The organism is Mesorhizobium sp. M0601 (genome assembly GCF_040320845.1).
Taxonomy (GTDB): domain Bacteria; phylum Pseudomonadota; class Alphaproteobacteria; order Rhizobiales; family Rhizobiaceae; genus Mesorhizobium.
Genome location: NZ_JAMYQK010000017.1, coordinates 57672 through 114854, shown reverse-complemented (window position 1 = coordinate 114854; position 57183 = coordinate 57672). Strand labels below are relative to the sequence as shown.

Annotated in this window: 47 protein-coding genes and 14 pseudogenes (2 of these 61 running past the window's edge); 26 read left to right on the top strand and 35 right to left on the bottom strand. The window is 61.1% G+C overall.

Annotated features, from left to right (window positions below; genetic code table 11):
- From NKI41_RS17580 to NKI41_RS17565, 4 genes and pseudogenes are all read right to left on the bottom strand, one after another.
- On the bottom strand, positions 1 to 1132 hold the 5' portion of the coding sequence (locus tag NKI41_RS17580) for a Fic family protein (protein WP_352684222.1). It extends 401 nt beyond the left edge of the window; the window shows 1132 of its 1533 coding nt (coding positions 1-1132); its start codon is at positions 1130 to 1132; its stop codon lies beyond the left edge, outside the window.
- 402 nt (positions 1133 to 1534) lie between these two features.
- Positions 1535 to 1744 (bottom strand): annotated as a pseudogene (locus tag NKI41_RS17575) (bifunctional hydroxymethylpyrimidine kinase/phosphomethylpyrimidine kinase); the annotation flags it as partial.
- 14 nt (positions 1745 to 1758) lie between these two features.
- Complete coding sequence (locus tag NKI41_RS17570) at positions 1759 to 2919, bottom strand: porin (protein ID WP_352684220.1); 1161 nt, start codon at positions 2917 to 2919, stop codon at positions 1759 to 1761.
- Between the two features lie 163 nt (positions 2920 to 3082).
- Entirely contained in the window at positions 3083 to 3448 is a 366-nt protein-coding gene (locus tag NKI41_RS17565; protein ID WP_352684217.1) for a hypothetical protein, read from the bottom strand.
- A gap of 517 nt (positions 3449 to 3965) precedes the next feature.
- Here NKI41_RS17565 and hemN (NKI41_RS17560) point away from each other — a divergent pair.
- Positions 3966 to 5306, top strand: coding sequence for an oxygen-independent coproporphyrinogen III oxidase (hemN, locus tag NKI41_RS17560; protein WP_352684215.1), 1341 nt, complete (start codon positions 3966 to 3968; stop codon positions 5304 to 5306).
- 227 nt (positions 5307 to 5533) lie between these two features.
- Here the strand turns inward: hemN (NKI41_RS17560) and NKI41_RS17555 are convergent.
- Positions 5534 to 5874, bottom strand: a pseudogene (locus tag NKI41_RS17555) (PIN domain-containing protein); the annotation flags it as partial.
- 735 nt (positions 5875 to 6609) lie between these two features.
- On the opposite strand from NKI41_RS17555, the gene NKI41_RS17550 reads away from it, so the two are divergent.
- A complete protein-coding gene (locus NKI41_RS17550) occupies positions 6610 to 7296 on the top strand; it encodes an isopentenyl transferase family protein (protein WP_352515927.1) in 687 nt (228 codons plus the stop codon).
- A gap of 166 nt (positions 7297 to 7462) precedes the next feature.
- Here NKI41_RS17550 and NKI41_RS17545 read toward each other — a convergent pair whose 3' ends face one another.
- Positions 7463 to 7747 (bottom strand): hypothetical protein, encoded by a 285-nt coding sequence (locus tag NKI41_RS17545; protein ID WP_352452632.1) that lies wholly within the window; start codon positions 7745 to 7747, stop codon positions 7463 to 7465.
- A gap of 227 nt (positions 7748 to 7974) precedes the next feature.
- On the opposite strand from NKI41_RS17545, the pseudogene NKI41_RS33280 reads away from it, so the two are divergent.
- Positions 7975 to 8175 (top strand): annotated as a pseudogene (locus NKI41_RS33280) (transposase); the annotation flags it as partial.
- Positions 8176 to 8182: 7 nt separating this feature from the next.
- On the opposite strand, the gene NKI41_RS17535 reads toward NKI41_RS33280, so the two are convergent.
- Positions 8183 to 9145, bottom strand: a complete 963-nt coding sequence (locus NKI41_RS17535) for an NUDIX hydrolase (protein WP_352452634.1) — start codon at positions 9143 to 9145, stop codon at positions 8183 to 8185.
- Positions 9146 to 9292: 147 nt separating this feature from the next.
- Here NKI41_RS17535 and NKI41_RS17530 point away from each other — a divergent pair.
- Both NKI41_RS17530 and NKI41_RS17525 read left to right on the top strand, forming a co-directional pair.
- Positions 9293 to 9509, top strand: a pseudogene (locus NKI41_RS17530) (3-methyl-2-oxobutanoate hydroxymethyltransferase); the annotation flags it as partial.
- A 279-nt stretch (positions 9510 to 9788) separates the two neighbouring features.
- On the top strand, positions 9789 to 10388 hold the full coding sequence (locus NKI41_RS17525; protein ID WP_352684213.1) for a cold-shock protein: 600 nt from the start codon (positions 9789 to 9791) through the stop codon (positions 10386 to 10388).
- On the opposite strand, the pseudogene NKI41_RS17520 reads toward NKI41_RS17525, so the two are convergent.
- From NKI41_RS17520 to groES, 10 genes and pseudogenes are all read right to left on the bottom strand, one after another.
- Positions 10363 to 10611: pseudogene (locus NKI41_RS17520) on the bottom strand (ABC transporter ATP-binding protein); the annotation flags it as partial. The gene NKI41_RS17525 and the pseudogene NKI41_RS17520 sit on opposite strands and share 26 nt — an antisense overlap.
- A gap of 157 nt (positions 10612 to 10768) precedes the next feature.
- Positions 10769 to 12151, bottom strand: a complete 1383-nt coding sequence (locus tag NKI41_RS17515; protein ID WP_352684211.1) for an IS1380 family transposase — start codon at positions 12149 to 12151, stop codon at positions 10769 to 10771.
- Between the two features lie 97 nt (positions 12152 to 12248).
- A pseudogene (locus tag NKI41_RS17510) lies at positions 12249 to 12546 on the bottom strand (ABC transporter transmembrane domain-containing protein); the annotation flags it as partial.
- A gap of 32 nt (positions 12547 to 12578) precedes the next feature.
- Positions 12579 to 14234: an MFS transporter gene (locus tag NKI41_RS17505; protein ID WP_352684209.1), complete on the bottom strand. Its 1656-nt coding sequence runs from the start codon at positions 14232 to 14234 to the stop codon at positions 12579 to 12581.
- Positions 14235 to 15824: 1590 nt separating this feature from the next.
- Positions 15825 to 16907: an HPP family protein gene (locus tag NKI41_RS17500; RefSeq protein WP_352452638.1), complete on the bottom strand. Its 1083-nt coding sequence runs from the start codon at positions 16905 to 16907 to the stop codon at positions 15825 to 15827.
- A gap of 723 nt (positions 16908 to 17630) precedes the next feature.
- Positions 17631 to 17786 (bottom strand): hypothetical protein, encoded by a 156-nt coding sequence (locus NKI41_RS17495; protein ID WP_352452640.1) that lies wholly within the window; start codon positions 17784 to 17786, stop codon positions 17631 to 17633.
- 98 nt (positions 17787 to 17884) lie between these two features.
- The gene (locus tag NKI41_RS17490) at positions 17885 to 18052 is read right to left on the bottom strand and encodes a hypothetical protein (protein ID WP_352452641.1); all 168 of its coding nucleotides are present in this window, start codon (positions 18050 to 18052) and stop codon (positions 17885 to 17887) included.
- Entirely contained in the window at positions 18003 to 18158 is a 156-nt protein-coding gene (locus NKI41_RS17485) for a hypothetical protein (RefSeq protein ID WP_352503077.1), read from the bottom strand. The genes NKI41_RS17490 and NKI41_RS17485 overlap by 50 nt, the downstream gene beginning before the upstream one ends.
- Before the next feature lie 185 nt (positions 18159 to 18343).
- Complete coding sequence (gene groL / locus NKI41_RS17480) at positions 18344 to 19999, bottom strand: chaperonin GroEL (RefSeq protein WP_352684205.1); 1656 nt, start codon at positions 19997 to 19999, stop codon at positions 18344 to 18346.
- Positions 20000 to 20064: 65 nt separating this feature from the next.
- Entirely contained in the window at positions 20065 to 20361 is a 297-nt protein-coding gene (gene groES, locus NKI41_RS17475) for a co-chaperone GroES (protein ID WP_352458515.1), read from the bottom strand.
- Positions 20362 to 20787: 426 nt separating this feature from the next.
- On the opposite strand from groES, the pseudogene NKI41_RS17470 reads away from it, so the two are divergent.
- Both NKI41_RS17470 and NKI41_RS17460 read left to right on the top strand, forming a co-directional pair.
- Positions 20788 to 21149 (top strand): annotated as a pseudogene (locus NKI41_RS17470) (S46 family peptidase).
- 46 nt (positions 21150 to 21195) lie between these two features.
- A pseudogene (locus NKI41_RS17460) lies at positions 21196 to 21823 on the top strand (S46 family peptidase).
- Positions 21824 to 22551: 728 nt separating this feature from the next.
- Here NKI41_RS17460 and NKI41_RS33275 read toward each other — a convergent pair.
- From NKI41_RS33275 to NKI41_RS17410, 11 genes and pseudogenes are all read right to left on the bottom strand, one after another.
- Positions 22552 to 22758 (bottom strand): annotated as a pseudogene (locus NKI41_RS33275) (NrtR DNA-binding winged helix domain-containing protein); the annotation flags it as partial.
- A 29-nt stretch (positions 22759 to 22787) separates the two neighbouring features.
- Positions 22788 to 23094 (bottom strand): annotated as a pseudogene (locus tag NKI41_RS17455) (aspartate 1-decarboxylase); the annotation flags it as partial.
- A gap of 60 nt (positions 23095 to 23154) precedes the next feature.
- The gene (bioZ, locus tag NKI41_RS17450; protein WP_352684199.1) at positions 23155 to 24138 is read right to left on the bottom strand and encodes a 3-oxopimeloyl-[acyl-carrier-protein] synthase BioZ; all 984 of its coding nucleotides are present in this window, start codon (positions 24136 to 24138) and stop codon (positions 23155 to 23157) included.
- Positions 24135 to 25400: an adenosylmethionine--8-amino-7-oxononanoate transaminase gene (locus NKI41_RS17445; protein WP_352684197.1), complete on the bottom strand. Its 1266-nt coding sequence runs from the start codon at positions 25398 to 25400 to the stop codon at positions 24135 to 24137. Before NKI41_RS17445 ends, bioZ begins: the two co-directional genes overlap by 4 nt.
- Positions 25400 to 26035 carry a dethiobiotin synthase gene (gene bioD, locus NKI41_RS17440; RefSeq protein ID WP_031194973.1) on the bottom strand — a complete coding sequence of 212 codons (636 nt, stop codon included), beginning with the start codon at positions 26033 to 26035 and terminating at the stop codon, positions 25400 to 25402. The genes NKI41_RS17445 and bioD overlap by 1 nt, the downstream gene beginning before the upstream one ends.
- 11 nt (positions 26036 to 26046) lie before the next feature.
- A complete protein-coding gene (locus NKI41_RS17435; RefSeq protein WP_352684193.1) occupies positions 26047 to 27186 on the bottom strand; it encodes an 8-amino-7-oxononanoate synthase in 1140 nt (379 codons plus the stop codon).
- Complete coding sequence (gene bioB, locus NKI41_RS17430; RefSeq protein WP_352684237.1) at positions 27183 to 28181, bottom strand: biotin synthase BioB; 999 nt, start codon at positions 28179 to 28181, stop codon at positions 27183 to 27185. The genes NKI41_RS17435 and bioB overlap by 4 nt, the downstream gene beginning before the upstream one ends.
- Positions 28182 to 28276: 95 nt before the next feature.
- Positions 28277 to 29131, bottom strand: a complete 855-nt coding sequence (nadC, locus tag NKI41_RS17425) for a carboxylating nicotinate-nucleotide diphosphorylase (RefSeq protein ID WP_352684191.1) — start codon at positions 29129 to 29131, stop codon at positions 28277 to 28279.
- Complete coding sequence (locus NKI41_RS17420; RefSeq protein ID WP_352684189.1) at positions 29131 to 30672, bottom strand: L-aspartate oxidase; 1542 nt, start codon at positions 30670 to 30672, stop codon at positions 29131 to 29133. Before NKI41_RS17420 ends, nadC begins: the two co-directional genes overlap by 1 nt.
- Positions 30669 to 31643 carry a quinolinate synthase NadA gene (nadA, locus tag NKI41_RS17415; RefSeq protein WP_352508058.1) on the bottom strand — a complete coding sequence of 325 codons (975 nt, stop codon included), beginning with the start codon at positions 31641 to 31643 and terminating at the stop codon, positions 30669 to 30671. The genes NKI41_RS17420 and nadA overlap by 4 nt, the downstream gene beginning before the upstream one ends.
- 66 nt (positions 31644 to 31709) lie before the next feature.
- Positions 31710 to 32678, bottom strand: coding sequence for an NUDIX hydrolase (locus tag NKI41_RS17410; protein WP_023722073.1), 969 nt, complete (start codon positions 32676 to 32678; stop codon positions 31710 to 31712).
- 172 nt (positions 32679 to 32850) lie between these two features.
- Between NKI41_RS17410 and panB the strand changes: the two genes are divergently transcribed.
- From panB to NKI41_RS17370, 8 genes are all read left to right on the top strand, one after another.
- On the top strand, positions 32851 to 33711 hold the full coding sequence (gene panB / locus NKI41_RS17405; protein WP_352453542.1) for a 3-methyl-2-oxobutanoate hydroxymethyltransferase: 861 nt from the start codon (positions 32851 to 32853) through the stop codon (positions 33709 to 33711).
- Complete coding sequence (gene panC / locus NKI41_RS17400; protein WP_352684187.1) at positions 33708 to 34568, top strand: pantoate--beta-alanine ligase; 861 nt, start codon at positions 33708 to 33710, stop codon at positions 34566 to 34568. The genes panB and panC overlap by 4 nt, the downstream gene beginning before the upstream one ends.
- Positions 34569 to 34662: 94 nt before the next feature.
- Positions 34663 to 35388 carry a LuxR family transcriptional regulator gene (locus NKI41_RS17395; RefSeq protein ID WP_352496586.1) on the top strand — a complete coding sequence of 242 codons (726 nt, stop codon included), beginning with the start codon at positions 34663 to 34665 and terminating at the stop codon, positions 35386 to 35388.
- A gap of 94 nt (positions 35389 to 35482) precedes the next feature.
- On the top strand, positions 35483 to 36133 hold the full coding sequence (locus NKI41_RS17390) for an acyl-homoserine-lactone synthase (protein ID WP_352458529.1): 651 nt from the start codon (positions 35483 to 35485) through the stop codon (positions 36131 to 36133).
- The gene (locus tag NKI41_RS17385) at positions 36130 to 36504 is read left to right on the top strand and encodes a transcriptional regulator domain-containing protein (protein WP_352684185.1); all 375 of its coding nucleotides are present in this window, start codon (positions 36130 to 36132) and stop codon (positions 36502 to 36504) included. Before NKI41_RS17390 ends, NKI41_RS17385 begins: the two co-directional genes overlap by 4 nt.
- Positions 36505 to 36562: 58 nt before the next feature.
- The gene (locus NKI41_RS17380) at positions 36563 to 36973 is read left to right on the top strand and encodes a DNA -binding domain-containing protein (protein ID WP_084643024.1); all 411 of its coding nucleotides are present in this window, start codon (positions 36563 to 36565) and stop codon (positions 36971 to 36973) included.
- Positions 36974 to 37784: 811 nt separating this feature from the next.
- Positions 37785 to 39608: a glutamine--fructose-6-phosphate transaminase (isomerizing) gene (gene glmS, locus NKI41_RS17375; protein ID WP_352680895.1), complete on the top strand. Its 1824-nt coding sequence runs from the start codon at positions 37785 to 37787 to the stop codon at positions 39606 to 39608.
- Positions 39609 to 40023: 415 nt separating this feature from the next.
- Complete coding sequence (locus NKI41_RS17370; RefSeq protein WP_352496595.1) at positions 40024 to 40284, top strand: helix-turn-helix domain-containing protein; 261 nt, start codon at positions 40024 to 40026, stop codon at positions 40282 to 40284.
- Between the two features lie 694 nt (positions 40285 to 40978).
- On the opposite strand, the pseudogene NKI41_RS17365 reads toward NKI41_RS17370, so the two are convergent.
- Positions 40979 to 42317: pseudogene (locus NKI41_RS17365) on the bottom strand (IS1380 family transposase).
- A gap of 97 nt (positions 42318 to 42414) precedes the next feature.
- A pseudogene (locus NKI41_RS17360) lies at positions 42415 to 42516 on the bottom strand (LysR family transcriptional regulator); the annotation flags it as partial.
- A 575-nt stretch (positions 42517 to 43091) separates the two neighbouring features.
- Between NKI41_RS17360 and NKI41_RS17355 the strand changes: the two are divergent.
- Complete coding sequence (locus NKI41_RS17355; protein WP_352458906.1) at positions 43092 to 43367, top strand: acyl carrier protein; 276 nt, start codon at positions 43092 to 43094, stop codon at positions 43365 to 43367.
- Positions 43368 to 44573: a beta-ketoacyl-[acyl-carrier-protein] synthase family protein gene (locus tag NKI41_RS17350; protein ID WP_352453892.1), complete on the top strand. Its 1206-nt coding sequence runs from the start codon at positions 43368 to 43370 to the stop codon at positions 44571 to 44573.
- Here NKI41_RS17350 and NKI41_RS17345 read toward each other — a convergent pair.
- The 4 genes and pseudogenes from NKI41_RS17345 to NKI41_RS17330 all read right to left on the bottom strand — a co-directional run.
- A pseudogene (locus tag NKI41_RS17345) lies at positions 44560 to 44724 on the bottom strand (LysR family transcriptional regulator); the annotation flags it as partial. The gene NKI41_RS17350 and the pseudogene NKI41_RS17345 sit on opposite strands and share 14 nt — an antisense overlap.
- A 168-nt stretch (positions 44725 to 44892) precedes the next feature.
- Positions 44893 to 45775 (bottom strand): annotated as a pseudogene (locus tag NKI41_RS17340) (IS1380 family transposase); the annotation flags it as partial.
- A gap of 513 nt (positions 45776 to 46288) precedes the next feature.
- Positions 46289 to 46417, bottom strand: a complete 129-nt coding sequence (locus NKI41_RS17335) for a hypothetical protein (RefSeq protein ID WP_352684183.1) — start codon at positions 46415 to 46417, stop codon at positions 46289 to 46291.
- Positions 46418 to 46449: 32 nt separating this feature from the next.
- Positions 46450 to 46839 carry a hypothetical protein gene (locus tag NKI41_RS17330; RefSeq protein ID WP_023722055.1) on the bottom strand — a complete coding sequence of 130 codons (390 nt, stop codon included), beginning with the start codon at positions 46837 to 46839 and terminating at the stop codon, positions 46450 to 46452.
- Between the two features lie 610 nt (positions 46840 to 47449).
- Between NKI41_RS17330 and queC the strand changes: the two genes are divergently transcribed.
- The 3 genes from queC to queE are packed head-to-tail and all read left to right on the top strand — an operon-like array spanning position 47450 to position 49235.
- Positions 47450 to 48148: a 7-cyano-7-deazaguanine synthase QueC gene (queC, locus tag NKI41_RS17325; RefSeq protein ID WP_023679622.1), complete on the top strand. Its 699-nt coding sequence runs from the start codon at positions 47450 to 47452 to the stop codon at positions 48146 to 48148.
- Positions 48148 to 48504 carry a 6-carboxytetrahydropterin synthase QueD gene (gene queD, locus NKI41_RS17320; RefSeq protein WP_352529523.1) on the top strand — a complete coding sequence of 119 codons (357 nt, stop codon included), beginning with the start codon at positions 48148 to 48150 and terminating at the stop codon, positions 48502 to 48504. The genes queC and queD overlap by 1 nt, the downstream gene beginning before the upstream one ends.
- On the top strand, positions 48501 to 49235 hold the full coding sequence (gene queE / locus NKI41_RS17315; RefSeq protein WP_352684181.1) for a 7-carboxy-7-deazaguanine synthase QueE: 735 nt from the start codon (positions 48501 to 48503) through the stop codon (positions 49233 to 49235). The genes queD and queE overlap by 4 nt, the downstream gene beginning before the upstream one ends.
- Positions 49236 to 49794: 559 nt before the next feature.
- Here queE and hemN (NKI41_RS17310) read toward each other — a convergent pair.
- Positions 49795 to 51144, bottom strand: a complete 1350-nt coding sequence (gene hemN / locus NKI41_RS17310) for an oxygen-independent coproporphyrinogen III oxidase (protein ID WP_352684179.1) — start codon at positions 51142 to 51144, stop codon at positions 49795 to 49797.
- Between the two features lie 154 nt (positions 51145 to 51298).
- Here hemN (NKI41_RS17310) and NKI41_RS17305 point away from each other — a divergent pair, with 154 nt between their 5' ends.
- The 6 genes from NKI41_RS17305 to ccoG all read left to right on the top strand — a co-directional run.
- Positions 51299 to 52045, top strand: coding sequence for a Crp/Fnr family transcriptional regulator (locus NKI41_RS17305; protein ID WP_352516160.1), 747 nt, complete (start codon positions 51299 to 51301; stop codon positions 52043 to 52045).
- 604 nt (positions 52046 to 52649) lie between these two features.
- A complete protein-coding gene (ccoN, locus tag NKI41_RS17300) occupies positions 52650 to 54281 on the top strand; it encodes a cytochrome-c oxidase, cbb3-type subunit I (protein ID WP_352502732.1) in 1632 nt (543 codons plus the stop codon).
- Positions 54272 to 55003, top strand: a complete 732-nt coding sequence (ccoO, locus tag NKI41_RS17295) for a cytochrome-c oxidase, cbb3-type subunit II (protein ID WP_352684177.1) — start codon at positions 54272 to 54274, stop codon at positions 55001 to 55003. Before ccoN ends, ccoO begins: the two co-directional genes overlap by 10 nt.
- Positions 55004 to 55014: 11 nt before the next feature.
- Positions 55015 to 55164, top strand: coding sequence for a cbb3-type cytochrome c oxidase subunit 3 (locus NKI41_RS17290; RefSeq protein WP_023679629.1), 150 nt, complete (start codon positions 55015 to 55017; stop codon positions 55162 to 55164).
- Positions 55165 to 55166: 2 nt separating this feature from the next.
- Entirely contained in the window at positions 55167 to 56030 is an 864-nt protein-coding gene (gene ccoP / locus NKI41_RS17285) for a cytochrome-c oxidase, cbb3-type subunit III (protein ID WP_352516163.1), read from the top strand.
- A 111-nt stretch (positions 56031 to 56141) separates the two neighbouring features.
- Positions 56142 to 57183, top strand: partial view of a cytochrome c oxidase accessory protein CcoG gene (ccoG, locus tag NKI41_RS17280; RefSeq protein ID WP_352684173.1) — the 5' portion only. The gene runs 518 nt beyond the window's last position; 1042 of the gene's 1560 nt are visible here — the first part of the coding sequence; it begins with the start codon at positions 56142 to 56144; the stop codon falls past the right edge of the window.

The following is a 57183-nucleotide window of genomic DNA, read 5'->3' as shown; positions in this document are numbered from 1 at the left end:
TCACTGACGGCGCGAACAGCTCCCGGTACCACTCCCGGTGAGTGTCCCGCGTCAACGCGCCGGCTGGCTTGCCGTTGATGATCGCGGCAACAGAGTCTTTGACCTTCTGGAATGCGAGGTAGTAGCCACGCGCGGCAAGCGCATCCCGGTTCTTGCGGTCCTCTTCATCAATCTCCGGATTCCAGCTCCCCTCGCGCACCCGGTCGATGAGTTCCGGGGTGACGCTGTACCCTTCTATCGACAGCGAATGGTAGGCGTCGCTTTCGTAGATATCCTCGACGAACTTCATATAGGCGTCTTTGTCGGACGGCAGTCCGGGTGCCTTCGGGAATATCTCGATGATGGCTTCGCGCTGCGATTGCCAGATCGCGCGCAGGCGGGCGACCAACGGCGGTACGCCCGCCGCAATGGTTGTCACTCCAATTTGTCCCGCGAACGGATCGGATTCGCGCACGTCATAGCCGGCGGCTTTGAAGGCGGCCACGATTTCATCGGCAAAGGAGTCGCGTCTTACGCGACGGAAGGCCCCCGCAAGCCGTCCCGCCACGGCGGAATGGCCGCCATCAAGCAGTAGGGCCAGAACGGTTGATACGTCGCGCACCGACGCCATGGCGATCTGCATCTCGATAGGGGCGCGCTGGAAGAACGCTTCCGGCACCCGGGTAAGGGCGGCCTCGACAGTGAACACGCGCTGGCCGTTTTTCTCTGTCAGTTCGGCCGGCATCTCCTTGACCTTGAGGTCATAGAGCGAAGTGCCGAACAGCAGGTCGATTTTGTTATTCGTGCCTTTGGGGGTGTTCACCACCACCTGAGGCGGAATAGTGGGCGCTTCCGCGTGCAGAAGCAGCGACTGCTCCGGTGACAGGAACCAGTCCTTGCCGAACCGGTCATTGCAGTAAAGGGAGCAGAACTCCCAGAAGCTCGCGTACCAGGGGGTGGTGTCTTGCTGCTGTGCCTGCGGGCCGGTCGACATGAGCCAGCCTTTGATAACATCGCGCAGGAACCCGTTCTGCAGCAGCCGCTCCCGGTGGACGCGGGTCAGCTCATTTGATTTGAATATGCGCCGCCCACCCTCCTGCAGCTCTTTGAGGACGGCCAGTGATACAGCTAGTTTTTCATGGGGCTTGGCCATGGCCGTGCCTTTGCAACTTTTTTAGAGCTGTGCCATTACAAGTATATAGTGCTGATAGGCGACAAGTCAATGATGCTGTGGAGTTGCAAGTCTTTTAAGTCGTGCGGTAACAAGTTTTTTATGCGATAATCGGGAAATGCGATCGTTTCCATAGCCGCGCGAAGGATCGTTACCCGGATGGGCCGAGACCCAGCTCCCTCGCAGGCTACGCAGGGGCTCGGGGCGAGCCTAGAGCCTGGCCTCCGAAGCGCTTCGAAGGAGGACGCGCCTCTTTGAAAAACTCGCCCCTTGTGCATCGTGGGTACCCGTAAACGCGAATTCTCAAAGGAAAGACGCTCCTTACCTCTCCCTCCCGCCACGATCATCACGGCCGCGCCCGCGCTCACTACGCCGCGACGCCCGCGAGATCGCTGCACGCATCTGATCGGCCACCAGACCGGGTTGCAGATGAAGGATGTCCGTGACGCTGTCGTGTGTTTGCACCGTCACCGCAGTGACGGCAAGGCAGCTGCGCACGCCCATGAAGGAGAGCGTCTCGATATCGCGCGCGATTCCGGCACCCCCACTGGAGTCCAATCCGCCGACGACAAGTACATGCGATGCCTGCCTCAGCGCCCCTTCATCCGTTAGAATGAGCGTTCGAAACGCAGGAGTCCGCCGACACTGCTCTTCTTGTTGGCGTTCGTCCAATTCATGTTGGAAGCGCCGTCCACCTTGCCGACGGCGAAGTTACCGTATCGGCCATAGTCGAGTTCCGCCGTAACTGTGAAATCTGGAAGAAACGCATAGGCGGCGTTTGCAGCGACACCAAGGTTCTTGAGCTGATCACCGGAGAGCTGAAGGTTGAACGAAGTTGTCTCGTTGAGCTTGTAAGTGGCGCCAGCCCAGAAAGCCCAGTTCCCGCCCCAACTCTTATAGAAGCCGCGACCATGAGCGTCGATCGCGTTCGTGGAGTCGTCGTTGAGCTTGCCCCTGGAACCGTAGCCGAACATTCCGAACAGCAACAGTTCGTTGGTGACATTGATGTCGACACGGACCTTGGCGGCCACCGATTCGTAGTTGCTATCGTAAGCGGCAACGCCGGTGATCGCGCCCCAGCCATGTGTGTATTTCAAGCCGCCGACTACGTGCGGAGCGTAGCTGTCAATTGTGCCGACCACGCCCGAGCCTTCTTCGAGCGAAACCACGGCCGAAAAGCCGTTCCCGACGTCGAAGTAGTACTGAACCACATTGGTATCGAAAGGGCCGTACGGAACCGGCGTCTGGTTGAGTACGTCACCGGCGCCGCCAATAAACATGTCGAAGGCCGACCAGTCCTTACCAACTCGGAGGCCACCAAGCTGAATCCAGGCGAAAGTCAAAGTGCAGTCTCCGTTGAAGGCATAGGGCCGAGAACTGTCCGAAACCGAAGCGCCGCGGTTGCCGAAGTTCATGCGGGTTTCGGTGTAGGTCTTCAACGTGCCGAGTTCGGTCTCCTGGCCGGTCCAAGTTTTCAATGTGAAGCGCGTGTTGTTTTGCCATGTGCCCTGATCCTCACCAGTCCTCACATCCGAGGTTCTTGCGTGATCAACCAATCCGACATGGCCCAAGCCGACGTCGTAACGGACATAGCCGCCGATGCGCACGCAGGTCTCAGTGCCTGAAATGTAGACGTAGCCCGAGCCGTAGACGTCGCAGATTTTAACGTACTCAGTCGGGTCAGGCTCGGCAACGGCGGTCACGGCGCGAGCGTCGGAAACGGCAATCAGTGCCGCAGTTGAGCCGAGGAGGAGGCTCCTAATGTTCATTGTTGATCTCCGTTCAAAGAGTAAAAGGAATGGACGTCAGTGATGAAGTCTTGCTAAGGAAACAGTCGATAACGATGCGCATTGAGTTGAATTTGAGCAGTTTTGATGCGCTCGTCACGCCAGATATTCATCAGAAATTGACAATATGATTTGGGTGTTATTGTTACAAATATGCGATTGTTATTACAAATATAATAATCGCCGAAACGACTCCATCCAACATTTCTGTACAAATCATCCCCGTCATCTCCGCTAGTTGTGGGCTGGCCGTCACAAAGGCTTCTACTGCAAATGACGTGCCATCCTGACGACGCAGCTGCGGCTTGAAGCCCAAGTGTGCCGGCGGATCTTGGTTCGCTCTTCCTTCCTTTTTGCCTTGCGGATCAACCCAAGCACGAACGGCAAACGTTTCGGCTACGGTTCGTCTGTTCGCTTCGCGACAGTTTCGTTCAATGGCGACAGCTTTGTTTGCTGTGAGCCCCGACGTTGAGACATCATGCGGCGGCACCGCTCGGTACGACGCCGTCATTTTGGCGAGCGCGATGATCGGTAATCACGCGCTGAACGCGCAGCCTTGCCTCCACCACGGAGTCAGTAGGCGCGCCGGCCTGGCATTGCGGCCGACCTGACGGTCGCGTCGAGCAGCCTCTCGTCCTGATAGACGGCGCGCCACAGCTAATGCTTCTTGCCAGCAATTCACACAACGAGCTCATCGAGATGCCAGAGATCACTATGGGGCTGCGCTAGCTGGCGAGCAAAGTCTGATCCCAACGCCGTGTTATCTCGTTGGATGCGGCAGCCGCGCTCAGCAGAATCTACTCGACCAGGCGCAGGCTGAAGGGAAGGGATGGTGGAACCAAACGGTGCGCGTGAGGGTCGCGGCGGGAACAGCCATGGCCAGTCGCTGACCGTCCAGCCAAGACTGAACGGCCGCTATTGCTGAGAAATACAACTTTCGAGCCCAAAGCGGAACGGACTGACATAGCGCAAAGACACAGGCGAGCGCAGCGGTAAGGTTGGTGGTTATCAGCATGGGACGGTAACTGTTGCAGACCACAAAATATCGCGAGGCCGGCCTGCCTTGGTACACTATCTATCCGACTGTGTCGGAGTTCTCTGGGGCGGTCGGCGCCGAGGCTTATGAGGAATGGCTCAGGAACCTGCCGGCGGACGATCCGGTGTCGCTCTATTTCCACGTTCCGTTCTGCCGATCAGCTTGCTGGTATTGTGGCTTCCCCACCACCATCACCCGCCATGATGCGCCGATCCTCAACTATCTGGCGGCCCTGCGTGACGAGATCCGTTTGGTCTCGGAGCGAGCGCCGCAGACGCTGCCCGTGAGCGACATGCATTTCGGCGGCGGAACGCCGTCTCTCATAGGACCAGCCGAGTTCCTGGCTCTGATGGAGTTCCTGCGACGCCGCTTCGCTCTCACGAAAACAGCTACGGTTGCCGTCGAGATTGATCCGCGCACGTTCACGGCCGAGATGGCCGAGGCCTTAGGAGCAGCCGGCGTGAACCGTGTGAGTCTCGGCGTGCAGAGCTTCGATCCCATTGTTCAAAAAGCAATCAACCGGGTTCAGAGTGAGGCGCAGACGTCGGCTGCCGTGGAAATGCTGCGCCGGCATGGAGTAAGCCGCATCAACTTCGACCTCATCTTCGGTCTCCCGCATCAAACGGTGCAGTCCTGCGTCGAGACCGCGAGGGCGGCGGTCGCAATGCGCCCCGACCGGCTTGCGGTGTTCGGCTATGCGCACATCCCGTCGCTTATAAAGAATCAGCGCCTCATCGAGGAGGCAGTTCTTCCGGGCAGCGCTGCCCGCGCCGAACAGTATGCGGCCGTGGCCGCGACGCTGATTGCCGCCGGCTACCGCGAGATCGGGCTCGACCATTTCGCCTTGCCGGACGACGAGCTCGCGCTGGCACAGAAAACGGGTCGCCTGCGGCGTAACTCGCTGGGCTACTCGGCCACCACCTGCAGAACCCTGATCGGTTTCGGAGCGTCGGCTATCGGCCGCATCGGCCAAGGGTACGTTCAAAACGAAGTTACAAGGGATTCCTACATCCAGCATATCGCAGCTGGCCGTCTGGCGACGTCAAAGGGCTATCGCCTCACCGACGACGACCGCGTGCGAGCCGCAATTATCGAGCAACTAATGTGCGATCTCGAGGCCGATGTGCAGGCAATCTGTGCCGCCCACGGATCTGATCCGATCCGTCTTCTCGATTCAGCTGAACGCTTGGCGATGCTGGCCGAGGACGGGATAGTGGACTTCGAAAACGGTTTTGTCCGCGTACGGCGGGAGCATCGCTTTGTGATTCGTGCTGTCGCTGCCGCGTTCGATGCTTTTCTCGATCGGGATGGCCGTAAGCATAGCCCCAGGTGAGGGCAAGCATCCAACCGGAAGCTAAACTCGACGCCCTTGGCCGAGGCCTGTCATGAAGCGCGTGTCAAGGATGCGAAAAGCAGAGCTGATCCGCCTATTTCATCTCATCTTCAATGACATCGACCTCGTGGCTGCCACCGAGGCGTTTCCATATTGATCGTGGTAGGTGCGGGATATCTGGGTGTTTCGCCGTCAGCGCATGAATATCCCCGCCATGTGATGGGTCAGGAAATCGCGGTGGCTGCAATCAGCCCGTCCATCGATGACAGACCGCGGCCACGCCGCTTCGCGAGGCCCGTCAGGTCGCCCCAGGCCAGGGCAACCAGTTCGTCCACGGGCAGGACTCTCGGCTCGAAGCGCTGCGGCAGGTCCCGGGCGAGCCATGCGGCCAGTGCGTCACGTTTCCGACCTTTGTCCATGAGGGCAGCGCCGCGCCGGATCTCGGCGATCGACACAACGCTGATAAATGAGCGGTCTTCATCGAGCCCGTCATCCATTCCAGCACGCGCGCGTCAGGGCTCGGCCTCGTCACCTCGGAGAGGCCATTAGTGTCGAGCAAGAGCCTCATAATGGCAGACCATGCGGTTCATCGCGTAGCCGCTCGATGTACAGTTCGGCGTTGCGCAGCGGCGATGCGCAGCGAGTGCCCAGAAAACAGCAGCCAGCTCCCCTTCCGGAAGATCGGAGCGGACGCCACGCAAAAAGCGCCAAATCCTTGGCGCCGGCAGTCTGTGTGTTTGCGCGCTGGCGGCTTTGGTGTACTCCTGTGCCGTTTCGACGAGGCTTCCAGCCGGACCGGCAGGGGAGGAGGCTTTCGGCGGCGCGGCCGGCACACGGCCCACCTCGAGGACGAGATCGACGATGTCGGGCAGATCCTCGGTCGCCTCACAAATCGGTGAGGTCGTCGGGACACCGTCTTCCACTTTTGTTGATCAGCCGCCTTCCTGGCCATGTTCCGAGACAATAAGGCGCCCGTGCGCCGCCGCCTCGATTAACCCAAGACGCGCAAGGATCTTTTGCCGGAGACAACGAGGTCACCATCCTGCGGTGCCGCGTTGCGTCACAGTCGGCATGAGATGTGCAAAGTGGACCGTCGTCAAACGTCAAACAGAGGCGTGGGTGACTGGACTGAACGACCAGAACGGGCTGCTTGCGCCCTTTCGGACTTCACAAAGTTCGAAAATGGCGTCGTTTCAGGGCATAATCGCCGCTTGTCAAAATGTTTGCGACAAGTCCGGTGAAAGCCTACCGAGTATCTTGTGCTTGGGGGGCGGTTAGTTCCGATAAACTAAGCGGCATACACATGCTAATCTATTTGATTTACGGGCCGACCTGCAGCGGCAAAACAGACGCGGCAATCCAAATTGCACGAGAGACCGGATGGCCGGTCATTGCGCTGGATCGTGTACAATGCTGTCCTCAAATCGCCACCGGCAGCGGGCGTCCCTCGGATTCCGAACTGCAATCTACCCAGCGGATCTACTTGGACTCGCGCCCGCTAACCGCGGGCATCATCGACGCCGAGACCGCCCATCGTAAGCTGATAATGCAAGTGGATGAGCGTAGTTCCCAGCCGGGGCTCATCCTCGAAGGCGGTTCGATCTCCCTTCTCAATTTAATGGCGCGAAGTCAGCATTGGGATGGCGCTTTTCGGTGGCATGTAAGGCGGTTGCGGCTCGGCAACTCGGACGCCTTTCTGGAGAGAGCCAAGCGTCGGGTCACAGACATGTTTGTCACAAGAGAAGGACAACCTTCATTGCTGCAGGAACTTGCGGATCAGTGGAAGGAAGATGCAGTCCGTCCCACTTTGGAAGACGTTGACGGATATCGTTGCGCCATTCGTTTTGCGAGAGAGCACAGCTTGGCAATCAGCGAAATGCCGTGCCTTCGCAAAGAGCTCCAACAAGATCTTGTAGAGGCGATTGCGAGAGAATATCTCGAATATGCGCGTTGGCAAGAACGCGACTTTCCAGAATGGCAAACTGAGTGAGCAAGCCTCCCCGGACCTCGCCTGCGGTGCGGGCACGGTAGCTCCTGAGAATTGCGCTAAGTGGTTTGCTGAAGCAAGCTAGTGCCAGGCGACATTAGGTCCGTGTGGCAGCGGAAGGATTGCTTTCGCCACGGTGACTGCGGAGGAGGCGACATGGCTGCACTGCTCATTTCAGGCATGGGACGGAATGTACCGATGACAAAGTGCTGCGCGCTTCGTAGCGACCGCTACCGTGGCTGACTCGCGAACTACTATCCGCCAGCCCAGTCTGTGGCGTCGTCTCGGCTTTCATCGCCACCGCCTTTGCCCAGGAAACGCCCGAGGCCGCAAGCGTCGCCGTGGCAGTGCGGCACCCGGCAAGATGGGTGGTCATCGGCCCTATCTGATCGACGGGGAGCACCGTGCTTTCGTCCTGGGCGAGGTTGAGCGAGATGCCAACATGACGCTTCATCAATTGACGGCGGCACTGGCTGAACGTGGTCTCCTGCGAGCGTCGGTCGCTTCCTGCACCGCGAGGGCAAGAGCTTCAAAAAAACCGTTCTGCCGGCCGAGCAGCTCAAGCCAAAGCTGATGCGCGGGTGTGCGCAATGGATGCGCTATCAGACCCGCATTGACCCTACGCGCCTGGTGCGCGGCAAGCGGCTGATGGCCCACGCACCATATGGCCATTGGAAGACGATGACCTTCATCACCGCGCTGCGGCATGATCGGGTGGAGGCGCCTTGGGTCATTGACGGACCCATCAATACGCAGGCCTTTCGCGTCTATGTCGAAACCGAACTCAACAAAACACTGAAGCCGGGCGACATCGTCATTCTCGACAATCCCGGTTCTCACAAGGGCCAAGCCGTCCGCGACATCGTCAGGGCTGCTGGCGCAAGGCGGGTCAAGCCCGCGAGAGCGGCAATTTTGTTCCGGCTATCACCCTCTCGTCGAGAACGGCGTGACGGAAGCGATAAAGTTGCGCCGGCCGGCCGCCGGTTTCCGCGGTTGTCTCACCGGTCTCCTCGACCAGCTCCTGCTGCTCGATCAGCCGGCGAAAGTTCGGCTTACGCACGAGCCTGCCGGCAAGCGCCTCCACGGTGCGCTGCAGCTGCAAAAGCGTGAAGACCGGCGGCATCAGTTCGAATACGACCGGCCGATATTTGATCTTGGAGCGCAGCCGCGCAATGCCGGTCGCCAGGATGCGACGATGATCGGCGATCATCGATCTGCCCGAGACCCAGGTGGGCGCAGCGGAATGTCCGGCGCGTATTGCTTCCTCCACCAGGGCGGCTTCGTAGAGCAGCTCATAACGTTGAAGCGCGAGTTCCTCGTTCCAATGGCGGTCGTCAAAGCCGAAGGCGATCGCCGCCCGCCGTCGTCGGTCGAGGCGTGTCGTACTGTCGTCAGTGCCATCCGCCCATTCCATCAGGCGCGGCCGCAATTCGTCCAACACGACCGCCGGTGTGCCGGAGCGGTGATCCTCCCACGGGAAATAGTCGTACCAGCTTCCCCAGTGTCGCCCGGCCGGGTCGCCAGCTTCGTCTTGGTGGGTGAGCGCCAGATAGCTGATAGAGACCACGCGGTCGTCAGCGCCAACCCTGTCGCGATCGGCGAAGGTGTAGAGCTGTTCGATATAGCCGAGCGGCTGGCCGGTCTGTTGTTCCACCCATCCCCTGAGGCCCGACTGCAGCGAACGGTGAGCAAGCTCGAACGGGCCCGAGGGCAGGGCGTTTGCCTGCGGGATGGTCAGAACGCAGGGGGCGCTGCTGTCCATGGCGACCACAACGGCGATTAAGTCCGCATTGACGTCGTTGGCCTTGCCTCCAGCTCCGCCTTTCCTAATCCCTTTTGCGCGTTCGTCCATGGTCCCCGAGGTTGTTGAGTAGAGCCCTGCCGCGTAGGCCGCTGAACCGATTGAATTCCGTTTTTGTCTGATAATTGTCGGCGCGTCAACACCACCCGTCGTGGCGATTTTAGCTCTTCGCAGCTGCATAAAAAGTGCCAACGCGACATCCGTGCTTGGGGAAGGAGGCCCATTGAGTGCGCCGATTCAAAGCTCGTCGATCGACATTGCGACGTTGTTCTCGTCGGCGACAGCGCGGCATAGTTCTCCACGGCTTGGCGTCGACGCTGGGCGTGACGCTGGAGATGATGATCATGCACGGTCAGACCTGCGCCGTAGCCTGGAGCCGGCGCAAATGGTCGTCGACCCGCCGTTCGGTTCCTTTTGAAGAAACCCGGAGCAGGCTTTCCGGAATGCCTGATAAAGCCCTTCCAGTGCGCCCGCGCCAGCATCATCGCACTCTCACTCCAACACAACCTATGCGAGTCAGTAAATCGACTCGGCGGCACTATTGTTTCAGGGGAAATGAATCTAGTTTCAAAGGGTTCGGCCGATAGGCCGGGCACAGCTGCGGCCTTCACGGCCTTTTTGACATAAACGCGTCGCCCGATTGAGATTATCTTGACGGTAGCGCAGTGCGCCATCCATGCCAGTCGAGATGATCATGGGCAAATATCGAGACCATCGCGAGCCACGCCGGCATCGCTATGACGATGACCCCGTTTCCTTTTCGGAACGGACTTCCGAGCCAAGCTATTTTCAGCGCCCGCCGACCGTGACGGCAGATCCTGTCGATGCGGAGGTATTGTGGTTCACAGTCAGCAAGGGTTTTGGCTTCGTCAAACTGTCGGACGGCACGGAGGCCTATCTGCACGTGCGAGTGTTAGAGGCGGCCGGAAGCCGGGATGTTGCCGCGGGGACGCCTCTCAAGATCACGGTCGAAAAAAGTCCAAAAGGTCATCAAGTCGCGCAGGTGCTGGAGATCGGCGATCACCGCTCGAAAACTCCGTCACATACGCGCGTCGCTGGGGGGACCTTCGTTGAAACCGGTGCGCAGCTGGAGAGCGGGGGCACGGTCAAGTGGTACAAACCCGAAAAGGGCTTCGGCTTCATTGCTCCTGACAACGGTGAGAAGGACGTCTTCGTTCATGCCAGCGCCCTGACGCGCTCAGGGCTCAGCGTGCTGGTGGCGGGACAGAAGGTGTTTGTCGAAGGCGGGCAAGGCAAGAAAGGCTGGGAAGTCCGGAGCATTCGCCTTGCCTAGACGGCGATGCATTGCTCGCCTCGAAGGAGATGCCGGAGAGCGTCGGGCGGCCGCCCGAGCCCGCGTAGCAGAAACCGACATTGTCGAAGCGCAGCACGCCGTCGGTGACGACGAGATCCCTGGCGCCCGCCGCGTCCTCGATGTCAAGTTCGGCGTCGAGCAACTCGAACAGCCGCGTGCCGCAGGTCGAGGCGCGCGCGAACGAGTTGACCATCAATCCGAGCTAGCCCGGATATCTCACACAGTCTTTCGGCGCGAGGCTGGCGGCAGCGATTTTGCCGGCGCTTGAGCTGCGGGCAAGGGATGTCCGCCGCTTGGAGCGGTTGGTGTGGTTCGGCGCTGTTTTCCTTGCTGTTGATGGGAGGGGTGGATAGGCGCGCTCAGGCGGCGGCTGCCGAGAGCCGGGCATAGGTCAGGGCCCATTCGCGCTGGAAGGGGCAGGCGGAGTTCATGGCCAGCTTGATGCGGCGCACCGAGACACTGACCAGGGCGCCGATCTTGAACAGCTTGAGACGGATGGTGGCGCAGCTTGCCCTGGCGAGCCGTGTGTCCACCAGGCCGATGCGGCGCAACGCGCAGATCAGCACATAGGCCATCGAGGCGAACCAGAGCCTGAGCTGGTTGGCGCGCAAGGTGGCGGCCGAGGTGCGGTCGGCGAACAGGTCGAGCTGGCATTCCTTGATGCGGTTCTCCATCTCGCCGCGGGCGCAGTAGAGGTCCTCGTAGAGGCATTGCGCCGGCCAGGCCTCGGCGTCGAGCGAGGTGACGACAAAGCGCGGATTGGCCTCGCCTTGCGTCCACTCGGCCTTGGCTACGACCCGGCGCCGGCCGCTCCAGCTCTTGCGCGTGGTCCACAGGAAGTCTTTGAAGCGGCGGGCGGGCCGGCTGGTGAGGGAACTCTCTGTTCTGGCCGCCTCCAGTTCAGCCGCGATGTGGCGGACCAGCCGAACATTGCGGGCCAGGCCGAACAGGTAGTCGACGGCGTTGGCCTCGCACCAGGCCATCAGCTCCTCGCGGGCGAAGCCGGAATCGGCGCGCAGCACGATGCGGACCTTGGGCCAGCGCTCACGCAGCTGGCGCACGATGCGCTCGATCTCCTGAACCGCGCCGGCGGCCGCGTCGATGTTGGCGGGTCGCAGCTTGGCGCACAAAAGGTGATCGCCGCAGAAGATGTAGAGCGGCAGGTAGCAGTAGTTGCCGTAGTAGCCGTGGAAGAACCGCCCCTCCTGGTTGCCGTGCAGGGGATCGTCCGTGGCATCCAGATCCAGCACGATCTCTTCGGGCGGGGTGGCGTGCGCACCCATGAACAAATCGACGAACAACGCCTCGATCGCCGCCGGATCGTGGCTGATCTTGTGATAGCGCGAAGGCTGCGGCCGGCTCAGCTCCAGCCGGTTGAGCGTCGACTTGCCGGCCACGGCCGCGCATTTCTTGTGACGGCGCGCCTTGAGCTTGCCGGCCAGCACCGCCAGCACCGGATCATGGCGCAACTCGTCATGGTCGTTCAGGTCTTCATAGCCAAGCGCGAGCGCGAAGACGCGCTGACCGACCAGCGTCTTCACCTCATGCTCGATCAGTGCCGGCCGGCGGGCATCCACGAAGCAGCGGGCAAAGCGGCCGACCAGCCCGATCGCCCGGTCCGTCAGTCCCAGCAGAAGCGCGCCGGCATCGGAGGTGATCGTTCCACCGTCAAAACCGGCCACAACGGCGCGCCTTTCAACAGGTGCAAAATCAAACCGTTCCGGTGTACACTCTGTTTGCATCGGGGAATACCTCTGCTCAAGGTAAGTCTTTGTCGCAGAAGCATTTTCCTTGATTCGGAGCCCCGATGCACTTCAACTGTGTGAGATATCTGGGCTAGCGCACCGGCATCTGCAGAATGGTCATGAAGGTGAGCAACAGGGCCAGCGTGCCGACGCTGATTTGACCTGCGATCACTTTCTGGCCACCGAACCAGAGCACCAGGCCCATGGCGGTCAGGAACGAGAAATTCATGGCGCTGGTGTTGCCGACACGGATGTCGACGCGCTCATTGGCGAGATCAAGGCGCGTCCTGCTTGGCGCCGTCGAACTTTTCCAGCTCGTGCGGCTGCGCGGCGAAGGCACGCACGACACGGATGCCGCCGAGATTCTCGTCCATCACCCGGATCTTTAACGATCGCTGATGCCCAGATATGGGAAGGTCAGGCTTCAATGACGGGGAAGGTGAAGGATTGACTGGTCGGGTTTCCGGGCCGAGCTTGTCGGCCGCTCAATGGAAAGCGTCATTTGAGGCGCTTCCTCTCCCGCGTGTAACTGCAAGACACGCTCGTCCAGTTCCTTGTCTACTTCCGTGAGACGATGATTGAGGCGAAGGTAGTCGGTCCAGGTCGGCGTGCGGAACGTTTCTGTCCACTGCATAGGCTTCTGAAGGTTGCGCTGGAGCGTCCAGTTCCGAGCACCGACGCGGCTGTGTACATGACGCCGCTGCCGCATGAGGTCGAGGAAGGCCTCGACATTTCTCTCGGCTATCAGATATTCGATCTTGACCACGATCGGGCCGCTTCTCGGCTTCAAACTGAGAGCGACAGCTGGGGCGTCGAATTCCTCCAAAGGATCGGGCTCGGACTCGCGGCGCTCGCGAAGAGGAAACAGAACGCCGGCTGCAGCAACGAGCAGCAGGGCCGCAGCGGAACCCTCTAGCGCCCAGGTCAGCGAATGGTTCTGGGAAACGGTGCCCCACACCCAGCTACCGGCCGCTATGCCGCCGTCTATCAATGCATAGTAGATGGAGATCGTGCGCCCCACGACCCAGCGCGGGCTTGCCAGCTGCACGCTCACGCCAACCCCGGACCAGGCAGTGACCCAGCCTGCGCCGCCCAAAGCAAGTGCAATTGCCGCCACGCCGATCGAAGAGGTAAGCGCCAGGGAGAGGGAGCACGCCGCGCAGGCGACGCAGGAGAGCCTCATCAGCTGTTCTTGCGACAAGCTCCGTCTGAACAGGCTGTTGGAGAGGCCGGCGAAGACCGCGCCTGTTCCGAAACCTGCCATGAGCGTGCCATAGGCGAGCGGGCCTCCTCCCAACTGGTCGCGGACAATCAGCGGCAGCAGCGCGAGTATGGCGATGCTCGCCAGGCCAAAGAGGGTTCCGCGTGCGATCGCCGCTTTGATTTCCGATGACATCGCCGTGAAGCGCAGCCCGTCATAGATGGCCCTCCTCATCGACTCGCGCGGAAGAGGCGACGAGCGGACCTTCCACTTGCAGCGCCATATGGTGGCCAAGGGTACCAAATAGGTGAGGGTGGTCACGGTAAAAGCGGCCAAAAGCCCGAAGGAGGCAACCACGATGCCGCCGAGCGCCGGGCCCACGGTCCGTACGGTGTTGAAGCCAACGGAAAGCAGGGTAACGGCAGCGGGAACATCGCGCCGGTCCACCATATCGCCAACCGACGCCTGCCAGGCGGGATCGTTGAGAGCGCCGCCGCATGCGATTAAAAAGCTGAAGCCGAGAATCATCCATGGGTCGACAAAGCCCAGCGCTACAACAGCGGTCAGCATCGCAGATGCTATCACCATAAGGCAGCGGCCGGCGAACATAACCCTGCGACGGCTGAAATTGTCAGCGAGAACCCCGGCGAACACGGACAAAATGAAAGCGGGCAGGTTCGATGAAGCCTGCACCAGCGCAACCATCAGATCGGAAGTCGAGATGGTAGCCATCAGCCAACTGATGGCAACAGTCTGCATCAACCAGCCGAGGCTCGAGACTTGCGTGGCGAGCCAGATCGACCGAAAGGTGGGCTGCAAAAGTGGCGCAAAGGTCGTTGGTGCAGCCAAATCTTCATTTGATCCAGCCACCCTACTCATTTTGCCAACCTTTGCTTTCCGTTATTGCCGTTTCCCATGTAATCTAGGCTGAACCGTGGCGGCTAGAAGAATAGAGAGAAACTGTTTGCCTTGCGGCACAGTTCCTCGTGATTAAGGGTTGCGGCCGAGACGCATGCCCGAGCCGGCTCACCCCGCCTTCGAAGACATCACCTGGGTGGAGCCCGGATTCTTGCTTGTAGTTTGACGCAGCATGCTTCATCAACGCGCACTTTGCCGAGCGATGCCTTTTCGCGAAACGCGACGATGTTCTTTCGTCGGAAACTCTCTCCAACGGCGTTCGATGCGCTGAGTCTGGCTTGGGGCGAGGTGAGGGCTTGCAGATCTTAGACAGGATTGATTCCTGATAGACGCAGACGGTTGCCGGGCCGCGATCGAAGAGGCGCGCGCCTTGCTGCTTCAGCTTGAACAAAAGTCTCACGCGCTCACACATGCCATCGACGACTTTCTGCTCGATCTGATGAGGCTGACTTTCATTGTTGAATGTTATGGACGCGGCTTTGAACTTTTGGCGCGAACGCTTGCCCGTAGAAGACTGGCAAAGGTCAGACTTTTTGTCGGGGGCGGTGGACTCCGCCAGGGGAGAAATGACACCCAAAGCCTGATGGCTGAAGCGACGGTCGCCCCGCGTTCCGCACAGTGGCGAAGGTAACGGCACGGCTCTTCGGCAAATGGCGCATCCTCATGGTAGCGTCTGGCCGTTCCCTCTGATGCCTCGGCCTCCCACACCTATCCGAACAGGCCCGATCCTGGAGGGTCCTCGAAGCGGGCATGAGGGCGATAGGCCGCGTGGTTGGGGTACCAAGCGTAGGCGCGGTATTGGGCTGGAAATTGGCGATGCGCGACGAAGAAAGTCCGAGATCAACTCGTGCAATGGCAATTCCTAACACCGTGGACGTGTTGGAGCAGCCTCATCCTCCTAGTCAGGAACGTCATCAAGGTTATAGGATTGATGCGCGGCGAACCCTCGGAACTCAGGATCATGTTGACATCGCTGTTCGACAGAGCCGACTTGGCGCAAGGAAGCCACATCGTTTCGGAATTGCTTATCGCATGGTCTATCGTCGGCCTAGTCAAACCGTTGGCGCGGCGAGGAAGCGGCGGTCGTCGGCGTGATGCATGAGGGGAGTCGGCCGCGCCTCACCATAGGCGAAATGCAGGAACCAAAGGAAAGGACCACCTGCATGGAATTGCGAACCGCGTCCTCGGCGTCTGAGCCGCGACCCTTGCCAAGGATCATTCAACCCGCGACGTAGAGCTTCAAGCCAGCCTTGGACATGCGAACCGCGCTACCATCGTTGCAGAGGAGCCGTCCACCAGATGGTTCCATTTGTAGTCCGCACGCCTTTAGTCGACATAGCGGACTGGCTCTGGCCACCGGCAAGGTTGAAGAGTGTTCCGTTGTTGCAGTCGTACTTGGCCTACGTGAACCAGATGCCTGAGCACGCGGTCGCGTTTCAGGGTTGATCTACTCGTAAAAAGGAATTGTCTTAGGCGGAAGGCCGCACTTAATACCACTATCCTATTGGCGCCCCATCGGGTTCCCGGATTGAGCAAGTCCGGATCACTATTTTATGCCGCTGCCAGCGTTGTGTCCGCCATGTGCACGCGCGCTGCCGCTGCCAGCAGGTCGGTCTGGGTGATCAGCCCAATAATGCGTCGCTCGGCATCGACGATGACCACGGCATGGCTGCGGCCGTCGGTGAGGACCGGCAGCAGGCTCATCGCCGGCGTATCGGGAGAGGCGGTGCCAGCCTTCGACATCACAGCCCTCACCGCGTCGGTCGCCTTCGTCAGCTCGCGCAGGCCAACTACACCGACCAGCCCGCCGTCGGCGTCGGTCACCGGCAGCGTCCGGATGTTGTGATCGAGCAGCAAATGACGCGCCTGGTCGGCAGGCGCATGTTCATCGACCGAAATCACATCGCGCGACATGATGTCCTCGCACAGCAGGGTGCGGTGGGAGCGCACCATCGCCTGCAACTCGACCTGCCGCAGCAGCCGCTCAAGATCGTTGCGGTCGATATCGAAGGTTTCCTCCAGCGCGCCGAGCGCGGCATCGATATCCTCGGGCTGGAAGCCGACCCGCTCCCGCGCCGGCGGATCGATGGTTCCATGCGCGCTTTTAAGGGCGGGGGCCGCCACATGTGGATAGTTGCGCCGCGACAGTTTATGGATGCCGTAGCCGAGTGCGACCAGCACGATCGAGTTCAGCGCTACCGGAACGAAGGGAAACAGCAAGCCGGAACTGAAGACGGCCGGTCCGCCGAACACCGCAGTTAAGGCGGCGGCGCCACCCGGCGGATGCAGGCAGCGCGTAAACGACATGGCGGCGATGGCCAGCGCCACCGCAATGCCGGTAGCAAGAACGGGTTCACGCACGAAATGCGCCACGATCACCCCGACCAGCGCCGAAATCGTATTGCCACCGATAATCGACCAAGGTTGCGCCAGCGGGCTTGAAGGCACGGCAAAGAGCAGCACGGCCGATGCTCCCATTGGAGCAACTAGCAGTGCGACATGTGGGCCAGACCCGTTCGCCAGCGCACTGATCACGCCAGTCAATGCGATGCCGATCATGGCCCCGATGCAGGCGAGCAGCCGCTCGCGCAGCGTTGCACCGGCAAGGATCGGAACAAAGAGACGAAACGCCATGGCATACCCTTGGGCGAGTGGTCGGAACTCCGCGCTCCGCAATGCAGGCAAAGCCACAGATTTGGAAGTTAAGCCAATTCGGAAAGTCGGCTCACGGGGGAATACTTTTGCGCGAAACGGCCATTGCCAAATGGGTGCAGACATTTTGATCGGCTAGAGAAGGCAGACGGCACGCTGATCCGCTCGAGCGCAGCTAGAGGCCAAGGGCTGCCGTGCCGCGGGCAGCCGGAAATGGGGATGGTCGGAGGTCGAGCTGGGATGGACACTAAGGAATTCAGAGGCTTCGAAAAGCGTGCTGACAATGTGGCATGGCAAGACAAATCAGGCCCTTGTCGCTCCACTTCCGAGGCGAACTCCAGCGGAGTACAGCTTCTACGCGGTGCTTGGTCTGCCTGTCCTTGCCACCATCGGATTCGTTGGCGTCATGCTGAAACGTCCACCTGTAGCCGCTGAGAAGACGACTGCCGCCAGTGCCGTCGTGGAACCGCTATATGACGGCGGCTTGGTTACAGAGCCGGCTCGTGTCGATCGGGCGGGGGAGCCTGATGTGACGTACATGGTCCAGAAAGTGGCCAATGAAGGTGCTGGCATCGTCAACGTGATCAGGTCACGTAATAGCGGTAATACAACCGCGACCACGAGCCTCTCAGGCGTTCGATGAGGCGGGAAAATCCGATCACCAGACCAAACGCGTTTCCGCCACACTGCCACACACGAAACCGATCAGGTCACGTTCCAGGCTCGCCAGAAGATTGGAGCCAAGGCCACCTCGGCTGAACTCTGCCATGCCGCGGCCGCCACCTCTTCCAGCCGCGGTAGAAAACGTGGGTCAGCAGCGCCGGCATGGGCGAGCAACTCCCAAATCGCGAGCAGCGCCATCGACACCGCAAGCGGCCGCATATGTCGGCCGATGAAGCGGAAGGCCGGCGGTGCGATGGAAGCGCCGTGCGACAGCCTATCCCGACCTGCAATCGTGATCAGGCTGATCGTGGGGTCTCCGGACGCCAGCGTTGCAGATAGTTTTCGGCAATCGTGAGCAGGCCGTGGATCACCAATTCGGTCAGGCCGACCACGATCATGGCCGAAAGAACGAGTTCAAATTGAAAGAGCTGACGACCATAGGCCATCAGGTAATCGGAGCCCATCGAACGATGCGATGAGTTCTACCGCAACCAGGGTCTGCCAGCCGTTGGCAAGGCCTTCTCGCAGCCCTGTAAAGATCCACGGCACGGCGGAAGGCAGCACGATCATCGTGAGTTTCGACCAGCGGCTGAACGAAAGGACACGGCCAGACCCGTCTCACGACGACGCCGTTGCGCTTCGCCGCCATCAGCTGGGTAGAGGACTTGCACCTCCAAGCTGTCGATCATGCTCGGCACACAAAAAAGGGCGGCATTGCTGCCGCCCTTTCCGCTGTAGGTTGATAGGGGGCTGGATTAGAAATCCATACCGCCCATGCCGCCCATGCCACCGCCGGGCATACCAGCCGGCATGCCGCCGCCAGCCGACTCCTTCTTCGGAGCCTCGGCGATCATAGCTTCGGTGGTGACCAGCAGGCCGGCGACCGAGGCCGCGTCCTGCAGAGCCGTGCGCACAACCTTGACCGGATCGACGATACCCATGGCGATCATGTCGCCATATTCGCCGGTCTGGGCGTTGAAGCCGAAGGTCGCGCCCTTGTTCTCAAGGATCTTGCCGGCAACGATCGATGCTTCCGCACCGGCGTTGGCCGCGATCTGGCGGGCCGGAGCCTGCAGCGCGCGGCGCACGATGCTGATGCCCGCGGTCTGGTCGGAGTTGGCGCCGGTGACGGTGATGGCCAGCGAAGCGCGCAGCAGGGCGACGCCGCCGCCGGGAACGATGCCTTCTTCGACGGCGGCACGGGTCGCGTTGAGGGCGTCATCGACGCGGTCCTTCTTTTCCTTGACTTCCACTTCGGTCGCACCGCCGACGCGGATGACGGCAACGCCGCCCGCCAGCTTGGCGAGACGTTCCTGCAGCTTCTCCTTGTCGTAGTCCGAGGTGGTCTCCTCGATCTGCTGCTTGATCTGGGCGACGCGGCCCTGGATTTCGGCCTTCTTGCCGGCGCCGTCGACGATGGTGGTGTTCTCCTTGGAGATCGACACCTTCTTGGCGCGGCCGAGCATGTTGAGGCCGACATTCTCGAGCTTGATGCCGAGGTCTTCGGAAATGACCTGGCCACCGGTGAGGATGGCGATGTCTTCCAGCATGGCCTTGCGGCGATCACCGAAGCCCGGCGCCTTGACGGCGGCGATCTTCAGGCCGCCACGCAGCTTGTTGACGACCAGCGTGGCCAGGGCCTCGCCTTCGACGTCTTCCGAGATGATGACCAGCGGCTTCGAGGTCTGCACGACAGCCTCGAGGATCGGCAGCATGGCCTGCAGGTTGGAGAGCTTCTTCTCGTGGAGCAGGATGTAGGCGTCTTCCAGATCCGCAACCATCTTTTCGGCGTTGGTGACGAAGTAGGGCGAGAGATAGCCGCGGTCGAACTGCATGCCTTCAACGACTTCGAGCTCGGTCTCGGCGGTCTTGGCTTCCTCGACCGTGATGACGCCCTCATTGCCGACCTTCTGCATCGCTTCCGCGATCATCGAGCCGACCGAAACGTCGCCATTGCCGGCGATGGTGCCGACCTGGGCAACCTCTTCCGAGGTCTTGATCTTCTTGGCGTTCTTGATCAGCGTCGCGACGACGTCGGCGACGGCGAGGTCGATGCCGCGCTTGAGGTCCATCGGGTTCATGCCGGCGGCAACCGACTTGTGGCCTTCCTGGACGATCGACTGTGCCAGAACGGTCGCGGTCGTAGTGCCGTCGCCGGCGATGTCGTTGGTCTTCGAAGCAACTTCGCGGACCATCTGCGCGCCCATGTTCTCGAACTTGTCCTCAAGCTCGATTTCCTTGGCGACGGTGACGCCGTCCTTGGTGATGCGCGGTGCGCCGAACGACTTGTCGATGACGACGTTGCGGCCCTTGGGGCCGAGCGTGACCTTCACCGCGTCGGCGAGGATGTTGACGCCGCGCAGCATGCGCTCACGAGCGTCGCGGGAGAATTTTACGTCTTTGGCAGCCATTTTTTACTCCTGGGCATTTCGCCCGAAATTCAGATTGGATGGTGCGGATGAAAGGCGGCGCCGTGTCAGCCGATGACGCCCATGATGTCCGCTTCCTTCATGATCAGAAGGTCTTCGCCGTTGAGCTTGACTTCGGTGCCCGACCACTTGCCGAACAGGATGCGGTCGCCGGCCTTGACGTCCAGCGGGACGAGCTTGCCGACCTCGTCACGGGCGCCGGAACCGACGGCGATGATCTCGCCTTCCTGCGGCTTTTCCTTCGCCGTATCGGGGATGATGATCCCGCCGGCCGTCTTCGCTTCGGACTCGACGCGGCGAACGACCACGCGGTCATGCAGCGGCCGGAAATTCGACTTTGCCATTTTTGGATTTCCCTGGTGCGGATGTTGAACGGTTCTCCGTTGCCGGAGCGTGTTTAGCACTCACCAGAAGCGAGTGCTAACGCGGCAGTGAGATAGGCCGTAGGCTCCTGCTAGTCAAGGCGGAAGAGGGACGGGCGAAGAGCAAACGAGCGTGGAAGCACCGAGCCTTTTACGTGAACGACGTCGGAGATCGGACATGGATGGGGCGGCTCACCATTTGCAACTGAAGGCTTTATTCATTTGGCACGATTGGTGCAGCGAATGATCCGCAAACGTTGCGCGCGACCGATATAATGAGAGGTGAGCGCCATCAGGATTCCTGCGTTAACCGTCCACTCGGTCTTTACGGTGTGGCCGCCGCGCGGGCGCCAGGACTCCGGCCATCCCGATAGTCACCAATCCAATCTGCGGAGAACAGGAGGCAAGATGAGAGCGACAGTCAGCACGAACTCGAATTTGAAATGTTTGGCCAAAGCAACTGCCATCGCCTTGCTCTGGACGGTCACGGCTACATCGGCGGACGAAGGTATGTGGATGCCGGGCCAGACTGCGGAAGTGTGCGCGGCCATGCGCGCGGATGGGCTCCAGATCGATCCCGCCCAGCTGGGCCGTCTAGACGCTGACCCGCTCAACGCGATCGTATCACTGGGCGGATGCTCCGCCTCGTTCGTCAGTCCACAAGGGCTGGTCGCACCAATCATCATTGCGTGTTAGAATCCATCCAATACCACAGCAAGGAGGGCCAGGACTATCTCACAGACGGCTTTCTGGCGAAGAGCCCTGGGTGAAGAATTGCCCGCGGCGCCAGGCAGCCGCATCTATGTGATCGAGGACATGCGGGATGTGACCGCCGAAATCCTCAAGAGCGTCTCGGACAAGCTGAACGGGTTTGCCCGCTATGAGCGGCTCGCCACGAACAAAAAGGCCCTGATCGCCGCATGTGAAGGACAGCCCAATCGCCGTTGCGACATATGGCGGCGTCTCCTACTATCTCCTCCAGAAGCTCGAAATCGAGGACGTGCGCCTTGTCTATGCGCCCGCGCTCGGCATCGGTAACTTCGGCGGCGAAACGGACAATTGGATGTGGCCGCGCCACACAGGCGACTTCGGCTTTTATCGCGCCTATGTCGCTCCTGATGGTTCCTCCCGGCCATATGCGCGCGACAATGTGCCTTACCGGCCGAAGAGTTGGCTACACATAGGCGTCAAGGAAGGCGACCTTGTGATGGTCGCCGGCTTTCCCGGCGCAACCCACCAGTTCCTGACGGCGGATGAAGTCCGGTTCAACTTCGCGCAATTCGAACCGCGGTTGCAGCGTTCGCTCTCGGATTATGCCGCCCAGATCAAAAGGCAACGGCAGGCAATCGCGAGGCGCAGATCCATTGACCGCCCGCTTCACAAATTGGCTCGGCCTAAAACGCATGGGAAAAGCAGAAAAGGCAACAGATCGGCACCAGAATGAATATGGCCGCGCGAACTGACAGACGCGCCAACAATCGGCATCTCGCATGGTCGGTGGCACTGGACGTGGCTCCCACCCTGCTGGCGCGACTCCCCATCAGGTCGTCGGGGTTTCGCTGGCGAAAAAAACTTCCGCGTGTCTCTGCGCGATCCATCCCGCTTGCGCGTGCCTAGTCAACCAAAAAACTGACCATCTGCAGGATCAGGATCAGCAAAAAAAAGCCAAAGGCAGACGCCAAAACAGCTGCCAGCAGGACGATGCGTTGTTTCTTCACCCACAGTTCCCCCGGGAGAGAGTCTAATGATAATCCTTAAAAAAGGCGCCCTGGAATAGGGCGCCCTACGCTCATTTGTGCAAGTTTAAAGTTTAGCTTGCCTGCTTTATCTAATTAAACGTTTCTTTTATGCGACACTTCTCCAAGTGTTACTTGCACAAATCGAACGTGCCGCACATTTAGACGAACTGTACATTCGATAGCGACTTTGAAGCATGCGTTTACTGGCGGTATACATCCTTCACCGTTGCCGCAAGGCATTGGCCCACTCGCGCGGCACCTCCTTCACGACAAAGGTTGAAAGCCCGTCCTCGGGCGTTTCATTTCCAAGATCACTTCGATCCACTCATACGGGCTTCCCGAGCGAGACCGTGGGTTCGGACGGTGCGAATGAATTTCTCGTTATAATCGAATTGATTATAAGGGTATATTTCTACGTTGAGTATAAAGGATGTCAAGCCCGCGCCAGCGGCAATTTTGTCCGGGCGACCGCCGTTTCGTCGAGGACATGGTGGCGGAAGCGATAAAGCTTCGCCGGCCGACCGCCGGTGTCAAAAGCACTTTCGCCGGTCTCCTCCACCAGTTCCTGCTGCTCCATCAACCGGCGAAAGTTCTGCTGAAGCGCCCCTGCCGATGTAGTCGTCAACGCCGTCCGCGTCAGCGCATTGCCATCGGCGAGAAGCCAACGACATTGTTGATGACGAACGTAACGATCCGCGGCTTCAGAGAGGAATTCGCGCTTCGTCCAGATGGATGAGTGGGCTGGCAGGTCCGGGCGGCCGCGCCGTTGAGGATGCAGCATCGAGAGCCGCGCTCGCCGAGGATGACATAGGTCGAGATTCGCGCGCCGGAAGTCTTGCTCCATGTCTCCACGAATCCATTGGCAGGATCCCGGCTTCTTCGCAGTGGTCAGGGTCGAGCGTTATCGAACCGTGGTAGTTGAGGTTTGCTTCGCGACGTGGATGCCGTGCAGCTTGCCGGCGACTATTTTTCGCATTGGTCCCGTTGTCCTATTCATCTCACAAAGTCAGTCCTGATGTTGAGCAGCTTCGCTGGGCTAAATCCCGACGACGAGCGCCCCGCCGCTGAGTCCCGCACCTGCCGCCGCCAGGAGTATTTTCTTCCCCGGCCGAAACGGCTCCGCTCGATGGGCGAGCGACAGTGAGAGCGGGATCGTCGCGGCGGAAGAGTTGCCGTATTCGGCAATCGTCTTGACAATTGCTTGATCCGCTATGCCGAGGTTACTCCCGACAGCATCGAAAATGCGAGCATTGGCCTGATGCGGCACGAACCGGTCGACATCCTGTGGTCGCACTCCGGCAGCGGCTAGCGCGCTTATCGAGCAATCGGTCATCATCTCGACGGCCTTTGCGAACACTTCGCGGCCGTCGGTCATCGTCATTCGGGTTTGCGCGAGGTCGAGGTCACCGTGGAACGGGATGTTGCTTCCTCCTGCGGGAATCTGGATCAGGCCGTATCGCGAGCCGTCCGAATCCACGGAGGCACCGAGAATCCCCCGATCAGTATCCTCGCACGGACCGATCACGACGGCGCCCGCGGCATCGGCAAACAGCACGGCGCTGGCGCGCTCAGAGGGATTGATGCGGCGGCTGAGGATATTGGCGGCGATAACAAGGCTCGCTTTGCCGTGCAGGCGGGTAAATCCGTCCGCAAACATCAGCGCATAGATGAAGCCGGCGCAGGCGCCGGTCAGATCGACAGCGCCGGCGCGGCCGAGCCCCAGCCGATGTGCGACCAGGGGCGCGCTGGGCGGCAGGAGGTGATCGGGCGTCGAGGTGGCAAGCAGCAGCAGACCGATGTCGTGGCGCGCAATGCCGGCGCTGGCCAGCGCCATGGCGCCGGCCTGCGCAGCAAGACCAGACAGCGTGTCTTCGTCCGTTGCCCAGAAGCGCGACCGGATTCCAGTACGCCGCTCGATCCAGCCCGGTTCGAGGCCGAGATTGTTCTCGATTTCGGCATTCGCCACCTTTCGCCCCGGCGCATGATGGCCAAACCCGAGAAGGCGCGACAACCTGCTCATGGCCTCGAACCGAAGCGTTCGCCGGCCTCCTCGATCGCGTCATGGAGCCGATCGAGCTCGTCGCCGGTGACGCAATAGGGCGGCAGGAGATAAAGGACATTGCCGAGCGGGCGCACAAGCAGGCCGAGCTCGAGGAAAAAGGCCCGCAGCTTAGGTCCGATCTCGGCCAGATAGCCGGCAGAGCCGGCGCGCAGGTCGAGAGCCAGGATCGTGCCGATCGCGCGGCTGTCGGTGAAGTTGGCATTGTCGCGAAAGCGTCGAAACCCGGCGGCCTGCCTCGCGCTCAGGGTGGCGATCCGCTCGGCCACCGGCTCGTCACGCCAGATCTCGACATTGGCGAGTGCTGCCGCGCAGGCAATCGGATTGGCCGTGTAGGAACTCGAGTGGAAAAACGTCTTCTTGCGATCCGCCGAACAATGAGCATGGAAGATGGCATCGGTGGCAAGCGTGGCGGCCAGCGGGATTGCGCCACCGGTCAGGCCCTTCGAGGTGCACAGCATGTCCGGAGAGATGTTCGCCTGCTCGCAGGCGAACATGCTCCCGGTGCGGCCCCAGCCGGTCATCACCTCGTCGGCGATCAGCAGCGTGCCGGAGGCTTCGGCAATCTTCTTCAATCCGGTCAGAACCGAGGCCGGATACATCAGCATGCCGCCGGCGCCAAGCACGAGCGGTTCGACGATCAGTGCGGCGGCGCGCCGGTCGCGGCTGACGGCCTCGAATCTATCCAGCGTTGCCTGCTCGCGGCCGGCGGCCGGGAAGGGAATGGTGTCGACCTCGAACAGCAAGGGTTCGTAGGCGGCGTTGAACACGCCACGGGCACCGACGCTCATCGTGCCGATCGTGTCGCCATGATAGCTGTGCTCCATGACGACGATGCGCGAGCGCGGCGCGCCGATGTTGCGGAAATAGCCGAGCGCCATCTTCAGCGCGACTTCGACGCTGGTCGAGCCGCTGTCGGAATAGAACACCCAGTCGAGTCCGGCGGGAGCGAGCCCGACAAGCGCCTTGGCCAAGCATTCGGCAGGCTCGTGCGTGAAACCTGCGAAGATGATCTGGTCGAGGCTCGAGGCGGTCGTCTCGATCGCCTTTATAATGCGGGGATGGCGGTGGCCATGGGTGACGACCCACCAGGAGGAAATGGCGTCCAGAATGCGCGCGCCATTGGCTTTGTGGAGATACGCGCCTTCAGTCAGGACGATTTCAGGGATCGCCGGCTCGAGCGCGTGCTGGGTGAAGGGATGCCACACACGGGATTGCGGCATCATCCGCCTCCGGCAATCAAAGCGAGGTCGAAGCCGGCAATCATCGCTTGTCTCAGCGTTTTGTCCGTCAGCGGATCGAGGTGCGGCAGCCTGCCGAGTTGCGGCACGTCGCCGAATTCCACGATCGTCCGTTGCGTATCGGTCATCTCATCGCCGATGAAGGCGATGCCAGCCAGCGGGATAGCGCGCGCCCGCAGGGCCTCGATCGACAGCAGGGTGTGATTGATTGTTCCGAGCGCGGTGCGGGCGCACAGAATGACCGGCAACTGCCATTGCTCGAATATGTCGATGAACCTTGTCCGGCGGTTCAGCGGCACCATCAGCCCGCCGGCGCCTTCGATGACGAGCGGTGTCGGCAGGACCGGAAACGAAAGATCGGCAGCCTCGATCGAAACGTCGTCGATTTCGGCCGAACGATGCGGCGAAAGCGGGCTCTTCAAGCGGTAGGCTTCCGGCAGCACGCGCCCCGACGGCAGCCCGGCAAGCCGCGCAACCGCCTCGCTGTCGGTCTCGCCGTCGAGGCCCGATTGCACCGGCTTCCAGTAGAAACCGTCAAGCAGGCCGGCAAGCCCGGCCGAAAACACCGTCTTGCCAATTCCGGTGTCTGTTCCGGTGATGACGATGCGCTTGGTCATGTCGCCTCCGGTCATGTCTGGGCCAACACCTCGACGAGCGCCTCGACCATGGCGGAAATGTCGGCTTCGCCGATATTGAGCGTCAGTGAGATGCGCAGCCGCGACGTGCCCTCGGGCACGGTCGGCGGACGAATGCCGCGTATGTCGAAGCCGCGGGCCTGCAGGCGCGCCGCCACTGCCATGGTGCGCCTGACATCGCCGATCACCAAGGGCTGGATCTGAGAGCCACTTGGTATCACGCCGCAGCGATCGACCAATTGGCGGCCTGCGAGGGCGACGCGTTCATGCAGCTGAACACGCCGCATAGGCTCGTCGGCGAGCATTGCGAGCGCTTCGCGCGCCGCGACCGCCATCAGCGGCGATGGCGCGGTGGCGTAGATGAATGGCCGGCAACGGTTGATCAGATACTCGCACAGTGTCCTCGGCCCGGTCACGAGCCCACCAGATGCGCCGAGCGCCTTGCCGCAGGTGTGGAGCGCGACGATGTTGTCGCGGCCCTCGAAAGCGGCGGCCAGCCCCCGGCCGTCCGGTCCCCAGACGCCGGTCGCGTGCGCCTCGTCAATGACGATGAATGCGTTGTGCCGATCGGCAAGCGCGGCCAGGCTCTCCAAAGGCGCGCAGTCGCCATCCATGCTGTATAGGCTTTCCACCGCAATCCAGACGCATCCCATGCCGCCTTCGGCGCGCCAACGCTTGATCGCGTCCTCGACAGCATCGACGTCGTTGTGCGCGGCCAGCTTGAACTCGGCACGTCCGGCCTGTGCCCCCTCATGCATGCTGGCATGGGCGAGCTCATCGAGGACCAAAAGGTCGCCCTTCTGCGGCAGCGCCGTCAGCAGAGCGAAGTTGGCGATGTAGCCGCTGCCGAAGAACAGCGCGCGGTCGGCTCCAAAGAATGCCGCCGCGTCTGCCTCGAGCTGCTCGTGTTCCGGTGCATTGCCGCGCAACAGCCGCGACCCGGTGGCGCCAACCGACGTGCCCCGCGCAATCGCCGCCGCAACCGCTTCGCCAAGTCTTTTGGAGGCGGCAAGCCCGAGATAGTCGTTCGACGAGAAGTCGCGCCCGGCGCGCGGCTTCAGCGTCCGCAGCCGGTCCTTGCGCGCCAGTCCCTGCAAGGTCGCCTCATAGCGGGCAAGCGGTGCCCCGTTCATTGCGCCTCGAGTTCCATCGGCTCGATGCCAAGGCGCCGGAACAGCAGGGTATCCTTGTCCTCACCGGGATTGTCCGCCGTCAGCAGCGTGTCGCCGACGAAGATCGAGTTGGCGCCGGCAAAAAAGCACAGCGCCTGCATCTCGTCGGTCATGGCCGTACGGCCGGCGGAAAGACGGATATGCGATTTCGGCATCATGATGCGCGCCAGCGCGATCACGCGCACGAATTCGATCGGCTCGATGGGCTTGGCGTCGGCAAGCGGGGTGCCGGGGATCGGGATCAGCATGTTGATCGGAACGCTTTGCGGATGTTCCGGCAGGTTGGCCAGCGTCACCAGCATGCCGATCCGGTCCACCGGCTCCTCGCCCATGCCGACAATGCCGCCGCAGCAGACCTTGATGCCGGATTGGCGAACGTGCTCGAGCGTCTCGAGCCGCTCGGCAAAGCTGCGCGTGCTGATGATCTCGCTATAGTAGCGTTCCGATGTATCGATGTTGTGGTTGTAAAAGTCGAGACCAGCCTGCTTCAGTCGAGCGGCTTGCTCAAGATCGAGCATGCCGAGCGTCATGCAGGTCTCCATGCCCAGCGCCTTGACGCCTTCGACCATCGCCACCACCGCATCCATGTCGCGCGCCTTGGGGTTTCGCCAGGCCGCGCCCATGCAATAGCGGGTTGCGCCGGCGTCACGCGCTTTCTTCGCCTCGGCGACGACGCGCCGGACCTCCATCAGCTTCGACGCCTTCAGGCCGGTCTCGTGATGCGCCGACTGGCTGCAATAGCCGCAATCCTCCGGGCATCCGCCCGTCTTGATGCTGAGCAGCCGGCTGAGCTGGACCTTGTTGGGATCGAAATTCTGGCGGTGCACGGTTTGCGCGAGGAAGAGGAGATTGTTGAAGGGGGCATCGTGAAGTGCCCGAGCCTTCTCCAGGGTCCACGCTCCAGGGTCAGGGGATTGAGCCTGTGGCGATGTCTGCGTTGGACTGGCTGTTTGCATGTCCATGCTGTTCCTCCGGTTCTGCCTTGCTTTGCTGTCTGATTGATGACGATCGGAAAGGACAGTTGATTCGATCCTGTCCGTTCCTCAGGCAATCATGAGCCCCAATAGTCGAGGCCGATATCCAAGATCGGCGCGCTGTGGGTCAGTCGGCCGACTGAAATCAGATCAACGCCGGTCGCGGCAATCGCTCGCGCTGTATCGGATGCGATCCCGCCAGAAGCCTCGGTGATAGCACGGCCGCCAACGATTGCGACGGCGCGGCGAAGATCGGCGAGGGACATGTTGTCGAGCAGAACCGCATCGGGAGCGAAGCCAAGTACCTCCTCCAACTGGGCCAGCGTATCGACCTCGACTTCGATCTTGACGAGATGACCGGCCCGTCTTCGTGCTCGCTCGAGCGCCGGGCGAACGCCGCCTGCGATGGCGATGTGGTTGTCCTTGATCAGAATTGCGTCGTCGAGGCCGAAACGGTGATTGGATCCGCCACCCGCGCGCACCGCATACTTTTCGACTGCCCGCAATCCGGGCGTCGTCTTGCGCGTGCAGACGATCTTCGCGCCATATCCACGAACCGCGGCGACGATCGATGCCGTTGCTGTAGCGATGCCGCTCAGATGGCACAAAAAATTGAGTGCCGTCCGTTCGGCTGTGAGAATGGCCCGGGCAGGGCCAACCACTGATGCAATGACCTCTCCATCCATGACATTGGAGCCGTCTGCCCGCTCCACCGAGATTTCGATATCAGGATCAATCAAGCGGAAAGCGAGCATCGCCAGATCGAGGCCGGCGACAACTCCGGACTGGCGCGCCGCCAGCACGGTTCCCGCTTGGTGTTCCTTCGGCACGATGGCCTCCGTGGTCAAGTCGCCGGCTCTGCCAAGGTCTTCAAGAAGAGCTGCCCTTACAAGCGGCTCAAGCATGATCGTGGGAAGCGGTGAGAACGTCATCACTTTGCCCCTTCGAGCCTTGGCGAGTGTCCGAGTTCCCGCGCAGCGGCCAAAGCGGCTTCGAGGGTGATTTCGGACCGTCGGGCGACAGTCGCATGATGAGGAAAGTCTGTCCGGTAATGAGCGCCGCGGCTTTCTTCGCGCAACAGGGCGGCAACCGCGATCATTAGCCCGACAGCCGCCGGATCCGAGGCCGCGTCCTTGCTTTCGGCGAGCGGCAACAAGGCATATGCGGCTGCTTTCAAACCTTCACCATCCCGGACGATGCCGAGTGCGCGCGACAGGAAAACACGCACGGGTGTCGGCGCGGGCGATGGGTAAACGTCCGCAAACGCAGGCTTTGTTCTCCGAGCAGGCGTTCCGGCGACACTTTCAGCGACCCAGCGCGCGTACACGACGGCCTCGGTCAAGGAATTGCTGGCGAGCCTGTTGGCGCCATGCAGTCCTGTCGAAGCGACTTCGCCGCAGGCCCACAGCCCCTTGACGGAGGTCCTACCGGAGCCGTCCACGGCAACGCCACCCATGTGGTAGTGTTGGGCCGGACGAATGGGGATGAGATCGCGCGCGGGATTGATGCCGGCTCCACGACAGGCTGATGCGATTGTCGGGAAGTGTCGAGCAAATTCCGGGCCAGGCCGTTGCCGCGCGTCGAGAAAAACACGGTGGCCGTTGGCAAGATGGTTCCAGACGGCGCGCGCCAAGACATCACGAGGCGCAAGTTCCGCCCCTGGCACGCTCTGGAGAAAAGCCTGGCCGGTTTCGTCGATCAGGGCAGCACCTTCGCCGCGGACCGCCTCGCTGACGAGCACCATAGGGCGTTCCGGGCCGTCAAGCGCGGTCGGGTGGAACTGGATGAACTCGAGGTCGGCAAGGACAGCTCCAGCGCGGGCCGCAAGCGCCAGGCCCTGTCCGTAACTGCCCCAAGGATTGGTGGTGTCGAGAAACAGTCCCCCGATCCCACCGGTGGCGAGGACGACCCGCCGTGAGCCGAAGAAGACAGGTCCTATCGAACCGCTCGCCCAGACGCCTCGGATCGCATTCTCTCGCACCGCCAGCCGGCGCGCTTCCACGCCCTCCACGACAACAATCGACGGTGTGGAACGCACAGCCGCGATCAGGGCACGCATGATCTCACGCCCGGTGCCGTCACCATGCGCATGAACGATGCGACGTCGGCTGTGTGCGGCCTCCAATCCGAGGCACAGTGATCCTTTCGACGTACGGTCGAAGGGAACCCCAAAGCCCGCAAGCCCCTCTATCGCCTTGGGCGCGGCTTGGAGAATGCGGCTCGCCACGTCTGTGTCGCAGAGACCATCCCCGGCGGCAAGCGTATCGGCCAGGTGCAGTTCCGGATCGTCGTCTTCGCCGAAACTTGCAGCCAGACCACCCTGTGCCCACGTGCTCGAATTGTCAGCTCCCAGCAGCGTCCTGGACAGAAGCAGCACCGGCTCCGGCGCCAGTTGAAGCGCGGTCATCAGTCCGGCGATGCCGCCGCCGATGATGATGGGCCGCCCGAAGAAGCTGCGGACATCGGCGCTCAAATTGCCAGCATCCGTTCGACCGCAAGCCGCGCGCGCCCGGCGATCCCGGGTTCGATGGTTACGATATGGTGGTTCTGCTCGAGCGCCATGCGGATGTTGGCAAGCGTGATCCGCTTCATGTGCGGGCACAAATTGCAGGGCCGGATGAACTCGACCTCTGGGTGCGCTAACGCGACGTTGTCGCTCATCGAACATTCCGTCATCAGCACGACACGTGCCGGCCTTTGCCTTTCGACATAGTCGGACATGGCAGCGGTCGAGCCGGAAAAATCTGCTTCAGCCACGACGTCGGGCGGGCATTCGGGATGCGCGAGCACGATCACGCCGGGATGGCTTTCGCGCAACTCGCGGATGTCGGCCGGTGTAAAGCGCTCATGCACCTCGCAATGCCCTTTCCAGGCGATGATCTGCACATCGGTCTGGGCGGCGATATTCTGGGCCAGATATTCGTCCGGCAACATGATCACCTGAGGAACGCCAAGGGATTGGACGACCGCCTTGGCGTTGCCGGATGTACAGCAGATATCCGACTCGGCTTTCACTTCGGCCGACGTGTTGACATAAGTGATGATCGGCACGCCGGGATAACGCTGGCGCATCAAGCGCACGTCTTCTGCCGTGATCGATTCCGCCAACGAACAGCCTGCCCGCAGGTCGGGAATGAGCACCGTCTTTTGCGGATTGAGCAGCTTGGCCGTTTCGGCCATGAAATGTACGCCGGCCAGCACGATGACTTGCGCCTCGATCGTCGCAGCCGTGCGGGCCAGTGCCAAGCTGTCGCCGACGATGTCGGCCACGCAATGGAAGATCTCGGGGGTCTGATAGTTGTGCGCCAGGATGATGGCGTTGCGCTCGCGCTTCAGTGCAAGGATCGCCTCGATATCCTCGACGAAAGCCGGCCATTCGATCGGCGGGATCACTCGTCGGACGCGCTCGTAGAGAAACGCGGTCGCAGGCAGCATGGCGCTCATCGACCCCTCCAGCTTATACTCTAGTTGAAAATAACCAGCATATACTTGCTGTGAGTATAAGCGATGTCAACCCCGCGCCAGCGGCAATTTTGTCCCGGCGATGACCCTCTCGTCGAGAACGGCGTGGCGGAACCGGTAAAGCTTCGCTGGCCGGCCGCCGGTCTCCGCGGTTGCCTCTCCGGTCTCTTCGACCAGCTCCTGCTGCTCGATCAGCCGGCGAAAGTTCGGCTTACGCACGAGCCTGCCGGCAAGCGCCTCCACGGTTCGCTGCAGCTGCAAAAGCGTGAAGACTGGCGGCATCAGCTCAAAGACGACCGGCCGGTATTTGATCTTGGAGCGCAGCCGCGCAATGCCGGTCGCCACGATGCGGCGATGATCGGCGACCATAGACTTGCTGGGCACCAGCGGAGGCAGCGTCGCGTCCCGTCCGCTTCCGGCCTCTTGGACCAGGCCTGCTTCGTAGACTAACTCATAGCGTTGAAGCGTGAGTTCCTCGTTCCAAAGGCGGTCGTCGAAGCCGAAGGCTATCGTCGCCCGCTGCCAGCGTTCACGTCGCGTGGCCGCGTCGCTGACGCCGTCTGCCCATTCAATCAGGCGCGGTCGCAGAACGTCCAGCACGACCGGAGGCGTGCCGGAGCGGTGGTCCTCCCATGGAAAATATTCATACCAGCTCTGCCAGCCGCACTTGGGCGAGCCAGCTGCCTGTTCCTTGCGGGTCAATGCGAGATAGCTGATGGAGATGACGCGCTGCTGGCGCTCGGCGCCGATGCGATCCCGATCCGCGAAGGTGTAGAGTTGCTCAATATACCCCAGCGGATGGCCGGTCTGCTGCTCGACCCACCCCCTCAAACCGGATTGCAGCGATCGGTGCTCAAGCGCAAATGGTCCGGAGGGCAGGGTGTCCGCCTGGCCGATGGTGAGGACACAGGGTTCACTGTCGTTTACGGCGACGACAAAGGCGATCAGGTCCACTTTGACTTCGTCGGCCTTGACGGCGGCTCTGTCTTTCCTGGGTCCTTTTGCCTGATCGTCCATGTTCGCGAAAGTGGTTGGCCAGCTCGGGAGCGCCTGAATCGATTAAATGTAAGCGCGCCTGTCCGCACGTCAACACCGCACAGCTGCACGGCCATTTTTAGCTCTTCGCACTTGCACAAAAATGTGGCAAACGCGACACCCGCGGTTGGTAACGTTGGGGAAGGAGGGTCCATTGAGTGCGTTTGGTGACACCAAGGCGATCACACCGCCGGATATTCGTTCGCGCAAAGGTGGGACGCCGCTCGTCTGTCTTACCGCCTACACGACCCCAGTCGCCCGGCTTGTCGATCCCCATTGCGATGTGGTGCTGGTCGGCGACAGCGTCGGCATGGTTCTCCACGGCCTGCCCTCGACGCTCGGTGTGACGCTGGAGATGATGATCATTCACGGCCAGGCCGTGCGCCGTGGCCTCGAGCAGGCGCTGATGGTCGTCGACCTGCCGTTCGGTTCCTTCGAGGAAAGCCCCGAGCAGGCTTTCCGCAATGCCGCGCGCGTCATGGCCGAGACCGGCTGCGCGGCCGTCAAGCTCGAAGGCGGCGAAACGATGGCAGAGACGATCGGCTTCCTCGCCGCGCGCGGCGTGCCGGTCATGGCCCATGTCGGCTTGACGCCGCAGTCGATCAACACCATCGGTGGCTACCGCGTGCAGGGCAGAGGCGGGGATGCCGAGCGCATCAGGCGCGACGCGCTTGCGGTGAGCGAAGCGGGCGCCTTTGCGGTCGTGCTGGAGAAGGTTCCCGAGGCGCTCGCCCGCCGGATCACCGGGGAGGTGGCGACCCCGACCATTGGCATCGGTGCCTCGGCCGCCTGTGACGGCCAGATTCTCGTCGTCGACGACATGCTGGGCCTCTTCGGCGACTTCCGGCCCAAATTCGTCAAGCGCTATGCTGAACTGGGGGAGGCCGCTGCGGCTGCGATCGCGGCCTATGCGCGGGAAGTGAAGGAGCGCCAGTTTCCGGCCGCCGAGCACGTGTTTGCCGATGCGCCCAAGCCCGCCGACGGGGACGCCACCAAGAGCGGAGAAGCAGCGTGAGCGTGCCGATTGTCAGGAGCGTTGCCCAGCTTCGCCAAATCGTCGCCGCATGGCGCCGCGAGGGCGTGAGGATTGCCGTCGTGCCAACGATGGGCGTCCTGCATGAGGGCCATCTCAGCCTGGTGCGCGCGGCACTCGTGAAGGCCGACCGGGTGATCGTGACGCTCTTCGTCAACCCGAAGCAATTCAACAGCGAGGCCGATCTCGCCGCGTATCCGAGCACCGAGGACGAGGATGCCGCCAAGCTGGCACCGCTTGGCGCGCACCTGCTTTATGCGCCGGACGCAGAGGAGATGTATCCGGCGGCCTTCGCCACGACCGTTTCGGTGTCCGGTGTCAGCGAGGGCCTGTGCGGTGCCTTCCGGCCGGGACATTTCGATGGCGTGGCGACCGTCGTCGCCAAGCTCTTCCTGCAGACCAGCGCTGACTTCGGCTTCTTTGGCGAAAAGGACTTTCAGCAGCTTCAGCTAGTCAGGCGTATGGCCCGGGACCTGGATATTCCAATCACCATTGTTCCTTGTCCGACAGTCCGCGAAGCCGACGGTCTTGCACTATCATCGCGCAATGTCCGGCTCTCGCAAGCAGAGCGTGCTGTTGCCCCCGAGCTATCATCGGTCTTGCTCGAGACGGCTGAGCGGCTTGCCCGCGGCTCGCCCGTCCTGCCAACGCTTGCCGAAGCGCGCGCAGCAATTCTGGCTGCGGGCTATCGCGAGGTCGAATACCTGGAACTTCGCGACGAGGCAGATCTGCGACCCATGACAAGCCTTGACCGACCTGCACGCTTGCTTGTCGCGGCCTGGCTCGGCGGCACACGGCTCATAGACAACGTCAGAATATCACGGGTTTCAACAGATTAACGGGGTTCTCGGCACGCGCTGTATCCGTCCGGGATCGTTTAAAACAAGGTCTCTGCCTGGCATCGAGCGATCACGGAGGTTACGCAAAGCGCAAATGCATCGCGTGTTTGAGAACTTCGTCGAGCAACTGTCTGCAAGTGTTGATGCTGCCGATCTCCGTGAGGCAATGGCATCCGCTGCAGCCGGCTTCGATTTTCCGCTATTCGCCTATTTCACTTACCCGTCGGCCTCCGGCGACGCCCCGCAATTGATCTCAAACTATCCTTCATCCTGGACATCACGTTATCTGCAACAGCGGTACCACAGTCTTGATCCGGTCATCCTGCGCGGGCTGCAAGGCTGGGATACCTTCGATTGGGGTGTGGATCGCGCTCGGCACTGTCTGCCGAATTCGCAGCAACAAATTCTGGAGAGTGCGGCTGAGTTTGGCATCCGCGGCGGCCTGACGATGTCCATGCATGATCATCGCGGCCGGTTTGCTGCCCTGACCTTTGCTTCCGACGAGTCCCGTCCGCCTCTGTTGCGGTCACTGACACGTTACGAAAAAGCATTGCAGCTGGTCGCCATCAACTTTCATATCCATGTCCGGCGCAGGCTCGCCGACGATCGCGTGGTGGATGGTGTAACGCTCACCCCGCGGGAGTTCGAGTGCCTGAAATGGGCGGCGCGCGGCAAGTCGGCTTGGGTTATCAGCCAGCTTCTCGGCGTCTCAAAGCGCACCGTGACCTTTCATCTGGAAAACGCCAAGGCAAAGCTTGGCGTTCGAACGATCAACCAGGCCGTTGCACGACTGGCTGCCTCCGGCCAGGCGAGATCCTGATTCGTCGGCCACGATAGCTGTAAACCTCTACAGGCTGCATCGCTGCCGGCTTTGCCCTTCGATGGCGGGAACACATTCCCGCACGGAGGCGACCATGATGCAGCTGATAACACCAGACCTTTACGACGAGTTCGCAAGCGAGCTCAAAGAGATGCACGGGCTGAGGTTTCGGGTGTTCAAGGAAAGGCTCGATTGGGAAGTTGATACCGAAGACCAGATGGAAACAGACCCGTTTGATGGTCTGAAGCCTGTCTATCTGCTCCTCAAGGGATCCGACTGGCGAATTCGCGGTTGCGTGCGTCTTTTGCCCAGCACCGGACCCACAATGTTGCGCGACACGTTCCCGGTGCTGCTGGGTGCTGACGTCGTGCCCTCGACCTCCGACATATGGGAGAGCAGTCGTTTCGCGCTCGATCTTCCTCCGTCGGCGCCCAAGGCAGCGGGCGGACTGGCCCAGGCAACCTACGAGCTCTTCGCGGGCATGATCGAGTTCGGCTTGGCCAAGGATCTGACCCGGATAGTAACGGTGACGGACACGCGCATGGAACGGATCCTTCGCCTCGCGACGTGGCCATTGTCGCGCATCGGACAACCCAAGTCCGTCGGCAAAACGGAGGCGGTGGCCGGGTTTCTCGAGATTTCCCGCGCGAGCCTTTTGCGCATCCGCAGCAGGGGACGTCTGAGCGGACCGGTACTGTGGCAACCGGTTCTAGGCCCGTCGGCATTGTGGACACCTGAGCCGTGAAGGATGCTGGTCTGCCCAAGGAAGCGACGGTCGGTCTTGTATGCTGGCCGGACTGGCGTCGTCACGAAGCTTACCACTACGCCAGACGATTGCCACGCACTGCCTGGGCCTGGGAGTTTCTTCGGCGCAATCCACAATTCCAGCGCGACCACGCCAAAATGGCACCGTCCGCCTGCATTGTCGGAGCCCAGGCCGACATGAACATACTCGAGTTGACGACAGGATCATCTTTCCTAAGACAATGGAGCCTCCTTTTTCGCGGACGCGCCACAGTCGGACGCTACGTCGGCAAGGGTCTTTTGGGATCCGCGCGACTGCGCCCGTATTCTACGAGCGGCCGCGGAGCCGGTTGGGCTCGACCACGATTTTGAACCGCTTGATCTCCCTTCGCTCTCATGCTGCAAGGACATCCTGCTGACACCTGCCGGCGTGCAGCACGTGCTGCTGAGGGAGGACTGCCGGAGTCTGCAGATCGCCCTTTCCGGTGCATCCGTTCTCCGCCCGTTGCGGCTATATGTCGACGCGATCGTGCAGCCGCAGCACCTGAAGTTCCATGTCGCTGCCCTTCAGTTCCTGAACGACATCAATGGTTGCGGCCGCCTGGCAGCTGCTTGCTTTCCGCCGGAACCCCGCGGAGCGCGTCTGCGTATCGTGCTCCAGGCTTTGGATGGCTCGCTTGCGGGAGCATCTCATCAGGAGATCGCCATTGCCCTGTTCGGGAGACGCCGTGTCGAAGAAGATTGGTCTCATCCAGGTAGCCATCTTCGCGATCAGGTGCGTCGCGCCATCCAACGTGGCCGCTACCTGATGGGCGGCGGCTATAGACAGTTCCTGATGTAATTCGGGTGACAGCTTGGTGATTGTCTTATTCGAAAACGCGCAGGCATCAATCTCCATTTCTCACTGCTATTGTGCCTTGTACAAGACGTGACACGCGCCTAGTTCTTCCGCTGCGGGAATCGGGTTTGAGTAATACGGACGAAGCACTGAGAACCAACGTTTTCGTGATAGTGCATTCATGCCCCGAGAATCCTGATGACCGTTACGAACCCCGACAAAGCCGGCGCTGACTGAAACGGTCGCTGAACGTGCTCTGTGCCTGCGCCGCCTGACTCTCGGTTTCGGCTATGCCGACTAACAGCGTATTGATAGGCCATCGCGGGCTAAGCTCTACCGGCGAAAGCGTCAAAGCGGCAGGCAATCAGAAACTAGATCGGCGGCGACGATGATTATGATCAACGTGACGAACACGTGAATCATGCCGACGGCGCCGACGTTGCCGATGATGATGATGCCGACCATGCGTCGCTGATGCTGCCTAACTACAGTGCTGTGTGATCATGCCGATCACCGCGTGACCACGAGCGGCGGCGGTTCGTGGTCAGGTGCGTGGCCGGGATGATCGCGCATGGCCGATTGGTCCTTCGTGCCGCGGGGTGTGGGCTTGCGTTCGGTCATGAGGACGTCAGGCGCAACGAGGAAGTTAGATCAGGGCCCCAAACGCGGCTTATCCATGGGGTGGATGATAGCTATCCCTACAATCAATTATACCAATATTACCGAATACTACTACAAGATCCCCAATGAAAGCGGCCGGATGGGTATCCGTCTCGCGTGGGCTGAAGCTGCCGGCAAGAATGGGAAGACGAACATGTGCGGGATTGTTGGCATCGTTGGGCAACAGCCGGTGTCGGATCGGTTGGTCGACGCATTGAAGCGTTTGGAATATCGCGGCTATGATTCCGCCGGCGTTGCGACGATCACCGAAGGTGCCTTGCACCGCCGGCGCGCCGAGGGCAAGCTCGTCAATCTCGAGAGGAGACTGAAGGAAGAGCCGCTGAGCGGCAACATCGGCATCGGCCACACGCGTTGGGCAACCCATGGGGCCTCGACGGAACGCAATGCGCACCCGCACTTTACCGACGGTGTCGCCGTCGTCCATAACGGGATCATCGAGAATTTCACCGAGCTGAAGGACGAATTGGCGGCGGCTGGCGCCGAGTTCCAGACTGACACCGACACCGAGGTCGTCGCGCATCTCTTGGCAAGACACCGCCGGGAGGGCATGAGGCGGCAAGAGGCGATGCGTGCCATGCTGAAACGCGTCAGGGGCGCCTATGCGCTTGCCGTCCTCTTCGAAGATGATCCGTCGACCATCATGGCGGCGCGCAACGGACCACCGCTGGCGATCGGTCACGGCGACGGCGAGATGTTCCTGGGCTCCGACGCGATCGCGCTCGCTCCCTTCACCAATGAAATTACCTATCTCATCGAGGGCGACTGGGCCGTTGTCGGCAATTCGGGCGCCCATATCTTCGATTTCGACGGCCATCCCGTCGAGCGTCCGCGCCATACCTCCACGGCCGCGACCGATCTGGCCAACAAGGGCAGCCATCGCCACTTCATGGAGAAGGAAATCTACGAGCAGCCCGAAGTCATCGCCCATGCTCTCCGTCACTATAGCAACATCATAGAAAATCGCGCCGACACGGTTTCTGGCATCGATTTCGCCAGGATCCCGAGCTTGGCGATCTCGGCCTGCGGGACCGCCTATCTCGCCGGACTGATCGGAAAATACTGGTTCGAGCGCTATGCGCGCCTGACGGTTGAAATCGACGTTGCGTCCGAATTCCGTTACCGCGAGATCCCGTTGTCGCCGCAGTCCGCGGCTCTTTTCATTTCGCAGTCCGGCGAAACCGCTGATACGCTCGCATCGTTGAGGTACTGCAAGGAGCGTGGGCTGAAAATTGGCGCTATCGTCAATGCCTGCGAATCGACCATCGCTCGGGAGGCCGATGCGGTCTTCCCGATCCTTGCCGGACCGGAGATTGGCGTCGCCTCCACCAAGGCGTTTACCTGCCAGCTTGCGGTTCTAGCCGCACTCGCCATCGGCGCCGCCAGAGCCCGCGGGACCGTAACCGAAGACGAGCTGCAGGCGCTCGTCAGGAGCCTCGCCGAAGTGCCGCGCGTCATGGGCCAGGTACTCAACAGCATCCAGCCGGAGATCGAGTTCCTGTCGCGCGAACTGTCAAAGTGTCGTGACGTCCTGTATCTCGGCCGTGGCACCAGTTTCCCGCTAGCGATGGAAGGTGCGCTGAAGCTCAAGGAGATTTCCTACATCCATGCCGAGGGCTATGCGGCGGGTGAATTGAAGCACGGTCCGATCGCATTGATCGACGACAACATGCCAGTGATCGTCATCGCGCCCCATGATCGCTTTTTCGACAAGACCGTCTCCAACATGCAGGAAGTGGCTGCCCGTGGAGGGCGGATTATCCTCATCACCGATGAAAAAGGGGCAGCCGCATCGAAACTCAACACCATGCACACGCTCGTGTTGCCGGCTGTCGACGAGATTATCGCGCCGATGATCTTCTCGCTGCCGATACAGCTTCTTGCCTACCACACGGCGCTCTTCATGGGCACAGACGTAGACCAGCCGCGCAATCTCGCAAAATCGGTCACGGTCGAGTGATTGTGAACCTTTATAGGTAGCGATGCTTGTCCATCTTCGCTGCATCCGCGGTGGAAATTGGTCGAAGGTATCAGCGTCCGCGAGGCTGGGTGGACGGTGCCGCGAATAGCCACTGGAGGCGTCAGTGAGAGTTCGAGTTGCTGTTCAAGAAAGCCATCGGGGAGAATGAGTCGTGTAGGATCGCAGGTCGAATGCGCTACAGCCGATCAGGCCATCTCATGGCGGGCAGGTTCTTAGAACTTGATCAAAAGCAGGTGAGCCGCCATATTCCGACCCGGCTGCCAATTTCAAGTGGCCCATTCCATGGATGAGGCCGGTCCGGCCGAATGGACGTCCATTTTTTTGATTTGCTGGGTGTGCGCCAGGGTCGGGGAAGAAATCTCCCGATTTGTCAGGCGCTCCCATCTTCTTGGAGATGTTTATGAAGGATTCGCGCATTCCCGAGCCAGTCTTGACGGCTATGTCGCAGGGGACCCACATCATCCGCGCTTATCGTGAGCACCTTGGGTATTCAATCGAGGACCTCGCGGTCGCGTGCGGGCTTGCCGCTCAGGAAATCCAAAACATCGAGCGGGGTCTAAAGTACAATAAGGGCTATCGGAATCGGATAGCGAGATCGCTGTCCATACCTGTGGGAATTCTTGAGGCAGAGTCGGACATATCGGACGCCGCCTGATCAGTCGGATAATCTGCAATGGGTGGAAGACCGCTCTTGTGATGTGACGTTTGCGGCTGATAGTCGTCGCTTGATTCCGTTGGACGCGAATGCCTTCTGGCGCAGTACCGCCAAGAGAATTCTCGTCCACTGTCCGAGTCAGGAACTGCACACGGGCTCGCCGAACAGGAAGTTGGAACGCTTCGTCATGCTGTCTTAGGCGATATAGCCGCCCGGAGTGCTGCGACACGTGCACGATAGCATTGGCTCGCGAGGATGGATTGCTAACGGCGAACCCATGCTGGTCGGCAAGGCGATACTGGCTGGAGCATCAACTCGGCCGACGAGAGTGGCCCCCCATCCTAGGCAGGATCGGCCGACATGGCCGGCATCGCGAGCCGCTCTGAAAAGAGCACAGCGGGCATCCAGACGCTGCCGGGTTGACTATGGGTGTCGGAACCGCAAAAAGGGGCCGCTCTTCATGAGTGGCGTGCGCCGGCAGTCCAACCCCAAGCCCCCCGCCAGGCTGCCGGCGCGCTTCTAGCCGCCTTGATGCACGGCGATAAGCTTTTGACGGCCTGAAGCGACATTGTGGTCGCCGTTGCGGTGCTTTTCCACGCGCCTCGTCAGGCGCCGGGATTGCTCCGTCGTGATGGCAGGCGAGGGTTTGCAGGTTGCGGTCGACGGGTTCGTTTCGGGGCGTCTGCCCCCATTGTTATGTCGCGAGTTGGGGGATGCGATCGAGGACGATGCGCAGGATGCGCTGGTCGGGGCACGATGTCGGCAGGTGCAGGCGGATTTGCGATTTCATCTCGACCACCCGCGCAGCGATTTTGATGAGGCGCAATCGCAGCGTGTCGAATTGGGCGACGGCAAAGCTCGAGCGCCTCGGCATCGCGGCCCGCAAGCCCCACATCAACCAGTAAGCACCGGCATGCAGGAATAGCCGGAACTGGTTGGCCGTCGCTCTGGTGCAGGATGTGCGGTCTGCGGCAAGATGCGTCTTCCACGACTTGATGTGGTTCTCGGCCGCGCCGCGCCGGCAGTAGACATCCTCGTAGAGCGCCTTGGCCTTCCCACCGGCAAGGTTGGTGACGACGAAGCGGATATCGCCACCTTGGGCGCCGACCTCGACCCGCGCGATGATGCGCTCGACGCGGCTCCAACTAGCGGCGCCGTCAACGAACTCCTTGAACCTGCGGACCTTGCCTGTCTTGGCCGACGCTTCGAAGCGCGCCGTCGTGCTGGCCTCCAGATCCGCGACATGCTTGCGCAGGGTCGTGGTGGGCGCGAGGCCAAAGATGAAGTCGACGTCGTTGGCGCGGCACCAGTCGATGACCTGCGGGTTGCAATAATGGCTATCGCCGCGGAGCAGGATTCGAATGTTCGGCCAGTTGATCCGGATCGCCCGCACCAGACGGCGCAGGTGGGGGCGGATCTCAGCCCCACTCGGCCGCTTGGCCGGTCGCAGGATCACGCTGACGAACCGTCCCGCACCATCGAACACGACGATCGGCTGGAAGCCGTACTCGTCATGGTGGGCATTGAACAGGCGAAGCTGTTGGCCTCCGTGCACAGCGTCGAAGGTGTCGTCAATGTCGAGTACGATCCGCTTCGGCACCTGCCGGAACGAGGCGCAATAGAGATCGACCATCGCCCGTCCCATCGCGACCAGCTCCCGCACGCCGGGTAGGTTCTCCAGCCGGCACAGCGTCGATTGCGCGCCAGATCCCGACCCGACGGCAGCGCATCCTGGGCCATCTTGAAGACCGGATCGCGGCGCAGCCGGTTGGCGTCGTCGCCGTCCTCGTAGCCGGCGGCGATCATCTTCATGCGAAAGCCGATCATGTCCGCCAGGCTGTGGACGACCTGGTCCGGGCAGCGCGGATCGTCGATGCAACGCGCCAGACGCTCGGCCACCCGCAACCGCTTTTCCACCTCGGCCAAGGCCAGAACGCCGCTGTTGGACGACAGCATGCCGCCGCGAAACGGGCGACGACGGACTTGCCGCCGACTGATGACAAACCGCTCAGCGGCAGCGCAAGATCGTTCATGGTGGGTGTGGTCTCCGGGAAATGGTTCGGATCGGCTTAAGCAACCAAATCCTACGTCATTTCAACGGCTTGCGCCACATCCACCAACCCCCATGAATTTGGTTAGGTTGATGCGGCGTGCCGCCGCCGTGAGGCCGCGCTCGCTCAGCAGCGCGTCGAGAACGACGAGAAGATTCAGATCGAGCCCTTTGAAACGCATGTCTTAGCTATCCATAGCGTGGATGCATTTGATTGAAACAAACGATTTTACCAATTTTCCGGAATGTCGCATGGACTTGGCAGGACCTCACGTGCGCCGATTACTGCCTCTATCGCGTGGCGAGTCCCTTGAGAAGAGCCCGAAAGAGGAAATCTGTCGCGTGCGGTGGAGATTGTACTGGGAATGAGAAGCAGCGCTCCGATCATGTCGAACTCTCCGACGAATGGCGGACCGGTACAATAGTTGATCGCAACTGGTCCGGAGCTATGAAACATCTCGATTACATATGAGGTGCCGAGTGAATACGCTGACAGCACCCACCGTCGCAGCGTTTAGCTGACGTTTGACGACGGTTCCTATCCATTTACACGCAGATTCTTGATGTGCTGGCGCAAAAGCGGGGGGCCGGCGACTTTTCTTCGTCATCGGGCTGACGCCGCAGAAGCCGGAACTCGTCCGGTTCCTATGGGCATTGGGCTTGGTCGGTCGCACAGGCTCTATGAGGGGCAATTTTGGCAACGCGACGCGACTCGGGTTTTGAACGACGCCGAAAACGCAAGCTGGAAAGGAACAAGATGGCAGATCAACTCGCCAACGAAATAATCGCCATTATCAAGAAGCGCGCCGCGTCGGAGGGCGGCATAGCGCCTGCCACAGGCGGCGAGATAACGGCTGCCACGGGACTGACTTCGCTCGGTATCGATTCACTGGGATTGGCGGACGTTCTCTGGGACCTGGAGCAGGCCTACGGCATCCAGATCGAGATGAATACGGCCGAGGCATGGTCGGATCTCCAGAATGTTGGGGACATGGTGGAAGCCGTGCGCAGCTTGCTCGCTAAGGGGGTGTGAATGGACAGGCGCGTCGTGATTACTGGGATTGGCGGTATTTGCGGGCTTGGGACCAACGCCGCCGCCATTTGGACAGAGATGCGAGAAGGCCGCTCCGCCATCGGCCCAATCGTCAACTCCGAGCTCCATGAATTGAGGGTCAGGATCGGTGCCGAGATCAAGGCGCTGCCGGAGCATGACATCGACGGCAAGCAACTCATCTCCATGGACCGCTTCAGCCTGCTCGCTGTGCTTGCGGCGCGCGAAGCCATGCGTCAGGCCGGACTTTCCTCCAAAGAGGGAAATAGCTATCGCTTCGGTGCGACGGTGGGCGTTGGCGGCTGCGGGTGGGATGCGATCGAGCAAACCTACCGCGCCATCCTTCTGGGCGGTAAGCGTGCCGCTCTCTTGACTGTACCCAAGGCGATGCCGGGTGCCGCTGCCGGCCAGGTCAGCATGAGTCTTGGTCTGCGCGGGCCGGTGTTCGGCGTCACGTCCGCCTGTTCCTCGGCAAACCATGCGATTGCCTGCGCGGTGGACCAGATCAGGCTCGGCCGGGCCGACGTGATGCTTGCCGGCGGCAGCGAAGCGCCGCTCATATGGGGTGTGCTGAAGGCATGGGAAGCGATCCGCGTGCTTTCGCCCGATACTTGCCGGCCATTCTCGGCCGATCGCCAGGGCCTGTCGCTTGGTGAAGGCGCCGGCATGGCGGTGCTGGAAAGCTACGAGCATGCCCTGGCTCGGGGCGCCACCATCCTTGCCGAAATTGCCGGTGCCGGCCTTTCCGCCGATGCGTCCGACATCGTCGCGCCGACTGTCGAGGGGCCGGAGGCAGCAATGCGGGCCTGCCTTGCCGATGCCAGGCTGGACGCCGAGGATGTCGACTATCTCAACGCGCACGGCACCGGCACCAAGGCCAACGACCAGATCGAGACGGCGGCGATCAAGCGCGTCTTCGGTCAGCACGCCTTCTCAATGTCCATTTCTTCTACCAAGTCCATGCACGCGCATTGCCTCGGCGCGTCCGGCGCGCTCGAGTTGATCGCCTGCGTGATGGCTATCCGCGAGAGCGTCGTGCCGCCGACTGCCAATTATCGTGAGCTGGACCCCGATTGCGATCTCGACGTCACGCCCAATGTGGCACGCGAGCGCAAGGTGCGCGTGGCACTGAGCAACTCCTTCGCCTTTGGCGGCACGAACGCGGTTCTGGCGTTCAGGCAGGTGTAGAAGCCATGAGAGATGCCTCCGGCAACATTATCTCTCGCATCCAGATGCTTGCCGGATAACTATTGTGAAGGGCGGGTCATTGACCGCCTCGGCGAATGCGGGAAGTGGCAGCGGAAGCTCGACGATCCGGGGGTATCGTCTTTGCGAAATTCTTAACTGTTGAAGCGGCTTGGACGTACCGCCGCCCCGTAAAAGGTAAGCGAGGCCCTGCGGGCTCGGCTTGAGGGTCTGAAGCTGTACACGACAATGTCTGGAAGCCGCAGGGTCGGCTCTGCGCCCGTTATAGTCGCCTGAGTGCTGCCGGCCCGGCCGCGCCGCGGGCGCCGTCAACGAACTCCTTGAACCTGCGGACCTTGCCTGTCTTGGCCGACGCTTCGAAGCGCGCCGTCGTGCTGGCCTCCAGATCCGCGACATGCTTGCGCAGGGTCGTGGTGGGCGCGAGGCCAAAGATGAAGTCGACGTCGTTGGCGCGGCACCAGTCGATGACCTGCGGGTTGCAATAATGGCTATCGCCGCGGAGCAGGATTCGAATGTTCGGCCAGTTGATCCGGATCGCCCGCACCAGACGGCGCAGGTGGGGGCGGATCTCAGCCCCACTCGGCCGCTTGGCCGGTCGCAGGATCACGCTGACGAACCGTCCCGCACCATCGAACACGACGATCGGCTGGAAGCCGTACTCGTCATGGTGGGCATTGAACAGGCGAAGCTGTTGGCCTCCGTGCACAGCGTCGAAGGTGTCGTCAATGTCGAGTACGATCCGCTTCGGCACCTGCCGGAACGAGGCGCAATAGAGATCGACCATCGCCCGTCCCATCGCGACCAGCTCCCGCACGCCGGGTAGGTTCTCCAGCCGGCACAGCGTCGATTGCGCGCCAGATCCCGACCCGACGGCAGCGCATCCTGGGCCATCTTGAAGACCGGATCGCGGCGCAGCCGGTTGGCGTCGTCGCCGTCCTCGTAGCCGGCGGCGATCATCTTCATGCGAAAGCCGATCATGTCCGCCAGGCTGTGGACGACCTGGTCCGGGCAGCGCGGATCGTCGATGCAACGCGCCAGACGCTCGGCCACCCGCAACCGCTTTTCCACCTCGGCCAAGGCCAGAACGCCGCTGTTGGACGACAGCATGCCGCCGCGAAACGGGCGACGACGGACTTGCCGCCGACTGATGACAAACCGCTCAGCGGCAGCGCAAGATCGTTCATGGTGGGTGTGGTCTCCGGGAAATGGTTCGGATCGGCTTAAGCAACCAAATCCTACGTCATTTCCGATCAGATCCCGAGCAGCCAGCCAGTATTCGACCGTCGCTGGCGCCTCCGCCCACTGAGGCCTTGTGCTTCCTCCAGCGAGTCAAGCCGATCACCATGCGTGTCGCCAGTTCTGGTGCTCACCCACGTGCCATTTGCGATCTTGTGTCGGTGAGAGCACCGCAAGCACCTCCCCTGCTAGAGGGCAAGGCGGCTTGCGTCGCCCGTGTTGTTACTATTCTTCGCTGTGGTCGGAGTTTTTTCCTTGGGTTCGGTATCGGGACATTCGACTTTGCAAAAAAATAGGCCATCGTGGTCGATCGTCACGCCCCCGATTTCGGCGGCACGATGGGACGACAACGGCAGCGCAAGCTCCATTTGCGCGAGGGGCTCGTCCCTTCAAATACTTGATGCATTTTGCGCTTTGCGTACCTCCGTGCATGTTGCTCGATGCCAGGCGGAGACCTCTGTCTAAACGATCGCGCATCGATGCAACGCCCATGCGTAGATCGCCATCATCGCGGCGATCGCTTTGCCGCGATCGCCGCAGCCGTTTTCGAGCACGACAATCATGCCGGCGGTGTCGGCAGCGATGCGCATGCAAAAATTCACAGATGCATGCTGGCCAAATGCTAGCTGCCCAGCAAATGTCCGGCATTTCGCAAGGCCCCTAGGAAGAGACTGGCATGGCCGTTGGCATCGATCTTGGCCTGCATCGACAGGGGCATGCTGTGCCAGTTCTCCAAGGGCGCAATGAAATGTGAGAACGTACCGTTGACGATGCAATGGTGGGTAACAAGGCCCTGTCTGTCCAACGCCAGCACGCCGATCTGGTCGCCCTGATATCGGATGGCTGCGACCCGCTGGACCCCCGCATCACCGTCGACCCGCACGTCGAAAAGCAGGATGCCGCGGCTCCTGGTGGCTACCTCGGCGGCCTTTTCAGCGAAGCTTAAGGAGAGCGAGCGGACGCTTTCGACCGCCAGCTGTAAAACCATCAAATCCAGTTCATCCACTGCCATAAGGTACCTGCGCGCAACACATGGGTGATAGCAATCGACCACACCGCTTGTTCACAGATGTCGGCTCACGACGATCATTCAGGTTGTTGCCGGACGTCCATTGACCGAGGGAGTGCTCCGGTTCGAACCGATCCTGAAGCGGAATGCGCTGGATCTACGGAACCCGAGGAGCAGGCCAGCCAAAGTTGCCGCGACATTCGATGTCGTGATCATTCCAGACATCTGCATCGGCGTCGCTGAACATCCCACTGGTAAGTCCGTTCTCTTGCGGCAAGCCCATCCTCGGGCCGTCTTGTACCTGAAACCCTCGCGGTGGCGTCCCTCGAAGCTCGGGACCGCCGGGCGCTTGATCGTCGAGAACTTTGTTTACGAAGGTCCGGACCTGCTGCAGAGCTTATTCTGGTGCGCTCGCCTTTGAGCATTCCGCTGAAGCGTGACGTTTCGCTAGTCAGTGTTCCTTGCAGGCTCACCCGAGGGCGCCTTGCACACAGCTGCACGTCAGCGCATGAAACTCGTCCCCCGTTCACTTCACAAAATGGATTTCCTGAAGTACTGGGAGCGCAGAGAAATCTCCGGTCGCAGCCTACCCGGTTAAAACAAGGACCCAACAATGAAGACTCTCGTCGTCTGCTCCGGCGGATTGGACTCCGTCACCCTTGCTCACAAGGTGGCAGCGGAGCACGAACTCGCCGGCCTCTTATCTTTCGATTACGGCCAACGGCATAGGAAGGAATTGGGCTTCGCCGCCCTTTGCGCGGAGCGACTGAGCGTCCCGCACCGTATCATCGACATCCACGAGATCGGCGGCGGCCTTTCCGGCTCCGCGCTGACCGATAATGTGGACGTGCCCGACGGGCACTACGCCGAAGACACGATGAAGGTCACGGTGGTGCCGAACCGGAACGCCATCATGTTGGCCATTGCCTTCGGCTTCGCCGCAGCGCACGACGCTGACGCGGTGGCGACGGCCGTGCATGGTGGGGATCATTTCATTTATCCCGACTGCCGTCCGGCCTTCATCGACGCTTTCCAGATGATGCAGGACCACGCGCTCGACGGCTACGCGAAAATTCGCATTTATGCACCCTATGTGAATCTCACGAAGGCGGACATTGTTAGGAATGGAGCAGCATACGGCACGCCATTTGCGCAGACCTGGTCCTGCTACAAGGGCGCCGAGCGTCACTGCGGGAGGTGCGGGACCTGCGTCGAGCGGCGCGAGGCGTTTCATCTCTCTGGGCAGCCGGACCCCACCGACTACGAGGACTCCGACTTCTGGCTCGATGCGCTGCGAAGGAGGACCGCGTAATGTTCCGCATCACCAAGGAATTCCACTTCTCAGCCTCGCATCAGCTCACCTCGTTGCCACCCGATCACCAATGCGCGCGCCTGCACGGGCATAACTACATCGTTGAAGTGGAGCTTTCAGCGAGTGGACTGAACGACAACGGCTTCGTGCGCGACTATCACGATTTGGCGCCATTCAAACGCTACATCGACGAGAGCTTCGACCATCGACATCTCAACGACGTGCTGGGACATGAGCAAGTCACGGCGGAATATCTGGCCAGACATTTTTATGAATGGTGCAAGGCACGCCTGCGCGAAACCTCGGCCGTGCGGGTGAGCGAAACGCCGAAAACCTGGGCGGAATACCGGCCATGACCGATACGCATCCCGCAATCCGCGTGAGTGAGATTTTCGGGCCGACGATCCAGGGCGAGGGCGTGCTCATCGGTTTGCCGACGGTCTTCGTCAGAACCGGCGGGTGTGACTATCGCTGTTCGTGGTGCGACAGCCTGCATGCGGTGGACAATCAATTCCGCCATGAATGGGAGATGATGTCCATTGGCGCGGTGTGGCAAAACGTGCTTGCGCTTTCCGGTGGCCGCCCGCTGATGGTATCGCTGTCAGGCGGCAATCCGGCCATCCAGCCGCTCGGCGCGCTCATCGAGCGAGGCCATGGTGAAGGTTACCGTTTTGCGCTGGAAACCCAAGGTTCGGTGGCCAGGGACTGGTTTGCCGACCTTGACGTGCTAGTCCTCAGCCCAAAGCCGCCGTCAAGCCAAATGACGACCGATTGGGCCGCTTTCGAGGCGTGCCTCCAGGCGGCACAAGGCAGGCCGCAAGTCGTGCTCAAGCTCATTGTTTTCGACGAAAGTGACTACGCCTACGCGAAAGACGCCGCTGCGAGATTTCCGCGGCTTCCGATCTATCTGCAACCCGGCAATCACACGCCCCCACGCCCCGCAAATGAAGACGCGCCTGTCGACCTTGACGGAATATTGAAGCGCATGGAGTGGCTGGTTGATAGCGTGACCCGCGACAGGTGGTTCGAAGCCCGTGTGCTGCCGCAGCTGCACGTTATGCTCTGGGGTAACAAGAGAGCTGTGTAGCCTAGGCCCGCTTTTCACTGAAACTGCGCCGACGAATATTCGGGTGGACGGGTTGTCCCACGCTTGACGGCGCTGCCGGGGTGCTTGCGGACTTCTGCCACCGGCACCAAGAGCGTGGCCAGCCGCTTACGATTAGGATTGTTGCCGAGGCTCGGTTTCGACGGGCGTCGGCCTGGCGGGAACCAATCAAAGGTTAGCGCGAGCCACGGGTGGAATAGTATGGTGTTGCGATCCGGCGGCGCCTGCTGCAGCTGGCACGGTCCTTGCGGATTCTCGTTGCAAGGCCGAAGGGAGCTGTCGGCCGACAACCATGATCTGGCCAGGACGATTGTCGACTGCTTCCGATACAGAAAAGAGGCCGGACTCGACGTGGCGCTTCAGGGACTGCGAAATGGAATACGGCGCCGGAAGGCACGACCGGACGATATCGTCGCTATGCCAAGACGCGTCTGGTCCGCTCCGAATCCTGTCTTGACACGACGGTCGCCGGTCAACAGTGAAAAACGTAGCGCAATCGGTTCACGATCGACTGAGAACCATGACCGTTCCTCTGCGGTGCTCAGACTGCCGCTGAGTGCCTGGCCGTTCCAATTTCGAAATATTTGTCGAACTTTGCCGCGATGCTCCTGACAAAGGGCCGGCTTTCCGCAGGCACGACGAAGCGGTCACCATCAAGTTCAAGCAACCGCGCAGGATCTTGGAGGGCCGTGGAACTCGCCTTGAGGAGAAGTCTTTGGCCGGCTTCGCCAAAGCGCTCCACCAGCTCAATCGCCGAGAAGGCGAAGTCACACATCAATCGCTCGATGATCCAGCCGCGAACACGGTCGTCGTCAGAAAGCGCGATACCCCGAACAGCGGCCAGCCCGCCATCAGCAACCATGCGTCCATACTCGGCGGTCGAAGGCATATTCTGTGCATAGCCCTGGCGAAACTGGCTGATGGACGATGGGCCGAGGCCGATCAATGTCTCGCAGCGGTCCTCGGTGTAGCCTTGGAAGTTCCGGTGCAAAGTCCCGGCGCGGGCCGCAAGCGCCAGCCCATCGCCCGGCTTGGCGAAATGATCGAGCCCGATTGCTTCGTATCCCTGGTCGATGATCGCCCGCGCTGCCAATTGCGATTGGGCAAACCGCTCTGCCGGACCCGGCAGCCATGCCTGGTCGATCATCGTCTGATGTTTCTTGAACCACGGCACATGGGCGTAGCCAAAAAGCGCTATCCGGTCCGGTTCCAGGGTCAGTGCCTGTGCAACCGTGGAGGCGACGCTCTCCCTGGTCTGATGCGGCAGGCCGTAGAGCAGATCGAGATTGACGGATTCGACGCCGCGCGAACGAACGCCATCAACAACCGTCTTGGTCTGCAGAAAGCTCTGCTCGCGGTTGATCGCTTTCTGCACCTTCGGGTCGAAATCCTGGACGCCGAGGCTCGCACGGGTCATGCCGATTTCGGCAAGTGCATCGAGGCGGGCATCGTCCATATCGTTGGGTCCGATCTCAACGCTGATCTTTGCACCGGGGAGAAAGGTGAAGCTGTTGCGCAGGACGGCTCCCAGCGCCACCAGATCCTCCGGTTTGAGCATCGTTGGCGAACCGCCGCCGAAATGGACGGCACGCACGCGGCCCTTGCCTGCGACAAGACCGGCGGCGGTGGCGATCTCGGCATGCAGTGAGCGAAGATATGTGGTCACTGGTTCGTAGTGGCGTGTCTGCTTGGTGTGGCAAGCGCAGAACCAGCAAAGCTTGTCGCAATACGGGATGTGCAGATAGAGCGAGATCTCATCGCCATCGTTGAGCGCCTGCAGCCAGCCACGACAAATTGCAGCATCAATGCCTGTATGAAAATGCGGCGCTGTCGGATAACTGGTATAGCGCGGGACGTTCTCGCCAAGTCTGGCAGCTAGCTCCAGTCGCATGTCGTGGTCCACCGTGTTTGCGTCGCCGGAACTGTGGATGCTTGGATGAGCCTAAGCCCTGATTTCGATCAACGTTCAGCACGGACAAACTGCCGCAAGGATTTTTCTACCGTCGATTGCTATCCTGCCCGCACTGGACCGGTAGAGCGATCGAATGACATTACGGCAGGACACTCACAGTTCCGGCATTCCCGTTCTTTGCCTGTCTTGCGAGGCACGGCACCGCGGTGTCTGTGGTGCGCTCGAACCAGACCATTTGGCTCAGCTCGCCAAGACGTCGTCGCGGCACAATATCGAGCCGGGGGTCGAACTGATCGGCGACGCCGAGGCGGTCGACTGTTATTCAAACGTGCTTTCAGGCGTGGTGAAGCTGACGAAGAGCCTTTCGGACGGCCGCCAGCAGATCGTCGGTCTCCAGTTCGCGCCGGATTTTCTGGGACGGCCCTTCAAGATGAAAAGCGCGATCAATGCGGAAGCGGCAACAGCTGTCTCGCTATGCTCGTTTCCGAGAGCGGCCATCGAACGGTTGATGAAGGAATCACCGGAATTTGTGCATCGCCTGTTCAAGCAGGCGCTGAACGAACTCGACGAGGCACGCGAATGGATGGTGACTCTGGGGCGCAAGACCGCACCGGAGAAGGTGGCGAGCTTTCTCCTCATGATCGCCCGGAACATCGATTCCAGTGTTGACCCGGCGGCTAGGTCGGCGTGCTTCGAGCTGCCGATGACGCGTGCCGACATCTCTGATTTCCTTGGAATTACAAACGAGACCGTGAGCCGTCAGCTGACCAGCCTGAGAATGGACGGCGTGATTCGGATCGAGAACAACCGCCGTGTCACCGTGGACAGCATGAGCCGGCTGGAACGGCGCTGCGGCGGCCGAGGCGCAACCGCCGTTTGAATGACACCGAAGCTGCATGGCCTACGTCACTTATTTCGTTCGGGGCAGGGCATGCTCGCGTTGGGCTTAGAAGAAGCCGCATAGCGACAGCCCGCTCTCCATCCGATCGCCTGAGCCAGGTGTGTTTCGGCCAACTCGTCGGCGAAGCATCCATCATCGAGGTGCTCGACGTGCAACCGGCTGTTCCAGGCAGGATTGCACTCGGCCGAAGTCAATACGCCTCATACGCAGGGGAAAATCGCCGTCTCCCCGAACCATGAATGTCACGAAGGCAGCGCAACGCTGGCGCTGGATGTCCCAAGGCATTGAAACGATCGACGTTCGGCAAGGCATCGGCCTACTTTCCAGCGTCACAGAAGGCGCGCTTCCCCACACGCCCGCGATCGCCTCCATACCCGGCCCGACCGGGGACGCGGGGCCTGTCCATAAGCGTGGCGGCCGGTGCTGCGCTTCCACATTCGATCGCCCCAGTCTGATCGCACCGAACTCGATGCTGCTCGAAGCAAAATCGTGCGGCTCTGACATGGATCAGGGCGAGCAGGCCACGGCTGCGCAATAAGGCACTGCGGTTGGCGCCCGCCGGAATTGGAAATCGGGGCTTGCGATGAAATTCGGCACAGAGATCGTCCTTCTAAGCCTGTTTGCGTTTGCGGCCCTGGTGGCTGCCGGCTTCGGTGTAGATGAACCTTTTCGCCGGCATATGTGGGTTTTGTTCTTCGCCGTGGCTGGCTTCACTGCGATTCTGTTGCGCAACACGGAGTTCAAGCCGGCAGTTCCGATCGACCCCGCCGCTTACATGGATGGGCCGATCCGCTACGGTGCCATCGCCACCGTATTCTGGGGCGTCGTCGGCATGCTGGTCGGCGTGGTCATCGCCCTGCAGCTCGCCTACCCCGATCTCAACATCCAGCCCTGGTTCAATTTCGGCCGACTGCGGCCTTTGCATACTTCCGGCGTGGTTTTTGCCTTCGGCGGCAATGCACTCATCTGCACGTCACTTTATGTCGTGCAGCGGACCTGTCGTGCCAGGCTGTTCGGCGGCGATCTCGCCTGGTTCGTGTTCTGGGGCTATCAGCTGTTCATCGTCATGGCGGCAACCGGCTACCTGCTCGGTATCACCGAGAGCCGCGAATACGCCGAGCCCGAATGGTATGTGGACCTGTGGCTGACCATTGTCTGGGTCGCCTATCTCATCCTGTTCCTCGGCACGATCCTGAAGCGCAAGGAACCGCACATCTATGTCGCCAACTGGTTCTATCTTGCCTTCATCGTGACCATCGCAATGCTGCATGTGATCAACAACCTGTCGATGCCGGTCTCCTTCCTGGGCTCCAAGAGCTATTCAGCCTTCTCCGGCGTACAGGACGCCCTGACGCAATGGTGGTACGGCCACAATGCCGTCGGCTTCTTCCTCACCGCCGGCTTCCTCGGCATGATGTATTATTTCGTGCCCAAGCAAGCCAACCGACCGGTCTATTCCTACCGGCTGTCGATCATCCACTTCTGGGCTTTGATCTTTCTCTACATCTGGGCCGGTCCGCACCACCTCCACTACACCGCCCTGCCGGACTGGGCCCAGACGCTCGGCATGGTGTTCTCGATCATGCTCTGGATGCCCTCGTGGGGCGGCATGATAAACGGCCTGATGACGCTCTCGGGCGCCTGGGACAAGCTGCGCACCGACCCGATCATCCGTATGATGGTGATGGCCATCGCCTTCTACGGGATGTCGACCTTCGAAGGCCCGATGATGTCAATCAAGGCCGTCAACTCGCTCTCGCACTACACCGACTGGACCATCGGTCACGTCCATTCGGGCGCGCTCGGATGGGTTGGCATGATCTCGTTCGGCGCGATTTATTTCATGGTCCCGAAGTTATGGAATCGCGACCGGCTTTATTCGCTGCGGCTCGTCAACTGGCACTTCTGGCTGGCGACGCTTGGGATCGTCGTTTACGCCGCGGTGATGTGGGTCTCCGGCGTCATGCAGGGCCTGATGTGGCGCGAATACAACGAGCAGGGCTTCCTGGTCTACTCCTTCGCCGAAACCGTCGCCGCCATGCATCCCTACTACATCATGCGTGCCATCGGCGGCGCGATGTATCTGTCGGGCGCCCTCATCATGGCCTGGAACATCGCCATGACCATCCTCGGCTACCAGCGCGAGGAGGATCCGATGCCGCGCTCCATCCCCGCCCTCCAGCCTGTGCGATCAGGAGCCAGAAAATGGGCCTGACGGACAGACACGCGGTCATCGAGAAGAACGCCACACTTCTTCTCCTCGGGTCCCTGCTGGTCGTAACAATCGGCGGTATCGTCGAGATCGCGCCGCTCTTCTATCTCGACAACACCATCGAGAAGGTGGAAGGCATGCGGCCCTATTCGCCGCTCGAGCTCGCCGGGCGCAACATCTATGTGCGTGAGGGCTGTTACCTCTGCCACAGCCAGATGATAAGGCCGTTCCGCGACGAGGTCGAGCGCTACGGCCACTATAGCCTGGCGGCCGAGTCGATGTACGACCACCCGTTCCAGTGGGGCTCGAAGCGCACCGGGCCGGATCTCGCCCGGGTCGGCGACCGCTACTCGAACGGATGGCACGTCCAGCATCTCACCGAGCCGCGTTCGGTGGTGCCGGAATCGATCATGCCGAGCTACGCGTTCCTGAAGGACATGCCCATCGAGGTGAAGGATTTCTCGACGCATCTGATCGCCAACAGCCGTGTCGGTGTGCCCTATTCAGACGACATGATCGCTCATGCCAATGCCGATCTCATGGCGCAGGCCGATGCGAATGCCGACACATCGGGCCTGGAGAGACGCTATCCGAAAGCCAAGGTTGGGGACTTCGACGGCGATCCGCAGCAGGTCACCGAAATGGATGCGCTGGTCGCCTATTTGCAGATGCTCGGCACGCTGGTCGATTTCAGGACCTATGACGAAGCCGCCGGTTACCGCTGAGGAGAATGGCGATGACCTACAATTTCATGCGGGAGTTTGCCGACAGCTGGGGCCTGCTTGCCATGGCGCTTTTCTTCCTCGGATGCGTTGCCTTTGCACTTCGTCCCGGCAGCCGCAGGCAAGCCGAGAGAGCCGCTCACATTCCTCTCAAGGACGACTGATCATGGGCAGCGAGCATATCGACGAGGTTTCGGGTATCTCGACGACCGGCCATGAGTGGGACGGCATCAAGGAACTCAACAACCCGCTTCCGCGCTGGTGGGTCATCACCTTCTACATCACCATTGCCTGGGCGATCGGCTACACCGTCGTCTATCCGGCATGGCCGATGCTGACTTCCGCGACCAGGGGTGTGCTGGGGTATTCGAGCCGCAGGGACGTCAAGAATGAACTGGCGGCGGCCGAAGTGGCCAAGGGTAAATTTGTCGCTGCCATTCAGGCGAAGACCGTCTCCGAGATTACTGCCGACGATACGCTACGCGAATTCGCCGTCGCCGCAGGTGGCGCCGCGTTCAAGGTCAATTGCGTGCAGTGCCATGGCTCGGGCGCTCAAGGGTCCAAGGGTTTTCCCAACCTAAACGACGACGATTGGCTGTGGGGTGGCAACGCCGAACAGATCCAGCAGACGATTGCGCACGGCATCCGCTTCGCATCAGACCCGGATACGCGCCTGTCGGAAATGCCTGCTTTTGGCGACATCATCACGACGGATCAGATCAAGCAGGTCGGCGCCTATGTCGCAAGCCTCTCCGATCCTGTTCAGGACACAAGCCTGATCGAACTCGGCGCCAATGTTTTCGCCGAGAATTGTGCGGCCTGTCATGGTGAGAATGCAAAGGGCAACAGAGAGCTCGGCGCACCCGACCTGACCGACGCGATCTGGCTATACGGGTCTGGCGAAACAGCCATCGCCGCGCAGGTCCGCGCGCCGAAGCACGGCGTCATGCCGGCCTGGATCGGGCGTCTCGGCGAGATCAAGGCCAAGGAACTCGCGGTCTATGTCCATTCGCTTGGTGGCGGAGAATAGGTACGCAGCCTATTCTCGTCCTCCCCCCCACCGCCAAGCGACGAGGCCCGGCGCGAGCCGGGCCTCGGCATCATCCAGAAACCGATGGGTCGCTGGTGACTGGAGCTTCTCGTGCTCGATAACACGCAAATAGAACGGCTCGAAGCCAATGCGGTCAACTCCGCCAAGACCCGTCAGCCGCTCTATGCCGCACGCAAGAAGATCTTCCCGAACCGGGCCTCTGGCAGCTTCCGCCGCTTCAAGTGGTCGGTGATGGCAATCACGCTGGGGATCTACTACCTGACGCCCTGGCTGCGGTGGGATCGCGGGCCATTTGCCCCTGACCAGGCCGTGCTGGTCGATCTTGCCAACCGCCGCTTCTACTTCTTCTTCATCGAGATATGGCCGCAGGAATTCTACTACGTCGCCGGCCTGCTGGTCATGGCCGGTATCGGCCTTTTCCTGATCACATCCACCGTCGGTCGGGCCTGGTGCGGCTATACGTGCCCGCAGACCGTGTGGGTCGATCTGTTTCTGGTCGTCGAGCGAGCCATCGAGGGCGACCGCAACGCGCGCATCAAGCTCGATGCCGGTCCCTGGACTGCGCGCAAACTCGTGCTGCGAACATCGAAACACGCCATTTGGCTGGTCATAGGGGTGCTGACCGGCGGCGCCTGGATCTTCTATTTCGCCGATGCGCCGACGCTGCTTGGGGAACTCTTCACCGGCACCGCGGCCCCCGTCGCCTACATCACCGTGCCCGTGCTGACGGCGACGACCTATACGTTCGGCGGGCTGATGCGCGAGCAGGTCTGCACCTACATGTGCCCATGGCCGCGCATCCAGGCGGCCATGCTCGACGAGAATTCCCTCACCGTCACCTATAATGACTGGCGCGGCGAACCGCGCTCGCGTCACGCCAAGAGGGTCCTTGCCGCCGGGCAGCCCGTCGGCGACTGCGTCGACTGCAATGCCTGTGTCGCGGTGTGCCCGATGGGGATCGACATTCGTGATGGCCAGCAGCTTGAATGCATCACCTGCGCGCTCTGCATCGATACCTGTGACGGTATCATGGACAAGCTCGGCAGGGAGCGCGGACTGATTTCCTATGCGACGCTGGCCGACTACAACGCCAATATGAGGCTGGCGACCCCGGGCGGCTCCGGTTCAGTCA

Excerpts from the sequence above, each read along its gene's own strand:
- NKI41_RS17570 (WP_352684220.1), bottom strand. The coding sequence starts at position 2,919 with ATGAACATTAGGAGCCTCCTCCTCGGCTCAACTGCGGCACTGATTGCC.
- NKI41_RS17565 (WP_352684217.1), bottom strand. The coding sequence starts at position 3,448 with ATGACGGCGTCGTACCGAGCGGTGCCGCCGCATGATGTCTCAACGTCG.
- NKI41_RS17550 (WP_352515927.1), top strand. The coding sequence starts at position 6,610 with ATGCTAATCTATTTGATTTACGGGCCGACCTGCAGCGGCAAAACAGAC.
- NKI41_RS17545 (WP_352452632.1), bottom strand. The coding sequence starts at position 7,747 with ATGAAGCGTCATGTTGGCATCTCGCTCAACCTCGCCCAGGACGAAAGC.
- NKI41_RS17535 (WP_352452634.1), bottom strand. The coding sequence starts at position 9,145 with ATGGACGAACGCGCAAAAGGGATTAGGAAAGGCGGAGCTGGAGGCAAG.
- NKI41_RS17525 (WP_352684213.1), top strand. The coding sequence starts at position 9,789 with ATGGGCAAATATCGAGACCATCGCGAGCCACGCCGGCATCGCTATGAC.
- NKI41_RS17515 (WP_352684211.1), bottom strand. The coding sequence starts at position 12,151 with ATGCAAACAGAGTGTACACCGGAACGGTTTGATTTTGCACCTGTTGAA.
- NKI41_RS17505 (WP_352684209.1), bottom strand. The coding sequence starts at position 14,234 with ATGAGTAGGGTGGCTGGATCAAATGAAGATTTGGCTGCACCAACGACC.
- NKI41_RS17500 (WP_352452638.1), bottom strand. The coding sequence starts at position 16,907 with ATGGCGTTTCGTCTCTTTGTTCCGATCCTTGCCGGTGCAACGCTGCGC.
- NKI41_RS17495 (WP_352452640.1), bottom strand. The coding sequence starts at position 17,786 with ATGGCGCTGCTCGCGATTTGGGAGTTGCTCGCCCATGCCGGCGCTGCT.
- NKI41_RS17490 (WP_352452641.1), bottom strand. The coding sequence starts at position 18,052 with ATGGGCTCCGATTACCTGATGGCCTATGGTCGTCAGCTCTTTCAATTT.
- NKI41_RS17485 (WP_352503077.1), bottom strand. The coding sequence starts at position 18,158 with ATGATCGTGCTGCCTTCCGCCGTGCCGTGGATCTTTACAGGGCTGCGA.
- groL (WP_352684205.1), bottom strand. The coding sequence starts at position 19,999 with ATGGCTGCCAAAGACGTAAAATTCTCCCGCGACGCTCGTGAGCGCATG.
- groES (WP_352458515.1), bottom strand. The coding sequence starts at position 20,361 with ATGGCAAAGTCGAATTTCCGGCCGCTGCATGACCGCGTGGTCGTTCGC.
- bioZ (WP_352684199.1), bottom strand. The coding sequence starts at position 24,138 with ATGAGCAGGTTGTCGCGCCTTCTCGGGTTTGGCCATCATGCGCCGGGG.
- NKI41_RS17445 (WP_352684197.1), bottom strand. The coding sequence starts at position 25,400 with ATGCCGCAATCCCGTGTGTGGCATCCCTTCACCCAGCACGCGCTCGAG.
- bioD (WP_031194973.1), bottom strand. The coding sequence starts at position 26,035 with ATGACCAAGCGCATCGTCATCACCGGAACAGACACCGGAATTGGCAAG.
- NKI41_RS17435 (WP_352684193.1), bottom strand. The coding sequence starts at position 27,186 with ATGAACGGGGCACCGCTTGCCCGCTATGAGGCGACCTTGCAGGGACTG.
- bioB (WP_352684237.1), bottom strand. The coding sequence starts at position 28,181 with ATGCAAACAGCCAGTCCAACGCAGACATCGCCACAGGCTCAATCCCCT.
- nadC (WP_352684191.1), bottom strand. The coding sequence starts at position 29,131 with ATGACGTTCTCACCGCTTCCCACGATCATGCTTGAGCCGCTTGTAAGG.
- nadA (WP_352508058.1), bottom strand. The coding sequence starts at position 31,643 with ATGAGCGCCATGCTGCCTGCGACCGCGTTTCTCTACGAGCGCGTCCGA.
- NKI41_RS17410 (WP_023722073.1), bottom strand. The coding sequence starts at position 32,678 with ATGGACGATCAGGCAAAAGGACCCAGGAAAGACAGAGCCGCCGTCAAG.
- NKI41_RS17395 (WP_352496586.1), top strand. The coding sequence starts at position 34,663 with ATGCATCGCGTGTTTGAGAACTTCGTCGAGCAACTGTCTGCAAGTGTT.
- NKI41_RS17390 (WP_352458529.1), top strand. The coding sequence starts at position 35,483 with ATGATGCAGCTGATAACACCAGACCTTTACGACGAGTTCGCAAGCGAG.
- glmS (WP_352680895.1), top strand. The coding sequence starts at position 37,785 with ATGTGCGGGATTGTTGGCATCGTTGGGCAACAGCCGGTGTCGGATCGG.
- NKI41_RS17370 (WP_352496595.1), top strand. The coding sequence starts at position 40,024 with ATGTTTATGAAGGATTCGCGCATTCCCGAGCCAGTCTTGACGGCTATG.
- NKI41_RS17355 (WP_352458906.1), top strand. The coding sequence starts at position 43,092 with ATGGCAGATCAACTCGCCAACGAAATAATCGCCATTATCAAGAAGCGC.
- NKI41_RS17350 (WP_352453892.1), top strand. The coding sequence starts at position 43,368 with ATGGACAGGCGCGTCGTGATTACTGGGATTGGCGGTATTTGCGGGCTT.
- NKI41_RS17335 (WP_352684183.1), bottom strand. The coding sequence starts at position 46,417 with ATGCGCATCGCTGCCGACACCGCCGGCATGATTGTCGTGCTCGAAAAC.
- NKI41_RS17330 (WP_023722055.1), bottom strand. The coding sequence starts at position 46,839 with ATGGCAGTGGATGAACTGGATTTGATGGTTTTACAGCTGGCGGTCGAA.
- queC (WP_023679622.1), top strand. The coding sequence starts at position 47,450 with ATGAAGACTCTCGTCGTCTGCTCCGGCGGATTGGACTCCGTCACCCTT.
- queD (WP_352529523.1), top strand. The coding sequence starts at position 48,148 with ATGTTCCGCATCACCAAGGAATTCCACTTCTCAGCCTCGCATCAGCTC.
- queE (WP_352684181.1), top strand. The coding sequence starts at position 48,501 with ATGACCGATACGCATCCCGCAATCCGCGTGAGTGAGATTTTCGGGCCG.
- hemN (WP_352684179.1), bottom strand. The coding sequence starts at position 51,144 with ATGCGACTGGAGCTAGCTGCCAGACTTGGCGAGAACGTCCCGCGCTAT.
- NKI41_RS17305 (WP_352516160.1), top strand. The coding sequence starts at position 51,299 with ATGACATTACGGCAGGACACTCACAGTTCCGGCATTCCCGTTCTTTGC.
- ccoN (WP_352502732.1), top strand. The coding sequence starts at position 52,650 with ATGAAATTCGGCACAGAGATCGTCCTTCTAAGCCTGTTTGCGTTTGCG.
- ccoO (WP_352684177.1), top strand. The coding sequence starts at position 54,272 with ATGGGCCTGACGGACAGACACGCGGTCATCGAGAAGAACGCCACACTT.
- NKI41_RS17290 (WP_023679629.1), top strand. The coding sequence starts at position 55,015 with ATGACCTACAATTTCATGCGGGAGTTTGCCGACAGCTGGGGCCTGCTT.
- ccoP (WP_352516163.1), top strand. The coding sequence starts at position 55,167 with ATGGGCAGCGAGCATATCGACGAGGTTTCGGGTATCTCGACGACCGGC.